Annotated in this window: 48 protein-coding genes (2 of these 48 cut by a window edge); 24 read left to right on the forward strand and 24 right to left on the reverse strand. The window is 66.8% G+C overall.

Annotated elements, in window-relative coordinates; genetic code table 11:
* The 3 genes from AC1Q6P_RS05450 to AC1Q6P_RS05460 all read right to left on the reverse strand — a co-directional run.
* Positions 1–1394, reverse strand: the 5' portion of a protein-coding gene (locus tag AC1Q6P_RS05450) for a hypothetical protein (protein WP_492703078.1). It extends 13 nt beyond the left edge of the window; only the first 1394 of its 1407 coding nucleotides appear in the window; the start codon lies at positions 1392–1394; its stop codon lies beyond the left edge, outside the window.
* Positions 1395–1410: 16 nt separating this feature from the next.
* Entirely contained in the window at positions 1411–2079 is a 669-nt protein-coding gene (locus AC1Q6P_RS05455) for an SDR family oxidoreductase (RefSeq protein ID WP_492664468.1), read from the reverse strand.
* 78 nt (positions 2080–2157) lie between these two features.
* A complete protein-coding gene (locus tag AC1Q6P_RS05460; protein WP_171827448.1) occupies positions 2158–3087 on the reverse strand; it encodes a LysR family transcriptional regulator in 930 nt (309 codons plus the stop codon).
* 120 nt (positions 3088–3207) lie between these two features.
* Between AC1Q6P_RS05460 and AC1Q6P_RS05465 the strand changes: the two genes are divergently transcribed.
* The 11 genes from AC1Q6P_RS05465 to AC1Q6P_RS05515 all read left to right on the forward strand — a co-directional run bounded on the left by AC1Q6P_RS05465 (position 3208) and on the right by AC1Q6P_RS05515 (position 20040).
* Positions 3208–4050 (forward strand): CPBP family intramembrane glutamic endopeptidase, encoded by an 843-nt coding sequence (locus AC1Q6P_RS05465; protein ID WP_171827447.1) that lies wholly within the window; start codon positions 3208–3210, stop codon positions 4048–4050.
* 69 nt (positions 4051–4119) lie between these two features.
* Positions 4120–7914, forward strand: a complete 3795-nt coding sequence (locus AC1Q6P_RS05470) for an ATP-binding protein (RefSeq protein WP_492664467.1) — start codon at positions 4120–4122, stop codon at positions 7912–7914.
* Between the two features lie 66 nt (positions 7915–7980).
* Positions 7981–9384: a hypothetical protein gene (locus AC1Q6P_RS05475; RefSeq protein ID WP_492664466.1), complete on the forward strand. Its 1404-nt coding sequence runs from the start codon at positions 7981–7983 to the stop codon at positions 9382–9384.
* A gap of 13 nt (positions 9385–9397) precedes the next feature.
* Positions 9398–9871 carry a hypothetical protein gene (locus tag AC1Q6P_RS05480; protein WP_492664465.1) on the forward strand — a complete coding sequence of 158 codons (474 nt, stop codon included), beginning with the start codon at positions 9398–9400 and terminating at the stop codon, positions 9869–9871.
* Positions 9872–9878: 7 nt separating this feature from the next.
* Positions 9879–12416, forward strand: a complete 2538-nt coding sequence (locus AC1Q6P_RS05485) for an ATP-binding SpoIIE family protein phosphatase (protein ID WP_492664464.1) — start codon at positions 9879–9881, stop codon at positions 12414–12416.
* Positions 12417–12465: 49 nt separating this feature from the next.
* A complete protein-coding gene (locus AC1Q6P_RS05490; protein ID WP_171827442.1) occupies positions 12466–12810 on the forward strand; it encodes an STAS domain-containing protein in 345 nt (114 codons plus the stop codon).
* A 153-nt stretch (positions 12811–12963) separates the two neighbouring features.
* Positions 12964–14637, forward strand: a complete 1674-nt coding sequence (locus AC1Q6P_RS05495; RefSeq protein ID WP_492664463.1) for a Na/Pi cotransporter family protein — start codon at positions 12964–12966, stop codon at positions 14635–14637.
* 12 nt (positions 14638–14649) lie between these two features.
* Positions 14650–16500, forward strand: coding sequence for a uracil-xanthine permease family protein (locus AC1Q6P_RS05500; RefSeq protein WP_492664462.1), 1851 nt, complete (start codon positions 14650–14652; stop codon positions 16498–16500).
* A 163-nt stretch (positions 16501–16663) separates the two neighbouring features.
* Positions 16664–17689 carry a ParA family protein gene (locus AC1Q6P_RS05505; protein WP_492664461.1) on the forward strand — a complete coding sequence of 342 codons (1026 nt, stop codon included), beginning with the start codon at positions 16664–16666 and terminating at the stop codon, positions 17687–17689.
* A gap of 4 nt (positions 17690–17693) precedes the next feature.
* The gene (locus tag AC1Q6P_RS05510; protein WP_492664460.1) at positions 17694–18563 is read left to right on the forward strand and encodes an SIR2 family protein; all 870 of its coding nucleotides are present in this window, start codon (positions 17694–17696) and stop codon (positions 18561–18563) included.
* A gap of 595 nt (positions 18564–19158) precedes the next feature.
* Positions 19159–20040 carry an REP-associated tyrosine transposase gene (locus AC1Q6P_RS05515; RefSeq protein WP_492664459.1) on the forward strand — a complete coding sequence of 294 codons (882 nt, stop codon included), beginning with the start codon at positions 19159–19161 and terminating at the stop codon, positions 20038–20040.
* 60 nt (positions 20041–20100) lie between these two features.
* On the opposite strand, the gene AC1Q6P_RS05520 is transcribed toward AC1Q6P_RS05515, so the two are convergent.
* From AC1Q6P_RS05520 to AC1Q6P_RS05530, 3 genes are all read right to left on the reverse strand, one after another.
* Positions 20101–20469, reverse strand: a complete 369-nt coding sequence (locus AC1Q6P_RS05520) for a VOC family protein (protein WP_171827435.1) — start codon at positions 20467–20469, stop codon at positions 20101–20103.
* 66 nt (positions 20470–20535) lie between these two features.
* Positions 20536–21582: an SGNH/GDSL hydrolase family protein gene (locus tag AC1Q6P_RS05525; protein ID WP_171827434.1), complete on the reverse strand. Its 1047-nt coding sequence runs from the start codon at positions 21580–21582 to the stop codon at positions 20536–20538.
* A gap of 364 nt (positions 21583–21946) precedes the next feature.
* Positions 21947–22747: a helix-turn-helix domain-containing protein gene (locus AC1Q6P_RS05530; RefSeq protein WP_492664458.1), complete on the reverse strand. Its 801-nt coding sequence runs from the start codon at positions 22745–22747 to the stop codon at positions 21947–21949.
* 148 nt (positions 22748–22895) lie between these two features.
* On the opposite strand from AC1Q6P_RS05530, the gene AC1Q6P_RS05535 reads away from it, so the two are divergent.
* The gene (locus tag AC1Q6P_RS05535) at positions 22896–23195 is read left to right on the forward strand and encodes a DUF2834 domain-containing protein (RefSeq protein ID WP_492664457.1); all 300 of its coding nucleotides are present in this window, start codon (positions 22896–22898) and stop codon (positions 23193–23195) included.
* Between the two features lie 77 nt (positions 23196–23272).
* Here AC1Q6P_RS05535 and AC1Q6P_RS05540 read toward each other — a convergent pair whose 3' ends face one another.
* Complete coding sequence (locus tag AC1Q6P_RS05540; protein WP_492664456.1) at positions 23273–23659, reverse strand: hypothetical protein; 387 nt, start codon at positions 23657–23659, stop codon at positions 23273–23275.
* 96 nt (positions 23660–23755) lie between these two features.
* On the opposite strand from AC1Q6P_RS05540, the gene AC1Q6P_RS05545 reads away from it, so the two are divergent.
* Together AC1Q6P_RS05545 and AC1Q6P_RS05550 are read left to right on the forward strand one after the other, a co-directional pair.
* Positions 23756–25948: a hypothetical protein gene (locus AC1Q6P_RS05545; protein WP_492664455.1), complete on the forward strand. Its 2193-nt coding sequence runs from the start codon at positions 23756–23758 to the stop codon at positions 25946–25948.
* 327 nt (positions 25949–26275) lie between these two features.
* Complete coding sequence (locus AC1Q6P_RS05550; protein ID WP_492664454.1) at positions 26276–26974, forward strand: PEP-CTERM sorting domain-containing protein; 699 nt, start codon at positions 26276–26278, stop codon at positions 26972–26974.
* 60 nt (positions 26975–27034) lie between these two features.
* On the opposite strand, the gene AC1Q6P_RS05555 is transcribed toward AC1Q6P_RS05550, so the two are convergent.
* Together AC1Q6P_RS05555 and udk are read right to left on the reverse strand one after the other, a co-directional pair.
* Entirely contained in the window at positions 27035–27706 is a 672-nt protein-coding gene (locus tag AC1Q6P_RS05555) for a PEP-CTERM sorting domain-containing protein (RefSeq protein WP_492664453.1), read from the reverse strand.
* Positions 27707–27991: 285 nt separating this feature from the next.
* Positions 27992–28633 carry a uridine kinase gene (udk, locus tag AC1Q6P_RS05560; RefSeq protein WP_492664452.1) on the reverse strand — a complete coding sequence of 214 codons (642 nt, stop codon included), beginning with the start codon at positions 28631–28633 and terminating at the stop codon, positions 27992–27994.
* Between the two features lie 670 nt (positions 28634–29303).
* Between udk and AC1Q6P_RS05565 the strand changes: the two genes are divergently transcribed.
* Entirely contained in the window at positions 29304–30350 is a 1047-nt protein-coding gene (locus tag AC1Q6P_RS05565; RefSeq protein WP_492664451.1) for a hypothetical protein, read from the forward strand.
* A gap of 246 nt (positions 30351–30596) precedes the next feature.
* Here AC1Q6P_RS05565 and AC1Q6P_RS05570 read toward each other — a convergent pair whose 3' ends face one another.
* From AC1Q6P_RS05570 to AC1Q6P_RS05580, 3 genes are all read right to left on the reverse strand, one after another.
* Positions 30597–31463: a substrate-binding periplasmic protein gene (locus AC1Q6P_RS05570; RefSeq protein WP_492664450.1), complete on the reverse strand. Its 867-nt coding sequence runs from the start codon at positions 31461–31463 to the stop codon at positions 30597–30599.
* 165 nt (positions 31464–31628) lie between these two features.
* Entirely contained in the window at positions 31629–33359 is a 1731-nt protein-coding gene (locus AC1Q6P_RS05575) for a GMC oxidoreductase (RefSeq protein WP_492664449.1), read from the reverse strand.
* Between the two features lie 9 nt (positions 33360–33368).
* Positions 33369–34850, reverse strand: a complete 1482-nt coding sequence (locus AC1Q6P_RS05580; protein WP_492703081.1) for a hypothetical protein — start codon at positions 34848–34850, stop codon at positions 33369–33371.
* 433 nt (positions 34851–35283) lie between these two features.
* On the opposite strand from AC1Q6P_RS05580, the gene AC1Q6P_RS05585 reads away from it, so the two are divergent.
* Entirely contained in the window at positions 35284–35973 is a 690-nt protein-coding gene (locus AC1Q6P_RS05585) for a hypothetical protein (protein ID WP_492664447.1), read from the forward strand.
* Positions 35974–36041: 68 nt separating this feature from the next.
* Here the strand turns inward: AC1Q6P_RS05585 and AC1Q6P_RS05590 are convergent, their stop codons facing one another.
* Positions 36042–37268 carry a globin domain-containing protein gene (locus AC1Q6P_RS05590; RefSeq protein WP_492664446.1) on the reverse strand — a complete coding sequence of 409 codons (1227 nt, stop codon included), beginning with the start codon at positions 37266–37268 and terminating at the stop codon, positions 36042–36044.
* A gap of 60 nt (positions 37269–37328) precedes the next feature.
* Positions 37329–37703 carry a hypothetical protein gene (locus AC1Q6P_RS05595; protein ID WP_492664445.1) on the reverse strand — a complete coding sequence of 125 codons (375 nt, stop codon included), beginning with the start codon at positions 37701–37703 and terminating at the stop codon, positions 37329–37331.
* Positions 37704–37832: 129 nt separating this feature from the next.
* Here AC1Q6P_RS05595 and AC1Q6P_RS05600 point away from each other — a divergent pair, with 129 nt between their 5' ends.
* Positions 37833–38282 (forward strand): RrF2 family transcriptional regulator, encoded by a 450-nt coding sequence (locus AC1Q6P_RS05600; protein ID WP_171827421.1) that lies wholly within the window; start codon positions 37833–37835, stop codon positions 38280–38282.
* A 115-nt stretch (positions 38283–38397) separates the two neighbouring features.
* On the opposite strand, the gene AC1Q6P_RS05605 is transcribed toward AC1Q6P_RS05600, so the two are convergent.
* The 8 genes from AC1Q6P_RS05605 to AC1Q6P_RS05640 all read right to left on the reverse strand — a co-directional run bounded on the left by AC1Q6P_RS05605 (position 38398) and on the right by AC1Q6P_RS05640 (position 49203).
* Positions 38398–41160, reverse strand: coding sequence for a collagenase (locus tag AC1Q6P_RS05605; protein WP_492664444.1), 2763 nt, complete (start codon positions 41158–41160; stop codon positions 38398–38400).
* 448 nt (positions 41161–41608) lie between these two features.
* Positions 41609–42790, reverse strand: coding sequence for an acetyl-CoA C-acyltransferase (locus AC1Q6P_RS05610; RefSeq protein WP_492664443.1), 1182 nt, complete (start codon positions 42788–42790; stop codon positions 41609–41611).
* 76 nt (positions 42791–42866) lie between these two features.
* Positions 42867–44678 carry a bifunctional isocitrate dehydrogenase kinase/phosphatase gene (gene aceK / locus AC1Q6P_RS05615; RefSeq protein WP_492664442.1) on the reverse strand — a complete coding sequence of 604 codons (1812 nt, stop codon included), beginning with the start codon at positions 44676–44678 and terminating at the stop codon, positions 42867–42869.
* Between the two features lie 70 nt (positions 44679–44748).
* Positions 44749–45429, reverse strand: coding sequence for a carbonate dehydratase (gene can, locus AC1Q6P_RS05620; protein ID WP_102768138.1), 681 nt, complete (start codon positions 45427–45429; stop codon positions 44749–44751).
* Positions 45426–46019 (reverse strand): GNAT family N-acetyltransferase, encoded by a 594-nt coding sequence (locus tag AC1Q6P_RS05625; protein ID WP_492664441.1) that lies wholly within the window; start codon positions 46017–46019, stop codon positions 45426–45428. The genes can and AC1Q6P_RS05625 overlap by 4 nt, the downstream gene beginning before the upstream one ends.
* Positions 46016–46942: a pyridoxal-phosphate dependent enzyme gene (locus AC1Q6P_RS05630; RefSeq protein ID WP_492664440.1), complete on the reverse strand. Its 927-nt coding sequence runs from the start codon at positions 46940–46942 to the stop codon at positions 46016–46018. The genes AC1Q6P_RS05625 and AC1Q6P_RS05630 overlap by 4 nt, the downstream gene beginning before the upstream one ends.
* Positions 46942–48120, reverse strand: a complete 1179-nt coding sequence (locus tag AC1Q6P_RS05635) for an isovaleryl-CoA dehydrogenase (RefSeq protein ID WP_492664439.1) — start codon at positions 48118–48120, stop codon at positions 46942–46944. The genes AC1Q6P_RS05630 and AC1Q6P_RS05635 overlap by 1 nt, the downstream gene beginning before the upstream one ends.
* Before the next feature lie 177 nt (positions 48121–48297).
* Entirely contained in the window at positions 48298–49203 is a 906-nt protein-coding gene (locus tag AC1Q6P_RS05640; protein WP_171827414.1) for a LysR family transcriptional regulator, read from the reverse strand.
* 127 nt (positions 49204–49330) lie between these two features.
* On the opposite strand from AC1Q6P_RS05640, the gene AC1Q6P_RS05645 reads away from it, so the two are divergent.
* From AC1Q6P_RS05645 to AC1Q6P_RS05670, 6 genes are all read left to right on the forward strand, one after another.
* Entirely contained in the window at positions 49331–49681 is a 351-nt protein-coding gene (locus AC1Q6P_RS05645) for an HPF/RaiA family ribosome-associated protein (protein WP_492664438.1), read from the forward strand.
* Between the two features lie 86 nt (positions 49682–49767).
* Positions 49768–50190, forward strand: coding sequence for a TerB family tellurite resistance protein (locus AC1Q6P_RS05650; protein WP_102768144.1), 423 nt, complete (start codon positions 49768–49770; stop codon positions 50188–50190).
* A 151-nt stretch (positions 50191–50341) separates the two neighbouring features.
* Positions 50342–51058 carry a Bax inhibitor-1/YccA family protein gene (locus tag AC1Q6P_RS05655; RefSeq protein WP_492664437.1) on the forward strand — a complete coding sequence of 239 codons (717 nt, stop codon included), beginning with the start codon at positions 50342–50344 and terminating at the stop codon, positions 51056–51058.
* A 73-nt stretch (positions 51059–51131) separates the two neighbouring features.
* Complete coding sequence (locus AC1Q6P_RS05660; protein WP_171827411.1) at positions 51132–51287, forward strand: hypothetical protein; 156 nt, start codon at positions 51132–51134, stop codon at positions 51285–51287.
* Positions 51284–51934, forward strand: coding sequence for an exopolysaccharide biosynthesis protein (locus tag AC1Q6P_RS05665; RefSeq protein ID WP_171827410.1), 651 nt, complete (start codon positions 51284–51286; stop codon positions 51932–51934). The genes AC1Q6P_RS05660 and AC1Q6P_RS05665 overlap by 4 nt, the downstream gene beginning before the upstream one ends.
* Before the next feature lie 54 nt (positions 51935–51988).
* Complete coding sequence (locus AC1Q6P_RS05670; protein WP_492664436.1) at positions 51989–52951, forward strand: sodium-dependent bicarbonate transport family permease; 963 nt, start codon at positions 51989–51991, stop codon at positions 52949–52951.
* A 6-nt stretch (positions 52952–52957) separates the two neighbouring features.
* On the opposite strand, the gene AC1Q6P_RS05675 is transcribed toward AC1Q6P_RS05670, so the two are convergent.
* The gene (locus AC1Q6P_RS05675; protein ID WP_102768148.1) at positions 52958–53440 is read right to left on the reverse strand and encodes a cyanophycin metabolism-associated DUF1854 family protein; all 483 of its coding nucleotides are present in this window, start codon (positions 53438–53440) and stop codon (positions 52958–52960) included.
* Between the two features lie 3 nt (positions 53441–53443).
* Positions 53444–55732, reverse strand: a complete 2289-nt coding sequence (locus AC1Q6P_RS05680; protein ID WP_165794584.1) for a cyanophycin metabolism-associated ABC transporter — start codon at positions 55730–55732, stop codon at positions 53444–53446.
* A 237-nt stretch (positions 55733–55969) separates the two neighbouring features.
* On the opposite strand from AC1Q6P_RS05680, the gene AC1Q6P_RS05685 reads away from it, so the two are divergent.
* Positions 55970–56537 carry the 5' portion of a cyanophycin synthetase gene (locus AC1Q6P_RS05685; protein ID WP_492664435.1) on the forward strand. Its footprint extends 1628 nt past the window's final position, so 568 of the gene's 2196 nt are visible here — the first part of the coding sequence; it begins with the start codon at positions 55970–55972; its stop codon lies beyond the right edge, outside the window.

Raw genomic sequence — 56537 nt, forward strand, 5'->3', positions numbered from 1 at the left:
AGCGGCCAGCTGCGACTGAGGCCGCCGGGGCTGGGTGTCACCGGCTTGGCCCAGGGCAGCACACGCAGGCTCAGGCCGTCCTCGCTGAGCGTGATGCGCTCGCGCTGGCTGGGGGTCAGGTCTTGCCTGGCCAGCCAGACCGCACGCTCAGCCACGGGGACGTTTTGTGTGGCGAGGGCCAGCGCCAGCTGGGCCACGCGATGGTCCAGCAACAGATCGGCCTGCTTGGCCGGGTAGTCGGCAAAAGCCGGTTGGGCCACCGCGAGCAGGATGGCGCCGATCGTGTTGCGCCAAGGCAGAGCCCACATCGAGAACTCGCGCGCCTGCTGCGCCTGCAAATGCTTCAGCAAGGCCTCGGGCCCGGCCTTGGCGGCCTCATGCTGCTGCAACCACCAGGCGTCGTTGGCCTGCTGGGTGCGCTGCGGCATGAAACCGAAGTGGCAAAGCCAGCGGTCGATCAGGCCGGCCTGCTCCAGCAGCTGGCCGTCATCCCTGCGACCGCAGACCTGGGCCATCTCCTGCATGGCTTGGGCGCCGAAGAAGGACTCGGCCGCCATCCAGACGCCGGCGTCGCGGGCGCGCTCGGGCAGAGGCTCCAGCTGCGCACTCAAGCCCGATGCCAAGGCGGGCTCCAGCGCCAGCAAGCCCGCCTGCAGGCGCAAGCGTTGCCGCTCATGGTTCCAGGCCAGGACGGTGGAGATCAGGCTCTGGCTGCCTTGCAGCAGGGCCCGGGACAAAGCCTGGGTACGGCCCAGCGCCCGCAGCAGCGCCTCGGCCTGGCCCTGGGACTGCGCCCAGGCAGCCTGCAGCTGGAAGCCGCGAGCACAGACGCGCGCGCCCTGCAGATGCGGCGCCACCGGCAGGCCCAGATACTGGTCGCTGGCGCGGCGCAGCTCCGCGCGCGGCTGCTGCAGCAGTTCATCGAATCCCAGGCGCCCGTCCGACAGACCATCGGCCAGGGCCGTGCAGCGCTCCAGCAGCAGGGCCTGCTCGGCCAAGCGCAGGCGCAAGCCCTCCTTGTCTTGCAGCCACAAGCCCAGGCAGTCGTTCAGATCCCAGCTGCAGCTCCAGGCGGCATCGCGTGGCTGAGGCAGGAGATGGGCATCGGCCACGGTGGCCTGCTCCGGTGTGGGCGTGGCCCACAAGGCCTGGCCCACGCGCGAGGGCTGGGCCTGCGGACCGGCGAACAAGCCGCTCAGGTCAAAGAAAACATTGGCCTCGGGCGCCAACGCAACAGACCGCGGCTGCAGCGCGGCCGGGCGCGGCTGCGGCTCGGCGTCCATCCAACGGTTGTTGCTGGCCAGCCAGGCCAAGGCCAGCAGGAGCAGGCCCAGGCACAGCCCACCTACACCCCAGGCCAGGCGCCGCAGCACCGCCTGGGTCTTCGTCGTCATGGCCATGCGCCCACCCTCACCAGCTCAGGCGTTCGCCGTCGTAATTGATGAAGCTGCCGTTGTCGGCCGCGCTCAAACCGGCCATCACCGTGCGCATGCCGGCCACACTGGTCTGCACATCGATGTCGCCATCGGCGCCGCCCATATCGGTGCGCACCCAACCGGGGTGGAAGCTGATGCAGCAGGCCTTGCCCTGCATCAGCAGGGAGGCATCCTTGAGCACCGAATTGACCGCCGCCTTGGACGCCCGGTACAGCCAGCCGTGGCTGCCGCTGCGCAGGCTGATCGAGCCCATGCGCGAGGAGATGATGGCGATGCGCGCGCCCGGCGCCAGCGCATCCTGCAGCTGCGGCAACACCCGCATGGGGCCCAGCACATTGGTCTGCATGACGGTGTTGAACTCCGCCTCGCTGGGCGTTTGCATGCCGGTGGTGCGGCTGCCGAAAACCCCCGCCACCAGGGCGATCTGGTCGAAGGCATAGCCGTCGATCTGCCAGGCCAGGCCGGAGGCGCTGGCCGTGTTCATGACGTCCAGTTTCAGCGCCACCGCACCCAGATCGCGCAGGCGCTTCAGCCCCTCGTCATCGCGCGCCGTGGCCACCACCCGGTCGCCTGCCGCGCGCGCCTGGCGCACCCATTCCAAACCAATGCCGCGCGAGGCGCCGACGATCAAGACTGAGGCCATGTTCAAGACTTCCAAGGGGACAGGGGAGCGGCGATTCTGCCCCAGCCTCCCCGGCGAGCCTGCGCGCCGCCTTCCTGCTCACAAGCGCCGCACCAGGTCCTCGGCCAGGCCGTCGAAACAGCTGCGGATCAGCGGGTTGCTGACGATCTCGCGGTGCGTCACCAGCCAGAGCGGCAGCTGCGGCAGCGGCAGGGCCGGCAGGATGCGCTGCAGCCCCGTGCCCGGCCCGACCAGATAGCTGGCCGCAAAGCCGATGCCCAAGCCCGCTTTCAGCGCCTGCAGCAGGGCCGCCTTGTCATCGGTGCGCAGCACGAAATGGGCACGGTTCAGCTCGGGCGCCACCTGTTCGAACCAGCGCCGCATCTCGGGCAGCTTGTCCGGGCCGACCAGGCGGTGCTGCTGAGCCAGCAGATCGGCCAGGTCCTTGGGCTCGCCATGCCGCGCCAGATAGGCCGGGCTGGCGCAGGCCTGGATCTGGAACTCGCCGAGGCGACGGCAGACCAGGTCCAGTGGCCGCGGCGGCTCGGCCACCCAGAGGCCGATGTCGGCCTCACGCGCCAGCAGATCGGGCGGTGCGTCGCCGCAGATCAGCTCGATCTGCAGGCCCGGCCGCGCCGCCAGCAGGCCCGGCAAGACCTCAGGCACCAAGAGGCCGGCCAGCAGCTGGGTGGTGTGCAGGCGCACCGTGCCGCTGAGCTGCTCGCGCCGCGCGCTCAGGCGCAGGCTCAGGCGGCTGGCCGCCTCTTCCATCTGCAGGGCGTGCTCCAGGATCTGCTCGGCCGCGGCGGTGGGGTGCAGGCCGCGCCGGCTGCGCTCGAACAAGCGCGTGCCCAGCTGCGCCTCCAGCTCGATCAGCTGCCGGCTCAGCGTCGGCTGCTGCAGCTGCTGGCTGCGCGCCGCAGCGGCCACGCTGCCGGCCCGGTAGATCGCCAGGAAGCCGCGCAGCAAGGCCCAGTCGAACTGCTGGGCATCCAAACGCGGCGCCGGGGCCGGCTCGCTCGAATCCATACGCTTTTGCATCGCCGACTATGCATCCATGTGAATTGCGCATGGTAGCTCCAAGCCCTAGCCTCCCGCATTCAGTCCCGCGCCTCACCCGTTCACCCGTTCACTCGTTCACCGGCCCCCATGTCCCTGCCTCGCCATCCCCTGCTCCGCCTGCTGATCGCCCTCGTTCTGATCGGTGCCCCTTTCGCCCTTGGCGCCAAGCTGATCCAGCTCGTCCTCCCCGCCGACCCCGACTGGCGCGTCGTCGGCAATCTGCTGCGCGGCGGCTGGATGCTCTGCGTCTACGCCGGCTATGTGCACTGGGTCGAGCGCCGCCCGGCGCTGGAGCTGGGCCTGCGCGGCGCCGGCCGGGAGTTCGCCGCCGGTGCCGGCCTGGCCACCTTGCTGATTGCGGTGTATGTCGGCCTGCTGGCCGTGACCGGCCATTACCGTTTGCAAGGCCTCGACGCCGCCCAGGGCTGGGTGGCGCTGAGCTCGGTGCTGCCGGCCATGCTGGTGGTGGCGCTCGCCGAAGAGCTGCTGCTGCGCGGCCTGCTGTTCCGCCTGCTGGAGCAGGCCTGGGGCTCCTGGGCTGCGCTGGCGGCCTCCTCGCTGATCTTCGGTCTGCTGCACCAGTTCAACCCCAATGCCAGCCTCTACACCTCGCTGGCCCTGGGCCTGGAGTTGGGCGTGATGTTCGCCGCCGCCTACATGCTGACGCGCCGGCTCTGGCTCTGCACCGGCCTGCATTTCGGCTGGAACTTTGCGCAGGCGGGGGTGTTCGATGTGCCCATGTCCGGCTTCGAAGCCAAGGCCTGGTTTCAGGCCGAAATCGACGGCCCGACCTGGCTCAGCGGTGGCGCCTTCGGGGCCGAGGGCGCCGTGCCCAGCGTGCTGCTCTGCCTGGGCCTGAGCGTTGGGCTGCTGTGGCGGGCCCGGGTGGCGGGCCGCATCCTGCGGCGCGGAGAGACCCTCCCCGATTGAGCAGCCCGCGCCCGGCCCCGGGCGGCTGTCACAACAGGCGGGCATACTCCCGCCTGATTTCTTTGCACCATGCCGCCCCAGTCCCCTGACTTTCCTGTCTCTCCGCGCCCCACAGCCCCCGCGCGGACCGCCCCTGACGCCCCGCGCCCCCAGCTGCGCCTGCTGGGCGGCTTCGACTTGCGCGGCCCCGAGGGCCAGGTCTTGCCCCTGCCCTACGACAAGGTGCGCGCCCTGCTGGCCATGCTGGTGCTGCAGACCGGGCCGCTGGCGCGCGAGCTGCTGGCCGAAACGCTCTGGCCGGATTCGACGCTGGACCAAGCGCGCGCCAATCTGCGCCGCGCCCTGTTTGACCTGCGCCGGGTGCTGGCCCAGCTCTGGCCCGATCAGCCCGCGCTGGAGCCACTGATCAGCGACAACAAAAAACAGCTGCAGCTGCGTGAGGACCTGGGCTGGCAGCTGGATTGCCGTGACTTCGCCCTGGCCCAGCTGGACGCCGCCACGCCCCAACCCGAGGCCCGCCGCCAGGCCTTGCAGCAAGCCCTGAGCCTCTACCGCGGCCCCTTGCTGGACGGCCTGCAGCTGCCCGAGGCGCCCGGCTTTGAAGCCTGGCTGCAGCCGCGCCGCGAGGCCTTGCTGCGCCAGGCCCAGCAGCTGCTGGAGACGCTGGGCCAGCTGCACGAAGACGCCGGCGAGACCGAGGCCGCCCTGGCCTGCGCCCGCCGCGCCCTGGCCCAGGACCCCTGGTGCGAGCCCGCCCTGCGCCGCTGCCTGCGCATGCTGGCGCCCTCGGCCGCGGGCGAGGCCCTGGCCTTGTTCGAGCAGTTCCGCGCCCAGCTGCAGGCCGAGCTGCAGCTGCAGCCGCAAGCCACCACCCTGGAGCTGGCCGAGCGCCTGCGCCACAGCGGCGCGCACACGCCGCCCGGCCCCGCCGCCCGCGCCGAGCGCCGCCGCGTCGTCGCCCTGGCCTGCGAATGGGAGGCCCCGGCCGAGCAGGCCGACCGCGAGGCCGAGGCCCTGGCCGCCGCCCTGCAGGCGCGGATGCACGCCGCCCGGCAATTGCTGCAGGCGCGCGGCGCCCATGTGCAGCGGGCCGAGGGCGGCGAGCTGCTGGCCTTTTTCGGCCACCCGCGTGCGCAGGAGCAGGCACCGCGCCTGGCCCTGGACGCTGCGCTGGAGCTGGCTGCAGCGCACAACACCGAACACGAGCCCTGGGCCCTGCGCCAGGGCCTGCATGTGGGCTGGGTCCATGCCGACCCCGAGCAGGCCTCGCCCGACAGCGTCGGCGCGCTCTCGCGCCAGGCGCGCAAGCTGGCCCTGCAGGCCGAGGCCGGGCGCATCCACGTCAGCGCCGAGCTGCAGCAGCAAAGCGAGCGCCACCACCGCTTCACCGCCCCCAGCTCCGCAGGCGGCAGCGCCGAGCTGCTGGGCGCCCGCCCGTTGCAGGCCGCCAGCCGCCTGGACACGCTCAAGCCCATGGTCGGCCGCAGCGCCGAGCTGGCCCAGCTGCAGCAGGAATGGGCGCGCGCCCAGCAGGCCGCCCGCACGGTCTGGGTGCAGGGCGAGCCCGGCCTGGGCAAGACCCAGCTGCTGCTGGCCCTGCGCCAGCAGCTGAGCAGCGGCCACGGTCAGCCCGCCCCGCCGATCTCGCAGCTGCACTGCCGCCCCGAGTACCGCCACACCCCGCTGCAGCCCGTGCGCGCCACCCTGCGCAGGCGCCTGGGGGCGGCCCTGGAGGGCGACGAAGCCCAGGCCGAACACGCCCTCGGCGCCCTGCTGCAACAGGCCGGCATCGCCCCGGCGGCGCAGGCCGCCGCGCGCAGCCTGCTGCGCCCCTTGCTGCTGCAGCAGGCCCAGAGCCCCGTGCCCGGCAGCGAACCCCTGCACAAGCGCGAGCTGCAAACCCTGCTCTGCGAGCTGTTCGAAGGCCTGGCCCAGGGCCGGCCGCAACTGCTGCTGCTGGAAGACCTGCACTGGGCCGACCCCTCGACGCTGGAGCTCTTGCAACTGCACCTGCAGCGCCCCACCGCAAGCCGTGCCCCGGGCCTGCTGCTGCTCAGCTCGCGCGAAGCGCCGCCCGAGGAGCTGCGCGCCAGCCTCGAGCTCTGCCTGAGCCTGCAGCCCCTGCCGGCCGAAGACATGGGCCGCCTGATCGACCAGCTCGACGGCAGCCCGCCGCCGCCGGCCCAGCGCCTGCAGGTGCTGCAACGCGCCGGTGGCGTGCCCCTGTTTGCCGAAGAGCTGGCCCGCTCGCTGCGCCTGCGTCCCGAAGACAAGGTGCCCGCCACGCTCTGGGACCTGCTGGCCGCCAGCCTGGACCGACTGCCGCCCGAGGCCAAGCGCCTGGCCCAGGGTGCGGCCCTGCTGGGCAGCAGCTGCTCGCCCGCCTTGCTGCAAGAGCTGCTGCAGCTGCCCGCCGGCCCGCTGCAGCAACAGCTGGCCCAGCTGGCGCGGCTCGATCTGCTGCAGGCCATCGGCCCGCAGCACTGGCAGTTCCGCCATGCCCTGATCCGCGACGCGGCGCTGGAGACCCTCAGCGCCGCCGAGCGTCGCGCCCTGCACCGCCGCGCCGCCCAGGCCTTGATGGGCCCGTTTGCCAGCCTGGCCGCCGATGCGCCCGAGGCCCTGGCCCAGCATCTGCACGCCGCCGGCGACCCGGTGGCCGCGCACTACTGGCTGCAGGCGGCTGAGCGGGCCGCCGCCCAATCGGCGCACCAGGAAGCGCGCCACGGCTTCGAGCAAGGCCTGGCCGCCCTGCAGCTGCCCGAGGCCTCGCCCGCCCTGGTGCAGCGCCTGCGCCTGCCCCTGCTGATGGGCCTGGGCCATGGCCTGCTGGCCCTGGAGGGCTATGGCTCGCCGGCCGCGCGCCAGTGCTACCGCCAGGCGCTGGAGGCCTGCGACGAGCCCGGCGCCAGCAGCGGCCCGGGACAGCGCTTCCAGGCGCTCTGGGGCCTGTGGCTGGGCAGCCGCAGCGGCCCGGACGAGCGCCCGGTGCTGGCCCTGGCGCAGGAGCTGCTGGCTGTGGCCGCCGACACCGGAGATGCCGCCGCCGCTGTGCAAGCGCGTTATGCCCTGGGCAACAACCTGTTCTTCCTCGGCCAGCTGCAGGCCTCTTGCGAGGCCCTGGCCGAGGCCGCGGCCGCTGGTGACCGCCTGCCCGCCCGCCAACTGAAGCAACTGACCCAGCGCTTCGGCGAGCACGGCGGCATTGCCGCGCGGGCCATGCTGGGCTGGCCCCTGGCCTTGCAAGGCCGGGTGGACGAAGCCCTGGAACAAACCCAGCTGGGCCTGCAACAGGCGCGCGAGCTCGGACATGCCCAGACCCTGGGCTTTGCCCTGACCATGGCCGCCGTGCTGCAGCGCCATCTGCGCCGGCCCGAGGCCGCCATGCCGCTGAGCCTGGAGCTGCTGGCCCTGTCCCAGCGCCACGGCCTGGCCCTGTGGCAGGCGGTGGGCGCCCTGGTGCTGGGTTGGAGCCAGGCGGCCGGCGGCGACCCGGCCGGCCTGCTGCCCATCCGCCAGGCGGCCAGCGCCTCGGCCGTGGCCATGCCCAGCACCGAGGCGACGTTTCTGTCCTTTTTGATCGAAGCCCTGCTGAACCTGGGCCAGGCCGAAGAGGCCCTGGCGCAGATCGACGCCTGCCTGCCCAAGGCGCGCGAGCGCCAGGAGTTCTACCTGCTGCCCGAGCTCTGGCGCATGCGCGCCCAGGCCCTGGCTGCCCTGGGCGAAGGGCCGGGCGAGATCATGCAAGCGCTGGCCCAGGCGCAGCAGGCCGGCCAGGCCATGGGCGCCGGCCTGCTGCTGCAGCGCACGGCCGCCCAGCGCCAGGCCTGGCTGGGCGGCGATTCAACGCAAATTCAACGCTAGCCCGGCAAGCTCTCGCTCAATTTCAGGCCCGCTCCCAGAACGCGGGTCACAGCGAGGGATTGCGTCATGACCAAACAACACCGAGCCCAGGGCCCGCACACCGCCCGCTGGGCGCTGGCCGGGCTGCTGGGCCTGCTGCTGCTCAGCCCCGCTGCGCGCGCGGCGGACGAAGCCGGCGAACCAGGTGCAGCGGCTGCAGCGGCGGCATCGGGCGGAGGCCAGGGCAGCGCCCTGCGCTTCTCCGGCTTTGCCACCCTGGGACTGGCCCACAACGACAACGCCACGGCCGGCGTCACCACCTCCTTCTCGCAGCTGCGGCCGGTGCAAAAAGGCTGGTCGGCGAATATGGACACGGCCCTGGGTCTGCAGCTGGAATGGCAGCCCGCCCAGGGCACCACGCTGCAAGTGCAAGGCGTGGCCCGGGCCGGCGAGGACATGAAGCCGCGCCTGCGCATCGCCGCCCTGCGCCAGCAGCTGGGCCAGGGCCTGAGCCTGAACCTGGGCCGCCTGCGCAGCCCGCTGTTCTTCGACTCCAGCATCGCCGAGATCGGCTATGCCAACCTGACCGTGCGCCCGGCGCCGGCCATCTACGCCCTGACCAACAGCGTGGCCAGCCTGGACGGCGCCGATCTGCACTGGCGCCTCAACCTCGGAGATGCCAGCCTGCTGGCCCAGGTCTTTGGCGGCCGCTACGACTACACCCACCGCTTCAACAACTTCGCGCCCGCCATCTCGGCCGATGCCAGCCTGCGCGGCCTGCTGGGCTTCAGCCTCAGCGCCAACCTGCAAGACCTGACCCTGCGCGTCTCGCACACCCGGATCGACCGCTATGTGCTGCGCTCCGCCCAGGTCGACCAACTCAACAGCGGCCTGGATCAAGTCAACGGCGCGCTGCAGCAACTGGCCCAGAACCCCCTGCTGCCGGCGCCCATGCTGGCGGCGCTGCAGGCCAAGTCGCGCGGCCTGACGGCCCTGCGCAACCCCTTCGACAACCGGCCCGACTACACCAGCATCGGCCTGGACGGCAACTGGCAGCACTGGCGTGTGCTGGCCGAGCTGACCTGGATGAACCCGCACAACGACCTAGTCGGCCGCGGCCGCGGCTACAGCCTGACCTTGGCGCGCAGCTTCGGTGACTTCACGCCCTACCTCGCCGTGGCCCAGATGAAGCGCTCCAGCGCCGTGCTCGACACCAGCGCCCTGGCGACCACCGGCCTCAGCCCTCAGCTCGACGGGGGCTTGCAGCAGTTGCAGCAAGGCTTCGACACGGCCCAGCAGTTCGCCAACATCAGCAGCCGCTCGCTCAGCCTGGGCCTGCGCTGGGACTGGCGCGAGAACCTGGCGCTCAAGACCCAGCTCGACCTGATGCGCACGCCCAGCCCCGGCACGCCCGGCCCCCTGGCCGTGCCCGCCCTGCCCTTCAAGCACAAGCTCCAGCTGTTCAGCGTCACGCTGGACCTGGTGTTCTGAGGAGGGCCCCGCCATGAAATTGAATCTGCTCTCCTCCCTGCTGCCACGCGTCGCCCTGCCCATGACGGCCCTGCTGGCCCTGTTCTGGGTCACCGCGCCCCAGCCGGCCCTGGCGGCCACCGAGTTGATCGTCATCGCCCACAAGGATGTGGCCCTGGACAAGATCAGCCCCGAGCGCGTCACCCAGATCTTTCTGCGCCAGCAGCAGAACTGGCCCGACGGCCAGCCCATCCAGCCCATCGATCTGCGCGAAGGCACCAGCCTGCGCCGCAGCTTCTACGACCAGGTGACCGGCCGCAGCCCCGGCCAGCTGCGCGCCTACTGGGCGCGCCAGAGCTTCACCGGCATGGGCCTGCCGCCGCGCCAGGTGGACAGCGATGAGGAAGTGACCCGCCTGGTGCAAAGCACGCCGGGCGCCATCGGCTATGTCTCGCGCAAGCCCAGCGGCGCCGGCGTGAAGGTCCTGCTGACCGCCAATCTGGACTGACCCGGCCATGAAAGCCGTCGCCACCGACCCCGGCCTGGAACAGGCCTCCTGGCTGCGCCTGCTGGCGCCGGCCAGCTGGTTGTCGGGGCGGCTGAGTTTTTCGCGCAAATTCCTGCTGGTCGGCGCGGTCATGCTGCTGGCCCTGGCCTTGCTGAGCTGGCCGCTGCTGCGCAAGGCCGGGCAAGACGCGCAGAGCGCAGAGCTGGAACGCCGCGGCCTGGCCGCCCTGGCGCAGCAGGCGGCCGTGCTCAACACCCTGGTGCGCCAGCGCGGTGAACTCAAGGCCGAACGCGCCGACAAGCAGGCCGCCCGCGCCGAGCTGAAAGTCCTGTTGGACTGGGCGGCCGCGCCGCCCTTGCCGAACAGCGCCCTGCCCAGCACCCTGCCCGCCCTGGCCCAGCGCCTGCAGCAGCAATGGCAGCAGCTGCAAGACCTGGCCGCGCAGGACGACGACGCGCAGCGCCGCTTTGCCGCCCACACCGGCACCATCAATGCCTTGCTGGCCCTGATGCGCGAGAGCGCCCGCGCCCACCGCCTCAATGTCGACCCGACGCTGGACGCGGCCTTTGAGATGCTCAGCCATCGCCTGCCCCTGCTGATGGAAACCCTGGCCAAGCAGCAGGACGCGCTGGCCCTGTCCAGCGACAGCATGGCCAGCTACGCCGTGGCTGCACAGGTGGTGCTCAGCGAGGCCACGCCGGCCCTGCGCGCCGGCATGCAGCAGCTGCTGGCCCCGGGCGACCGCGCCGGCCTGCAGGCCCAGCTCGATGAGCTGCTGGCCCGCATCGAGCGCCAGCAAGACGCCGTCGACAAGGTGCTGGACACGCCCCAAGCCCTGTCCGAGCTGCGCCCCATCGCCAGCGCCAACCTCGCCCAGGCCCAGGCCCTGCTGGTGGCCAGCACCGTGCAGGCCGATGCCTTGCTGCAGGAGCGCCTGACCCAGCTGCGCCGCAGCCAGTGGCAGGTGGGCGCGCTGCTGGTGGGAGCGATGGCGGCGATCGCCTACCTCTTCGCCGGCATTTATGTCTCGACCCTGCGCTCGCTGCGCCAGCTCTCGCAGGGCACGCAAGACTTCTGCGCCGGGCGGCTGGACACCCGCATCCGCATCGACACGCAGGACGAGCTGGTCCTGGTGGCCGGCAATTTCAACACCGTCGCCTCCGAGGTCGGGCGCCTGCTCGATGTGATCCGCGAACAGAACGAATCGCGCCAGCGCGAGCTGGAGCGCCTGGTGCAGCAGCGCACCCTGGAGCTGGCCGACAAGAACGACCAGCTGCACCTGGCCGCCCTGCGTGTGCAGGAAGAGCTGGAGTCGGCCCGCGACATGCAGCAGGCCATCCTGCCCCAGCACTTCCCGGACACGGCGGATTTCTCCATGCAGGCCTGCATGCACCCGGCGCGCGAGCTGGGCGGCGACTTTTATGACTGCTTCGCCCTGTCCGGAGGACGCTGGGGCTTTCTGGTCGCCGATGTGGCGGGCAAGGGCGTGGGCGCGGCCTTCTTCATGGCGGTGTCGCGCACGGTGCTGCAAGACCTGGCACAAGACGAGCTGAGCCCCGAGGAGGTGCTGGCCCGCGCCAACGACATGCTCAGCGGGCGCAACCCGATGGAGCTGTTCGTCACCGCCTGCTACTGCATCTACGACCCGCGCGACGGCAGCCTGGCCTACGCCAGCGCCGGCCACCCCGCCCCCTTGCTGCGCACCGCGCAGGGCGAGGTGCTGGCCCTGGACTGCCCGCGCGACATCGCCCTCGGCGTGCTGCCCGGCATGAGCTACAGCCGCCAGCATGCCCGCCTGGCCTGCGGCGACACCCTTTTGCTCTACACCGACGGCATCACCGAAGCCTTCAACGCCGCCGAACAGGCCTACGGCGACGACCGCCTGATCGCCTGGCTGCGCAGCAGCCGCGAGCCGCAGGCCGCCGCCAAGCTGGCCAGCCTGGTGCGCGATGTGGCAGCCTTCGTCGGCAGCGCCGAACCCAGCGACGACCTGACCGCCCTGCTGCTCTGCCGCAAGCCGCAGGGCGAGGCGCACGCCGCCCTGCTCGTTCCCTCCACCACCGACACGCCCGCCAGCCCACAAGCCCGAGGAGCTCTGACCGTGAGCCATGCCCCCCTGGAACTGAAGAACAAGACCCTGCTGCTGGAGTACCGCCTGGACAGCCGCGTGGAGGAGATCGCCGCCCTGGCCGAGGCCGTGGACGAGGCCCTGGCCGAGCGCCCCGACCTGGCCTTTGCCGTCAACCTCTGCCTGGAAGAGCTGATCACCAACACCATCCAGCACGGCTTGCACGGCGCGCCCGACCGCCCCATCCATGTGCGGCTCTCGCGCTCGGACGAATGGCTGGAAATCATCCTCAAGGACGACGCCCCGCCCTTCGACCCCTTCGTCCAAGCCCCCGCCCCCAGCCTCGACGCCAGCGTCGAAGCGCGCGAAGTGGGCGGCCTGGGTGTGCACATGGTCAAAACCATGATGGACGAGGTGCGCGCCTTCTACGACGGCAGCGGCAACCTGATCGTCCTGCTGAAGACACTCAAGCGCTAACGCTTCTTTCCAGCGCCACCCCAAATTCGATCTGAAGAAAGACACCTCCATGAGCTTCGAACACCACAGCAGCGATGAGCAAGGCGCCCGCCTGGTTCAACTCAAGGGCCGCATCGACAGCGCCAGCGCCGGCGCCTTCGAGCTGGCCGTGCAAGACCTGTTCGCCACGCCCGGCGCCCGCGCCCTGCTGGACTTCGCCACCGTGGACTACATCTCCAGCGCCGGCCTGCGCGTGGTGCTGATGGCGGCCAAGCGCGCCAAGCAGGCGCAAGGCCGCCTGCTGCTCTGCGGCCTGCCCCAGCATGTGCGCGAGGTGTTCGAGATCAGCGGCTTCCTGAAGATCATCGACAGCGTGAGTGATCGCGCTGAGGGTCTGCGCCAGCTGAACGCCTGACATGCCCCTCGCCCTGTCTTGCCCCGCTGAACGCGGGCCAGCCCGGTCGGTCCCCCGAGGGGACGGCGATGCTCACGGCATTGAGCCGCGAGCACATCGCCCGACGGGCCGGCTTGGGAGCGGCCCGGCGCTCGGCCCGGAGTACCCCCGTCCATGACCATCTTCATCAGCCTGTTCGCCGGGCTGGGCCTGTTCTTCATCGGCGTTCGCCTGATCAGCAGCAATCTGCGCCAGGTGATCGGCCGCCGCCTGCGCCAGCTGATCGCGCGCGCCGTCACCGGCCCGGGCTCGCTGGCCCTGTTCGGCCTGCTGGCCGGCGCGGTGATGCAAAGCGTCAACGCCGTCATCCATGTGCTGGTGGCCCTGGTCACCGCCGGCGCCATGGACCGCAAACGCGCGTTTCCCATCATCCGCTGGACCAATCTCGGCACCTCGATGCTGGCCCTGGTGGCCGCCATCGACCTGCACGCCCTGGCCCTGTGCCTGGTCGGGCTGACCGGCATCGCCTACTACCGGCAGATCGACCAATCGACCCGCTGGCGCCATGCCGTGGGCGCCCTGCTGGGCCTGGGCCTGCTGTTTCTGGGCACCGATTTCATCAAGAGCGGCGCCGCCCTGCTGCGCACCGAACCCTGGCTGCGCCTGCACATCAGCGAGCTGGGTGTCTGGCTGCTGCCCAGCTTTGCCATCGGCGCGGCCGTGGCCTGGGCGGCGCAATCGTCCACCACCGTGGTCGTCATCACCATGAGCCTGGCGGCCGGCGGCCTGATCGGCTGGAACGGCGGCGCCATGCTGGTGATGGGCGCCGGCCTGGGCTCGGCCGCCTCGGCCTGGAGCCTGGCCGGCCGCCTGCAGGGCAGCGCCCGCCAGCTGGTGCTGTTCCAGGTGCTGCTGCGCCTGCAGGGCCTGGTGCTGACGCTGGCGTTTTACGCCGGCAACCGCTGGCTGCTGGACGACCCCTTCGGCCGCCTGCTGGACCAGTTCCAGATGGGCCTGCCGGCGCGGCTGGCGGCTTTCTACATGGTGGTGCAGCTGCTCAGCGATCTGGCCAGCCGCGCGCTGGAGGCGCCCTCGCTGCGCTGGCTGGAGGCCTGGGCCGCACCCTCGCTGCAAGAGAACCTGAGCAAGCCGCATTTCGTGCACGACGAAGCCCTGGACGAAGCCGAAACCGCCCTGCTGCTGGCCGACAAGGAGCAGCAGCGCCTGCTCGCCTGCCTGCCCGCCTACCTTGACGCCTTGCGTCAGGACGCACCCGCAGCCCTGACCTCGGCAGACACACGCCAGGCCGCCGAGAGTCAGGTGCTGCAGCTCTGCGAGCAGTTCCTGGTGGAGTTGGCCGACCGCCAGCGCAGCCGCGATGTGCTGGAGCGCAGCATGGTGCTGCGCGACCGCAACCGCCTGCTCGCCTCGCTGCAGGAATCGCTGGTGGAGCTGCACCAGGCCGCCCAGGTGGCCAGCGGCGGGGATGATGAGGATGGTGTCGATGAGGCCGGCCGCGCCACCGTGGCCCAGCTGCTGGACCAGCTGGTGCAAAGCCTGCACCTGATGCTGGAGGCCTTGGCCGAAACCGCCGCCCGCGCCCAGCCCGACGCCGAAGACCTGGAGCTGCTGCGCAGCCTCACCCACGACCGCTCGGAGCTGATGGACGGCATCCGCCGCCGCCTGCAAGGCAGCGATCTGGAAGCCGGCCTGCGCCAGGCCGTCTTCAGCGCCACCACCGTGTTCGAACGCTGTGTCTGGCTGGCGCGGCGCTATGTGCTGCTGCTGGACAGCCCGCTCACAGCCACGGGTACAGCCATGGCCACGGCGCCCTCCACCAAGACCTGAGAGTCCCACACCTTGATCCACCACGCTCTGAGCCGCTGGCTGCCCCCGTCCAAGCCGGTGCGCCGGCCCTTCGAGCTGATCTACGCGGCCGATGAATGCCCGCCGCGCGGCGCCCTGGGCCTGCTGGCTTTGCAACATGCGGCCATGGTGCTGGCTCTGATCGCCCATGTGCTGGCCGCTGCCAAGATCGCGGGTTTAAGCCTGCCGCAAACCCACTCCATCGTCGCCATGACCCTGCTGGGCATGGCCATGGGCACGGCCCTGCAGGCCTGGGGCGGGCGCTGGGGCAGCGGCACCCTGCTGGTCTTCCAGCCCGACCCGATGATGATCACCGTGGCCGGCGCGGCCATCGCCAGCTACGGCCTGGGCTCCCTGGTGCAGGTGAGCCTGATCGCCGCCGGCGTCACGCTCTGCGTGGGCCCGCTGATGCGCCATCTGCGCGCCCTCTTCCCGCCCACCGTGGTGGGCACGGTGGTGTGCATGGGTGGCTTGGGCCTGGTGGAGCCGGCCATGCGCAATGCCCTGGGCATCCATGACGCCTCAGCCGGCGCAGCCACCGGCTTGCAAACCCTGCAGATCGACGGCATCAGCGCCCTCATCTCGGGCGCCACCCTGGCCAGCATCGTCGTGCTCTCGGTCTGGGGCGGGCGGCGCTTCAAGCTGCTGGGTGTGTTGGCGGGCTTGCTGATGGGCCTGCTGATCGCCGCGCTCAGCGACCGGCTGCTGGGCCTGGAGTGGCTGCACAGCGCGCCCTGGCTGGCCCTGCCGCAGCCGATTGCGCCCAGCTTTAACCTGGGCCCCGAGATCATTTTTGCCATCGTGCTGATCGCCACGCTCAACCAGCTGGACAACATCGGCTGCCTGATCGTGATGGACAAGACCGACAACGCCGACTGGCGCCGCGCCGACATGCAGATGGTGGGCCGCGGCATCCGCGCCAACGGCGCAAGTGATTTCTTGAGCGGCCTGTTCGGCAGCTTCCCCACCGCGCCCAGCTCGGCCAATATCGCCCTGGTGCACGCCACCGGCTCCAGCAGCCGCTACATCGGCCTGGCCTGCGCGGCCCTGCTGCTGCTGGTGGCCCTGAGCCCGCTGCTGACCATGGCGCTCACACTCATCCCGCAGGCCGTGCTGGGCGCCATCTCGCTCTATGCCGCCGCCTACCTGATCGTCTCCGGCATCGAGATGATCGCCACCCGCGCGCTCGACAGCCGCGGCATCTTCATGGTCGGCTTGTCGCTCTGCGCCGGCCTGGCCACCATGCTGATGCCGGGCCTGAGCCAAGGCCTGCCCGAGGGCGTGGCCATGCTGGCCGGCGATGGCTTTGTGGTCACCGGCGTCTGCGTGATGGGCTTGAATTTGTTGTTCCGCCTCGGCACCCGCATGCGCGCCAGCTGCGAGCTGGACCCCGGCCAAGGCTCAAGCATCAACCACCAGCTCACCGCCTTTGTCGAGCGCCAAGGCGCCGCCTGGGGCGCCCGCATGGACATCGTCCGCCGCGCCGCCCTGGCCGCGCTGGAAGCCAGCGAAGCCATCCAAGCCGCAGGCGGCGGCCGCCTGCTGGTGATACGCGGCAGCTTTGATGAATTCAACTTCGATCTGGAGTTGCTGCATGAGGGGGAGCCGCTGAGGCTGGGGGCGTCAGCTGCGGGGTCGGGAAATGGCTCAGCGGGCGCAGCCGCAGCGGCGGAAGCGTCGCTGGATCTGGATGCGCTGATGGACAGCGAAGAGGACATTGAACGCCAGCTCGACGCCGCCATGGCCCGCGTCTCCGGCGTCTTGATTCGGCACCTGGCCGACAAGCTCAGCAGCGCCAGCCTGGGGAACGGGCAGGCGGTGTTGAGGTTGCATTTTGATCATTGAGGGCGGGTGGCATTCGGATGGGGAACTGAAGCGGCACGCTAGCCCTGCAGACAAAAGGCCTGCGCCTCTGCGCCCTCAGCGCTACCCAGCATTACGCAAATAGTTCGGCCGAGACCATGGATACTCACACCAGCGAAAGAACTGAGTCTTTGACGAGGAAACGATGAAATCCGTAGCAATGTTCAACAACAAGGGAGGTGTCGGCAAGACCACCCTTATTTGCAACCTTGCCGCCTACCTCGCGCTGCATCGCAACCTGCGTGTTCTGCTCGTCGATTGCGACCCGCAGTGCAATACAACCCAACTGATCATGGGCGAAGAGTTTGCCGCGAGTTTTTATTGGGAAAGTCAGCACGAACCGATTACGACTATCGCGGACCTAATGAGGCCGATACAGGAAGGAGATTCGGAGCTTTCTCCGACCATCGTTCCCATTACGAGCCAACGTCATCGATTCGGCTGCGATCTCTTGGCGGGACACCCGTCTTTCTCTTTTCTAGAGGATCGACTAAGCCTCGCTTGGTCTCAAGTTTCAGCGGGCGATATCGGCGGCTATCGAAAAACTAACTGGGCTCGCTCTCTCTGTTCTCGCTCTGCGGCGGACTACGACGTCATCCTATTTGATGTTGGCCCAAGCCTTGGAGCAATCAACAGGAGTGTGCTACTGGGATGCGACTTCTTCGTTACTCCAATGGGGTCGGATATTTTTAGCATCCTTGGCATCCGAAACATTCAACATTGGTTAAGTGATGCAATCTCGACTTACGAGCACGGCGTAGCTCGCTGCAATGAATTATCACCCGGGGCGCTAGCACGCTATGCAATCCCGAATGTACCCAGCATAAGGTTTGGCTTTGTAGGGTATACATTGAATCAATACCTCACAAAGTCAAAACAAGGCGAGAGGATTGCTACAACTCGATATGAAGAAATCCTCGCAAAAGTACCACAGGAAGTCGACATACTTCGAAAAACATTCAGCGTCAACCAGATTTCTTTGAACTCACTGAAGCTCGGTGACATTCCGCATATGTACAGCCTAATTCCGCTGGCACAGACTCGTGCATCCCCTATTGGCGAGCTAGCTTCCAGCGACGGAATCGTCGGCTCTCACTACAAAATGATCGAAAACTACGAAGTGCGGATACGTCAAATCGCTGACAACTTCCTCAGAAATATTGGTCTGTAGAGCCATGATTGACTGGAGCGAAGCACTTGTAAAGGAGCTCGCCGCACGGCGATGCATCATCTTCTTCGGTGCGGGAGCATCGGCAGCGTGCACACCTACGATGGGCGACTCCAACCGTCGCCCGCCAGACTGGCGTGGCCTGCTAACCGAGTTAAATGCCCGTGTCCCAGCGGGACCTGACCGCACTCTAGCTACACAGCTCATTGACGAACTGAAGTTCCTTGATGCTGCTGAAGTAATTGCAGCAGCCATAAATCGCGCGGATTACGCAGATGCAATGCGCCAAATGCTTGAGTTACCGCGTTTTCGGCAGTCCACGATTCACGAACACGTTCTAAATCTTGATCCAAAGATTGCGATCACTACCAATTTCGATCAAATCTACGATCGATATTGCACAGGGGGCGCGGCCGCCGCTGGTTACAACATTGTCAAATACACTGATTCACATTTAGTACAGCAATTAAGGTCACCCACTCGCACTGTCATCAAGGCTCATGGCTGCATATCCCAAACAGACCATATGGTCCTCACTCGCTCTGGATACTTTGAAGCCCGACGCCAGTACGGACAATTCTTTCGAGTTCTGGACGCCCTGTGTCTTACTCATACGATTCTCTTCCTCGGGTACAGCCTCGCCGATCCGGATATTCAACTAGCGCTTGAGAATGCGACAATTTCGGCACCAAGCACCAATACGCATTACTTTGTCGCACCGAGTGGAACTCACGCAGCACTCAAAAATGCCGCTTCGCGCGCATACAACTTGACCTATGTTGAGTTTCCAGCACGAGACTATTCAAACTTGAACGCATCACTAGAGGATTTAGTCGAACGCGTGCTTGCTTACCGCCTTGCAAATCCTGATGGTTAGTTGCTGCGTCCCATGCCCCCCCGCGTCAGAATAGTTGGAGCCTCCATTGATTCAACCCTGCGGCATGAGAGGGGCATGAGGGTCACCCATTAGCCGCCCCCCGCGCTGGACCCCGCGCTTGTGTTAGTCGTTAAGACTTGACCCCGAATTTGTGTACCACTTGAGGTATGTTGCTGGCTTGGCTACTCGCAGAGTGAATCGCCCCGGGTTTCGAGGAGGCTCCAATTCCGAGCGCATGAGGGTCACGAGCGCATGAGGGTCAGGCCTTAAATTTGAAGTCCCCAGGAGCCTCGCCTAAGCTCCTCGCATGACCCGCCCCTTGCGCATCGAGTTCCCCGGCGCTGTGTATCACGTCACGGCGCGCGGCAATCGACGCGAGCCCATCTTCGAATCAGACGACGACCGCGCCTTGCTGCAGAGGCATGAGGGTCAGGCCTTAAATTTGAAGTCCCCACGAGCCTCGCCTAAGCTCCTCGCATGACCCGCCCCTTGCGCATCGAGTTCCCCGGCGCCGTGTATCACGTCACGGCGCGAGGGGGCATGAGGGTCAGGCCTTAAATTTGAAGTCTCCAGAAGCCTTACCTAAACTCCCCACATGACTCGCCCCTTGCGCATCGAGTTCCCCGGTGCCGTGTATCACGTCACGGCGCGCGGCAATCGGCGTGAGCCTATTTTCGAGTCGGACGATGACCGGGCCTTGCTGCTGGCCATCGTCGGCCAGACCATGAAGCGCTTTGACGCGGTGATGCTGGCCTACTGCTTGATGGGCAATCACTATCACTGGGTGCTGGGCACGCGCTTGGCGAATCTGTCAGCCCTGATGCAGCAATTGAACGGCATCTACACCCAGGCCTTCAATCGGCGGCATGGCAAGGTGGGGCATGTATTTCAGGGCCGATTCAAGGCGATTCTGGTGGACCGAGACAGCTATCTGCTGGAGGCCTGCCGTTACGTTGAGCTCAACCCTGTGCGTGCGCAGATGGTGCCGCAGCCGGGCGATTGGCCTTGGTCCAGCTACCGCGCCCATTGCGGCCTTGCCCCGCCCCCGCCCTGGCTTGACACGGCGGGGCTGCATGCGCACTTGCTGGGGCATGAGCCTCGCTCGGACCAAGAGCGGGCGCTTGCAGCCAGCCGCTATGCCGAACTGGTGGAAGCAGCTCGGGACTTGCGCCTCTGGGAGGAAGGCCTGCGTCAGCAAATCTACCTGGGCGCTGAGGCCTTTGTGGAGCGGACCTTGGCAGAGCACGAGCGCAGGCCTGCCACCTCCAAGGCGAGCGACATCCCTCGGCAGCAACGCAGCGAACCCAAGAGCTTGCAGCAGTGGCAACACGACTACCCCGATCGTGCCGAAGCCCTTTGGATGGCGCACACACGCTCGGGCATCAAGATGACGGCGCTCGCGGCCGAGTTGGGCTTGTCGGTCGCGCGAGTCAGCCAGTTGATCAGGAAGTATGAAGACTTGAAATTTAAGGTCTGACCCCGCGCCGGACCCCGCGCCGGAGAGGCAGCGAGGCCGTCAGGCCCGTTGGCAATGAGCTCAGCCCATGGAGTGCAGTCCGACCTTATTGCCTTCGCAGTCTAAAAAATGGGCAAAGAAACCAAAGCCCTGACCAATATCGGTCTTGGGCACAAGGATGCGGCCGCCGGCTGCTTCGACGCGGGCCAACATGATCGCCAAATCTTCGCCGCCGTTCAGATAGACCAAACTGCCCGTACTCGACGGCACATTGCCTTCTCCGCACACCAGGGCGCCGCCGACTGAATCAGCATCGCTACCCAACATACCCAAGGTGATGCCCCCCATGTCCATACGCGTCACGGAGCGTCCGAGCACAGCCTCATAAAACGCCTTGGCGCGTGCGAAGTCTGTGACCGGCAACTCAAACCAATCCAACACATGGGCCATTTTGATCTCCTGTGAATATGCTTGATGTTCAGGCCGAGGCGTACTCGCCCAGCGGATGCCATGCTATCAAGCGCGAGTTAGGCCGACCCCGAAATTTTGGGCCGCCTCAGCTCTGCGCATGAACGCCGAAATGCGCCGACTCTGGCGCTTGCAGAGCAACAACAATCCAGCGCACCAGAGCAGCAAGCTACTGGGCTCGGGCACTTGAGAAACCTGCGCGAATATCGCCTCCGCCATGGCCGAGTGGGCTGCCGTGGTGGGATGGATTGCATCCCAAAACAGGGCGGTATTGGGGTCACAAGTCAAGCTAGGCGCGCCGCAGGCATCGCTCACATTGCTAAAGCCTGAAGCACCCGGTCCGGCAGCATGCCACTGCGTCCACTGGCCATAAAAATCAAACACCCTCACCTCTGGCCCTTCGGCAGCCAGCCTTTGTGTGAGGGCCGCGTTCATGGTTTGCGCCAACAGCGAGGCATTGCTGCTGATCTGCGAACCTTCGCCGCCCACGCCCGGCGCGATGCCCAGATTAGGCACATTCAACACCAAGATGTGGCGCGCGCCTGCCGCCTGTAGTTTGTCAACCATCGCCCCAACGCCAGTGGCGTAACGCGTGCTCAAGAGCGCCGCTGCACTGGAGTTCCAGGCGGTACTGCGATTGAAGAACAAGTCATTGGCGCCGCCTTCCAAGATGTAGAGTGACTCAGAATCGGCAACACCGCCGGCACGGTTCAGGTACTGCTTGACTTGATCGGGCAAGCTGTTGGGTGCCACTGCACCATTGCTGAGCACCTTGGCAAAAGCGTACGAAAAATTGTCCCCGCCCAGCGCTGAAGCTTTGAAACCCGACAAGCCCAATTGCTGCGCTAAGCGTTCACCCCAGACCGGGCCATTGCTGAAGTTGCCGCTGGCATAGGCCTGAAAAGGGTAATAGTCATTGCCGCTAATGACTTGGCTGGGGTCGGCACCATTTTTTGCGGCGTGGTTGCCGCTGTCGCTCAGGCTGTCGCCAAAAACCACAAGCCCACGATAGCTCGCAGCGTGAGCGGACTCCAAGGGCGCGCCAAGCACACAAAGGCTGAGCAATGCTGCCGCCACCAAGTTTGTTGATTTCATCGAGTGTTCCCCTCCCTGCAGGCTTCGTCAGCGCCCGAAGCCCTCCAGCGGTCTGACGCACGGGCCAGCAGCCTCAGACCCGAAAACTCTAGACATCAACAATGTCAGTTTTCTGTCATTCGACATGAGCCCAATGACTCAGGAAACAACGAACTGAAAGCCTCGGCCATCACGGATTTAAGGCTATGGGGCATGAGGGTCACCCATTCGCCGCCCCCATCAAGTCGCAAACACACGCCCCGGCACCGCACGAGCGCACTTGTTTGCTCTCCTCCTCACTCAAGACTAAGTTCCCTGCTCGTCGAACTCACTGCGCTCTTGACCCTCAACGCTCGGACATGAGGGTCAGCCTTAAATTTGCCCATCAAGCCGCGGCCTCCAGCACCGCACGGGTCTTGGCATCCGCCGGGAAGACATGCTCCACCCGCAGCGAGGCCAGCGTGATGTCTTGCGGCGTGCCGAAGGTGGAGAACATGCTGAAAAAAGCCAGCTCGCCGTGGATGGTGGCGAAGCGGGTGGTCAAGACCGGGGCCAGTTGTCGCGTCCAGGGCGCCAGCGTTTGGCCGCCCAGGCGCGCTTGAAACTGCGCCGCCAACTGCTCCACACGGGCTTGCATTTCGGGCACGACCGAGGCGTCGTCGCGCAGATGGGCCAGCATGGCGGGGGCCACTTCGTCCAGATTGCTGATGTGGCGGCTCATGCCTTCGGGGTGCAGCAGCAGGTCCAGCATATTGAGGCTCTGGCCCGGTGGCTGCCCGGCCAGCCAGGGCATCAGCGTCAGCGCCATCCAGCGGGCGCCCTGGTTCATTTGCAAGATGTTCCAGCCGGCGTCCATCACCATGGCGGGCAGCGGGTCATGGGCCGCCAGCATCAGCGCCAGGGCCTCGCGCACCGGCGCCAGCACCGCCGCGCCCAACTCATGGCCGCTGTAGGCGGCGGCAAAGCCGGCTTGTTGCAAGACGGTGTTGCGCAGGGCCAGCGGCGCTTGCAGCTCCTGCAACCAGGCCAGCAGCAGCTCACGGCTGGCCTGGGCCCGCCCGCTCTCGACAAAGCTCACATGGCGCTGGCTCACCCCCAGGCGCAAGGCCAGCTCCAGCTGACTGATGCGGCGCGCCTTGCGTGCGCTTTGCAGGGTTTCGCGAAGTGAGGGGCTGGCGGCGAGCATGAGCGGATTCCACCACAGCCCGGCCGCCTCTTCTGTTCTCTTGTCTTATCAATGACCTGCGAGGTAATTGCGGCGCTGGTGCGCGGCTCGGACACTGCCCTTCTTCATTCGATTTTTGACAGCGAGTAAGCAAGGAAGAAAACAAGCCATGAACAAGCCTGTATTGATCGTCGTGCTGCTGCTCTTCAGCACCTTGAGCGCTTACGCCGTGCAGCATGCCGGCGGGGTCCTGGAGTTGGTGCAAGTGCTGCTGCGCATCCCCGAGGGTTGGCAGGTGATGGCCGATCTGATCATCGTCATGGTCTTGCTCTTGGTCTTCATGCGCCGCGACGCGCAAGCCCAGGCGCGGCCCTTCTGGCCCTGGGCGATCTTCTCGCTGGTGGTGGGCTCCTTCGGGCCTTTGCTCTACTTCATCACCGCGCGCCGCAGCCGCGAGCGTGGAGCATGAGGGTCAGGCATTCGCAGCCCGGCAAGTCGCAAACACGCGCCCCTGCGCCGCAAGCGCGCACTTGTTTGTTCTCCTCTTCACTCAAGACTGAGTTCCCGGCTCGTCGAGTTCAGCGTGCACTTGGTTCTCAATGCATGGTTGCGCCGCAGCTCAGCGCAGCAGTCACCCATCAGGATCAAGGCGGCCCGTGTTGGTAGACACGGGCGCCGCTGGCGGCGTGCGCCGCTCCAGACAGCCCTCTGTGCCGCGCCGTGTCCAATCATCGCGGGCAGGGCTGGCTTCCTGTTGAGCTTGCCAAGATCGACGCAGCGCTTCGGAGTTGCCCCGGTTTGGTCGAAGACATCGCTGTTGAATCCACGTTCACTGAGACATTCTTCTGAATGTTCGTCAGGCCATGTCTTGATGTGCAGTTGTTTGATGCGAGAGTCTCCGCCTGCCTCCGTCACCACCATCACCACCATCATCACCACGTCGAGTGAACCCGCTTCCGGGACGCGATACAGGCCTGGGGAAGCCCTGGCCACTGGACTTGTCAGCCCCCTCATCTCCGATCACCCACCATGCACTTCCTGAAGATCGGCACCGCCCTGATGCTGGGCGGGCTCCTGCACCCGCTGCACGCAGCCGGCCCCACCTCAGAGGCTGAGGCTCATGCCGCGTATGTCTTCTCTCACCGACCGGTCTGGGTCTCCGCCGACAGCGCCTGGCGTGTCAGCGTGAACCCTCAGGGTGAGTTGCTGCGCGAGGCCCAGGAAGGCAAGCCGACTGTGCAGCGTATCCAGCTCGGCCCCGGGGTGCGTGCCGTGGCCAGCCATGGTCCGGGCCTGCTGGTCTGGGTCTTGGGCGAGAAGGGCTGCCTCATGCAGGTGGACTTCCGCGGCCCCACGCCCAAGCGCCTGGCCGAACCTGGCGTCAAGTGCCCCGCCCTGAGCGAGGCCGGCTCCTACGACGCACCCAGCTACTTCTCCGGCGCGCTGACTGTCTCCACCGACGGGCATTGGCTGGCCCACAGTGGCTCGGAGGGCGATCCTTCCGTTCAGGTGCTGGATCTGCGCAGCAGCAGCAGCAGCAGCAGCAGCAAGAACAAGCCGATGCGCACGCTCTGGCCGGCGCATCCGGCCGTGGCGCTGCGCTTTGAAGACGATGGCCAGCGCCTGGCGGTGCTCACACAAGAACGCGGCGAGGCCTGGGAGGACATCTCCCGCCAGAGCAGCCTGCAATGGAGCCGCTGGGATCTGCGCAGCGGCGCCCTGTGGAACGAAGCACAGCGCCCGGGTGAACTGGGCCAGTTGAGTCGACAACTGCACAGCGCCAGCGCCTGGCAGCAGTTCTGGCTGGACGCCGAAGGCGAAGTGCAAGCGCTGGACACCAGCAGCTGCCCCGTGCGCGCGCACAGCTGGCCGCTGACAGGCGAGGCCGCCATTGCAAGCCTGGCCGCGGATCCTCTGGGCCGCTGGTTGGCCGTGCTGACGGCGCCAAGCCAGGCCAAATCCCAAAGCCTGCTGTGGCTGGACGCTCGAACCGGTCGTACGCTGCACACCAGCGTGCTGCCGCGGCCCCAGGGCAGCCAGGGTGTGGCCGTGCACGCCCATGCTCAAGGCCTGTTGCTGCGCCGCGCCACCGGCGTGGATCGCTCCGGGGAAAAATACGACCACAGCCCCTGGCGCCTGCAGCCCTGGCACAAGCTGGCCCTGCCGCCCGCCGTGGCCGCGCTTCCACCACGCGAACCGAACACGAGCACGCCCTGCCTCGAGGCCAATGAGGCGCCGCTGGCCCGCCAAGCGGAGCGCATCACCCAGCCGGGCAAGATTCTGTGGACATTGGGCCTGGACACCCGCAAGGCCTGGGCCGAAGCCCGCACCGGCCGCTGCAATGGCAGCGACTGGCCCTCCGAGCGCCCGCATCCGGACAGATCGCCGCGCCGCTGGGGTTTGAGCCCGCTGGGCCAACTCTTGCTGGACCAAGGCGACGAACTGCACCAGATCGACGCCAGCAATGGCCAGGTGCTCGCCCGCTGGCCCACACCACGGCCCACCGGTGTGTGCAGCACACCCAACTTCGTGAGGGCCCAGTTCCTGAACTGGCAGGGCGACACCCTGAGCCTGCGGCCTTTCGCCGCGCATTGGGACCCCAAGGCCCGCCAAACGCTTGAGCAACGCACGGGCTGGCAGGTCTACTCGGCGGTCTGGCTGGGCGACCAGGTGCTGGCGCGCTGGATCAAGGGCGAGCAGGCCGAGCAGCGCCTGTACCGCACGGATGCCGACGGACGCTGGGCCCGGGTGGCCCAGCGCCGGGGTCGCGTCCAGGAAGGCGCCCCTTGGTTCGAGGGCGACGATGGCAACACCTCGGCCATCGGCTGGCACGAGCTGATGGCCGATGCCACCGCCATTGAGAACATCGAACGCGAAGAACGGGGTGTGCGCGCAGGCCCGCGCTGGCGCGTCGGCCGCTACGAATCGGTGCGGGCCGAGCAGGAGGGCCGCCTGCTGCTCTGGGATGGGGTGTCCGGCTCACCCGCTCATGCGGGTCGGCTGGTGGATCTGGGGCAGGGTCGCGCGGTGTCGCTGGCCAACGTCAACCTGACCCTGTACCACCTCCGCGAGAACGAGCAGGCGCCACTGCGCTGGGAGCACCTGGGGCGCCCCGATGGCGATGCCTCCTGGCTCGATGCGGTGTGGTGGGGCGAAGCCAAGCTTCTGCTGCTGGCACGCTTTGACGGCACCCTGGTGGCGCTGCGCCCACCCCTGCGCTGAAACGGGGCGCGAACCCAAAGGGGCGTCAGGAAAACGCTGATCGGCCGCCACGCCAATGGGCAATCACGGCCCCGCCTGGACGCCCCACGCACGCATGCCCCTGCGCATGAGGGTCAGGCCTGGCCTCATGCCACGCGCCGAACGTGGCCCTTGCTCGCGCCAGCCGTCAGCCTTAACACGTCCACGTCCGCCTTCACCGTGACAGAAAGCATCCCTCATCAGAGGGCCCCTGCATCGGGGGGAAGTGAAGGTCGGAGCCGCCCGGCATTGCGGCATAGTGAAGCATCCCCTCGCTGACTCGAAGCTAAGCCCCACGTGATGATGACGATGAAACAAATCAGGGTTCCGTTTGCATGGACCGTCTTGTCTTTGCTGACCTGCGCCGCACAAGCCGCAACACCGAGCCATCTCTACCTGCTCAATGGCGATTTGCATGACCTCAAGGGAGGCGCTGATCTAATTGCAAGCGCAGGCGGAACCGTGGACAACACCGGGTTCAATTACCTCGCCAACAAGGGGCTGAGCTTTGTGGGCGCGCTGGGCGGGACCTACACCATCGACTTCAGCTACGAGTCCTATGAGCTGGCCGGTTATCGCCGACTGCTCGACTTCAAGAACGGCAGCACCGACAACGGCTTGTACAGCCACAACGGCTACCTCGATCTGTATATGGGCGGCCCCAACCGCGGCGCCGCACAGTTCAGCACCCATGAGTTCAAGCGCGTCACCATCAGCCGTGACGCCAACACCAAGCAGGTTCACACCTATCTGGACGGCCAGTTGCAGCTCAGCTTTCTGGACCGCGATGACCGGGCCGTCTTCGTCGCCACAGGCGCACGATTTTTCATGGACGACGGGGGTGAGGCCGGCCCCGGCAAAGTGGACTACATCGCCTTCTACGACCAGGCTTTGAGCAGCGCCGAGATTGCAAGCTTGACCCCGGCCGTGCCGGAACCCAGCAGCTATGCGCTGTTGGCCGCGGGGCTCCTGGCCATGGGCACCAAGCTTCGACGCCGGCGCCAATAAGCAAGGCCCAGGCTTGGCTGCGCGAAGCGCGCGAGGCCCCGCCTGAAACCCTCGCTCAACTCAGCTCGGCGCTCCGGCAGCACGGAGCTGCCGCCGCCGGGCCAGCCATCCCAGCGCCCCGACGCCCAAGGACATCAGCCACGCCGCATCCGGCTCAGGCACCAAGGACGGCACGGTGTTGATCGAAGCGGCCGCGCTGTGGGGCAGATCCAGGGTCTGGCCCTGCGTGGCGCTGGGCAGGCTGAGCTGGAGCGTGATGGGGTCGAAGCGCTGACCGCTGCCGCGGTACTTGGGCAAGATCCCGCTTGAGAAGCTGAAGGGCCCGCCTGACAGGCTGCCATTCACCACCAGCAAGGGGGAAATGGAGCCACCGTCGTAGCCGCCAAAGTAGGCCTCCAGGCGGAAGTCTCCAAGCAAGGAGCCCGACCCATCCATCGACAAGCCCGTCATGATGGGGTCTTCGAAATAGCCGCCAATGCCGCGGGCATAGAAGTAGGTCCGGAACTCCGCGGCCTCGCAGCTCAGCTGCATGCATTCATAGCTGAAATTCGTCAGCCGCAAACTCAGCAAGGGGCTGATGCTGGCGCCAAAGACATAGGGCACCCCGTTGTCGTAGAGACCAAAGGTTCCACGGGCTTCGAAGCTGAAGCCTTGGGCGGCCCCGACGCTGAAGTCTAGGCTGGAGGCAAACACCTGCTCGCCCACCGACACGGTCGATGCGCCCTGCTTCACCGTCGCTCCGATCCAACTCGTGTTGCCGAAGCTTCCCGCCGCAACACAGGTGCCAGTCAACCCGAACCAAAGAACAGCCAGCTGCAAACCGATCGCGCGGGCTCCGGTGGGCCGCCATGGCCCTTTGCGTGAAGCGTTGAACATGGGCGCACTCCTTGCTGTCGGTCAAGTGAGGTCGGCGAAATGCTAGCAGCGCAGCCTGGCCGATTCAATCCATCACTTCGGCGCCAAAAGCGCGAGCGCACGGCCCATCCCAAGATTGAAGCCCCCCGCGGGGGCATCCGCTCAGCCCCGCCCCATCTCCTGCAACAAGCTCCTCACCTTGGTGGTGATGATGTCCACCGCCGGGCCGTTGGCGCCGTGGGGCAGGATGACATCGGCATTGCGCTTGGTGGGCTCGATGAACTGCTTGTGCATGGGGCGCACGGTGTCCATGTACTGGTTCACCACCGACTCGGTGCTGCGGCCCCGCTCCGAGATATCGCGCTGCAGGCGGCGGATGAAGCGCACGTCCGAGGCGGTGTCGACGTAGATCTTCAGCGACATCATGTTGCGCAGCTTCGTGTCGTACAGGGCGAACAGGCCCTCGACCACGATCACCGGCGCAGGCGCCACGGTGATGGTGTCGCTGGAGCGGTTGTCGGCCGCGAAGTCATACACCGGCATGGCGATGGCCTCGCCCTTGCGCAGGGCAGCCAGGTGCTGGGTCATCAGCGGCCAGTCGAAGGCATCGGGGTGGTCGTAGTTCTGCTTGCGCCGGTCTTCCGGCGGCATGTGCGATTGGTCGCGGTAGTAATCGTCCTGCATCACCACCGCCACGTTCTCCGGCCCGATGGCCGCCACCACCTGGCGCGTCACCGTCGATTTGCCGCTGCCGCTGCCGCCTGCGACACCGATGACGAAAGGTTTGTGGGTAGTTTTGGGCATGAGGGGGTACTGCAGGAGAGGATGAAAGGGCAAGAGACGGGGCTCGGCTTTACAGCGGGCAAGCGAGCAAGCCAGCAAACAAGCGGACGAACGAACGAACGAACGAACGAACAATCAATCGAACGAACAAGCCGGGCGGGGAATGCGCGATTTTAAGAGGGGCGAGGCCGAGCGCCGCGTTTCGGCCAGAAGCGGCGCCCGCCACCGTGGCGCCCTGCCCGCCCGTGCCAGCCAAGCCGCCGCTCGCCGCGCCCATTCAGCCATTCGCCGCAGCCGGGCGCCAGCAGGCCACCCGAATCGCTAGCATGCCGCCGCGCGCTGGCTTTGATGGAGCCAGGCGCTGAAGCTGGTCGAGCCCACGGGCGCCGCGTTTCTCTCCCCTTCTCATTCCATCTGCCTTTCTGCCAAGCCCCCAATGCGATCGAGCTCCCGCCCTTGCAGCACCGCCGTTTCTGCCACGCACAACAAGCCCGCCACAAGGCGCCCCATGCACTGGGCCTGGCGGGCCACAGGCGCAGCCATCTGCATGGCCGCCCTGACGGGGGCGGCCTTGGCCTCAAGAAGCGCGGAGCCTGCCGCCCCTCCTGCATCGGCATCGGCCGAGCCCGCGGCCGCCTCCGCCTCAGCGCCTGAGTTCACCCCGCCAGCGCCACCGCAGCCTCTGCCCACCATGGCCCCCGTCGCGGTGCAGGGCCAGAGCACGGCGGCGCGGGATGCCAAGACCCTGAGCCATCTGCTCAAGGCCGAGCAGATCTTCCTGGCCGAGCGGGCCCTGGCGCCGGAGGGTGTGCTGCGCTTCAAGGTGTTCGGGCGCAAGGAGGCGGAGGCCTCGCGGCTGGTGGATCTGGTGCTGCTGGCGCCGCAAGGCGCGCTGCCGATTGCGCTGGAGGCCGATGGCCGCTTTGCGCTGGACGAGGCCTGGCGGACGCTGGAGCCGGGCACCGAGCTGCACAGCCGCCTGCGTGATGGCAAGGTCACCTGGCGGGCCGATGTGCGCACACCAGGCAGCACGCCGCAGCTGCGCCGCCTGGGCGATTTGCGATTGCAATGCCGGGCCAGCTTCTTCAGCGGCATGGCCCGCACAGCCGGGCCCGGTGGCTTGTTCATCCACCTGCTCAAGCCGCTGCTCAATGGTTGCGACAGCAGCCGCTTTGGCTGGAGCAGCTTTGCCGATGCGCCGGTGTTTGGCATTCGCCTCAAGCACGGTCAGCGGGTGCAGCAGATCAGCCAGATGGCGCTGGGCGGCATGGGCCATCTGGAAGGCCTGAGCCTGCCCGTGTTCGACTGGAGCTACAGCTTGCGACACCAGCTCTACCGCCTGCCCCTGGGCGACAGTGCCTGGCCCGACGACACCCAGGTGGAGTTTGAAAGCATCGACAAGGACGCCGCCACCGCGCCGCTCGACCCGGCCTTGCTGCAGGCTCCCGGCCCCTTGCCCGAGGTGGCCCGCAGCCTGCAGGCTGGCGAGCTGAGCCTGTGGGACGAGATCAAGGCCCGGCTGGGCAAAGACCAGGGGACGATGCGTTACGACAGCAGCCTGCGCGTGGTGCTCTACACGCAGGAACGCCAGCCCGCAGCCGATGCCAGCACCAAGCCCACGCCGGAGCTGGAGCTGGTGCTGCTGTTCGACGCCCAAGACCGCTTGCTCAAATGGAGCCTGCGCGCCATGGGCGAGCAGCGCCTGGCTGAAGCCGCAGCGGCGCCCTGGTCGCGCTGAGACCGCTCGGCGGGAGGGATGCAACTCCATCATCCTCCGCAGACTCGCCGAACTCAGAGTGAGTTCGGCAGCCATTCCGGCCTCGCGGATGCATCGATGAAGTCCCTCGGGAATTGAATCGCCGGTCTTGCCCAAGCTCCCCGACAGAGGCGCTCGCCAACTTCAGTACTCGAGCGAGACAAGGTGCGCCAATGGTTGCCGGCTTTTGGCCCTGGCTTGTCGCGCCGCTCGGTCTTGCGGACCTGCTCAGCGCGCGGCCTGTCGGGTTGGCGTCTGCAGGTACTGCTCCCGCAAGGTCTTGAGCTCACCGCTGGCTTGCATCGCGACAAAGGCCTCTTCGAAACGTTTGAACAGACCGTCGTCCACCTTGAGGTTGAACGCGAAATAGCAGCCCAGGCCCTTGTGCAACACATGCACCTGCACCAGCTGACTGGGATCGTAGCCGGCCCTCGCGGCCTGAAAGGCGTAGGGCAGCGTCAGGCCGGCAATCATGTCCAGGTGGCCGACGTAGAGCATCTTGGCCGAGGTCTCACTGCCCGGGGTGTTGTAGATGCTGCGCTCTGTCACACCTGCATCCCTGAGCAATTTGCCGGCCGGCGAACCGCGCACCGCACCGATACGAAGAACCTGCCCGTCCGGAGTGGACGGTGTGAAGCTGCGTCCGCTGCTGGCCAAAGCAAGCACGGCGATCTCGCAGTCATCAATCGGGCCCACCCAACGATAGAGCTTCTCTCGTGCAGGGGCGCGAACGGTGACATAGAGCAGGCTGTTGGGAACCCCCTGAACAGTGATCTGCGCGCGAGCCCAGGGCTGAATGGCGCGCTGAATTCGCAAGCCGCTGCGCTTGACGATGCGATCCAAAACCTCGTTGGCCAGGCCGAGGTAGCGGCCGTCCTCCAGGTACGAGAAAGGCGGGACGTCTTCGGTCACGCCCAAAAGATCACTGGCATGAACCGCCTGACCCGAACAGGCGAGTAACACTGCACACAAACTGGCGCGCAGCCAGCGGTCGACTCGGGGCATGGCAGCTTCCTTCGGTCGGGTTGCAAATCCATTCTGATCCTCTCCACAAGACTTGTCGACCCATCGCAGCAAGCCCGCAAGCTCCGGCATGAGCTTCTTTGAACAGACCGCCGACCCAGCGGCTGCCACGGAGCTGCGCGTGGCGAGCCGCGGCGGTGAAGCTGTGCCGGCGGCGCCGCCGCAGGCACAGCCGATCGCCGGACGCCGATGACCGCTTTGCGCGGGACGAGACGTGATCGGCCCTGAAGCCGGGCCTCAGCTCAAACGGTCGGCCAGGTCTTGGGCCAAGCCGCACAGGGTGAGCGTGGGGTTCCAGGAGCCGGAGGTGGGCAAGATGGCGCCGCCGGTCAGGTAGACATTGCTCACGCCATGCGGCCGATAGTCCAGGCCCACCACCGAGTCGGCCGGGTCCGCGCCCATCCACAAGGGCGAGGCCTCGTGAACGATGATGTTGAGCCGGATCTGCGACTGCGGAGGGCGCAGGGCACTCCAGCTGCCCGCACTGGCGCCGTCTTCGATCCAGTACTCGACGGTCGGGGTCACACCGTCGCTGGACACCAGGGCATCCAGCGTCTGGTAGGTGGCCTCATCGAGGGTGTCCCAGAGGCGCTGATCGGCTTCACTGAGACACAGCTGCAGGGTGATGTTGCTGGTCGGGTCCGGCCCGTCGTCGAGGCGGATCCAGTTGTCGGCGTTCTTCTCGCTGACCTCGCCCAGCGTGGCGCAGACGAACACGATGTGGTCTGCGGAGCTTTGCAGCTGCTGCGGCGTGGCCACGGCGGCCGCGTCTGGGGCTTCGTGGGCGATGGTGCTCAGGTCGCGCGCAGCATCGGTGGAAGCGAAAGCGCTGACCTGCACGTGGTACTGCTGCCCCTGCGCGTCCTTGCCATCCAGATACAAAGCGCCCAGCTCCAGCGGCGCCACGTTCTTGAAGGCCGAACGCCGGACCCGCGCCGTGACATGCGACATGAAATGCCCTGTGTAGCGCTGGCCGGCCTTGGGCAAGCGCGGGCCGAAGGAGTTCATCAGCAGCGTGGCAGGCGGGATGGTGCCCATGGCCAGGATGACCTTGGCAGAGGCCACAGCCAAGGGCCCACGACTGGTGAGCAGCGCCGTCACCGTGCCTTGCTCGTCGTGGAGGAGGCGCTCCACGATGCAGTGGTCCACGATCGGCAGCGCGGCGCCCTGCCCCTGCGCGGCCAAGCTGCTCTGCCTGGCTTGCAAAGCCAGCAAGGTGCCCACGGTGGAGTATTTGTAGAACTTGACGGTCTGCCAATCCGGGTTGGCCACGGCAATGGGCGCGGGGTAGGCGTTCTGCGCCGAAGGCACGAAGCGCTTGAAGTTGTCCTTCAGCCGGCAGCCCAGCTGGGCTTGCAGATTGCCGTAGACGCCATCGTCGATGCGGTCCATCGAGGTGACCTGGAGAAAGCCGCGGGCGCGCTCCCAGAAGCCCGGCTTGAGCGTGACTTGAACCAGCTCCTGCGGCCAATCGCGCATCAGATCCGGCGTGGGAGACGGCGACCAGGCGCTCCAGTAGGTCGAACGCCCACCCAGGATGGGGATGTAGCCGGCCTGGAAGAAGGCCGGGCCGGTGCTGCTCATGCGCGTGCTGCGGGTCCACGGGTAGGTGGTGGGCGGCGAGCCGGTGAAAGCCTGGAAGGCCACGGGCAGCATCTGGTAATGCACAGGCAGGACGAAGCCGCCCCGCTCGAGCACCAGGATCCTGGCCTGCGGCTTGTTGCGCAGCGCCTGCTCGATGAACGCCACACCGGTGGGGCCGGTGCCGATGACGATGAAGTCGAAGGCCTGCTGCTGGATCTGGGCCCACTGCGCGGAGCTGGCAAAGAAGGCCTTCGCAGCCATCTCGTTAACATCCGTGTTCTGCGGGCCGGGCACCGGGTAGCCCAGGGAGATGCCGGCCGGGGCTGAGGGCGCGGGGGCGCTGCCGGCTTGGCGGGCGAAGAAGCGCTGGTAGTTGTGGCTCATGGAATCACCTCAACGAGTGGTGCTTGGATAAGCCCGGCCATTGCGGTCCGTCGACAGCAACTGATGGGGCTTGCCTTGCGTGGCTTGATACCAGGCGGGCAGGGATTTGAAGGTCAGCACCATGTCGAAATCGGCGGCGATGCTGCCCTTGTCCATCGGCACATCGCCCTTGCGGTTCTGGAACCACTTCATCCACAAAGGAGAGCCCGGAGGGGGCGAGTTGAGGAAGTTGGCGCAGGGGTCTTTTGCGTTGCTGCATCCCGGTGGCAGCTGCGGCCGCGGCGTCAGCAAGGGCAACAGGAAGGAGTCCATGCCCAAGGATGGGTTCTTCGGGTTCCATTGCGCCGTGCTGTGGCAGCTCATGCATGAGGAGTTCTTGCCATTGGTGACATAGACCGGTGCCCCGACCTTGAGCTGATCGGCCTTGACACGGCTTGCGGCCGTGTCGCGCGTACCGGGGTTGGTGCCGCTGCTGTAGGCAAAGTCGTTCATGGCGCCATCGTTGGGGCCGGACAGGCGCTCGCCCCAGCCAAAGGTTTCTCCGCCGTACAAGGGTGCGGCCGGGTTGTTCCAGTTTTCGAGCAGCTTGGGCCGTGGGTTGCTGGGGTCCTTGGCCTGCGGGTCATTGCCCCATTGCGCACCGAGCACGACCATCTGATCCCAGATGCCGTTGGGGCCGCGCTTCAGCCGCTTGTCGTAGACCAGGGTGGTGAACACCCAGCCCGTCGCAGGCGCAGAGGCGCTGTCCTTGACGATGATGTCGAACTGCATGAACGAGGCATTGATCAGCACCGGCGGGCTGGCGGTGTAGTCCGGCGGTGGATTGGTGCTGGCATCGACGCTGATGTAGAGCGGCCAGCTCAGGGCCCCCTCCATGGCCGGCCAGACCTTGCCATCGGCCGTGATGAACGACGCTTTGACCACCACCGAACCTTCTGCAAACTGCGTGCTGCGGGCGTTGATATTGGGCTGCATGGCGGTCTTGCCCCAGATGTTGTAGAGCGTGGGGGCTGCCGTGCGGTCGTAATAGGTCAGGACGTAGGTGGTGATGGGCTTGGTCAACCCGCTCTTGGCGAACAAGGACGCGTCCAGCTCCTGGCTGCCGACATACATGCCGTGGATGGGTTCGCGCAGATTGCCGATCCAGGGCTCGTTGTACCAACCGCGTTGGGCCGCATTCCAGTTGGCGTAGTCTTCAATCAAGACGCGCATATCCGGCCCCACGGCCTGCTTCAGGGCCTCGGCGTAAGCGCTGGCATTGCGGGTGCTGATGCGGCCGTTGTTGATGGCCTTGCGCCAGGGCATGGCGGGCACCGGGGCCGTGGCCGGGTAGTCATGACTCAGTTTGAAGAAGGGCCCGCTGTACTGATTCGGCGGCACCACGGTGCCATTGTTGTCAGCGAACGGGGTGTTGGGCGCGGCATGGGCCGGGCCAGCCAGCAAAAGGCTGCAGGCGGCCGACCACAGCAAGGATCTGAACGCTTTCATCATCTGCTTCTCCATCTGTTGTTGATGCGGGGAAGGAGGCGACGGGGTCAAGCCTGTAGCGGCTCGAACGCCACCTGGGGATGCCGAGCGTTGCACATGCGTTTTCTTGCATTGCTGCCGGCCATGTATTGAGCCACGCAGCCCCGATCTCGGGAGCCGGCCTCGGCGTGATTAGTTACGGAGCCAGCAGCCACGAGTACCAAAGCGGATGTCGGCTTTCTCTTCATAACGTGCGCACCGTGCGGCGCAGCGTGGCGGATGCAACCCATCCCAGCGATTCGACGGTTCGTCGCGGCACCGTCGCGCGGCGCCGGGCCGGCGGCCAAGATGCGGCCGCTGAACTGGGGCGCCATGTGATCGCGCGCGCCCATCGATTCCTTCAACCATCAGGACAGGACGCAGCCCGGGATCCAAGTCGGGCGCGAGAGGAGCGCACATGAACACCGAGGCACACGCAAGGCACAAGCGGCTGTGGATCTGGGGCGGCGGGGCGGCCTTGTTCGAGGCGCTGAGCTATATCGTTGGCTTTGCGGCCATCACGACCTGGCTCAAGCCCGAGCAGGCCGAGGGCTGGGACGCGGCTCGCAGGCTGGCTTTTGTGCTGGAGCGCCAGGCTGCATTTCAGGCCGTGAACCTGCTGGTGTATGTCGCCTTCGGCCTGGCGCTGGTGCTGCTCAGCTCCGCGCTGCACGAACGCTTTCGCACACCGGGCAATGAAGCGCTGATGCGTGTGGCCTCGCCGTTTGGCTACATCTGGGCGGGCCTGGTGATCGCCAGCGGCATGCTGTCCAGCGTGGGCCTGACAGCCGTGGCCACCCTGCACGCCAAGGACCCCGCCTTAGCCATGACTGTCTGGCAGGTGCTGACCATCCTCCAGCGCGGCTTGGGCGGCGGGGTTGAAGTGGTGGGCGGGGCCTGGGTCTTGCTGCTGGCGATCGCCGGACTGCGAGAATCGCGCACCTCCGCGCTGGCCTGGCTGGGCCTGCTGTGCGGCAGCTGCGGTGTCTTGACCCTGCTGCCGCCGCTTCGCGATCTTGGCGCCGTTTTCGGCATCACCCAGATTGTCTGGTTCACCGGTGTGGGCCTCATGCTGCTGCGGGCGGGGCGACGCACGAGCGTCGGCTGACCCCTGCCGATGCCCCGCGGGGCGCGCGGTCCATCGGGGCCATGGCGATCGCATGAACCCGCCTGAGCTCAAGGCAGATCGCCGAAGAGATCAGGCCCGAAGACCTCGTAGTGAATGCGGCTGCGCGAGATGCCCTGGGACAGCAGGGTGCGGCGCTGCGCCTGCATGAACGCCAGGGGGCCGCAGAGGTAGAAGTCGGCATCGGCGGGCCAGGCGCCCAGGTCGTGCGGGCCGTCCAGGGCCATGCGCCCGGGCACGGCGCCGGGGCAGCACTGGCTGCCCTGCTCCAGCCAGAGCTGGTAGCGCGCGTGGGGCAGGCGGGCCAGGATGGGCTCAACCTCCCCACGCAGCGGATAGTGCGCGAGGCTGGTGGTGGCATAGGCAAAACACAGCGGCCGCTCGGGCTGGCTGTGGGCGATGTGCTGCAGCATGGACACCATGGGCGTGATGCCCACGCCGGCGCTGATCATAACCACGGGCTGCAAGCCCGGGCGGAGCTGGAAGTCACCCGCCGTGGGGCCCACGCGCAAGCAGTCGCCCACGCGGACATGCTCATGCAAGCGGGTAGAGACCAGGCCGTCGGGGCGGCCCGCCGGCTCGCCCTCCTTCGACGCCTCGCCTCGCACGCGCTTGACGGTGATGCGCCAGACGCCCTCGCCAGGCCGGTTGGACAGGCTGTACTGGCGGATCTGCTTCAGGCCCAGTTCGGGCAGGGGCAGCGCCACGCTGAGGTACTGGCCGGGGATGAAATCGGGCAGCGGCCTGCCGTCTGGCGCGCGCAGGGTCAGGCTGAGCGTGTCTTCGCTGCTGGCGTGCAGATCGCAGACCTCCAGCTCGGGCCAGGCGCCGCCGACGGCCCAGTGGCGTTCCTGGTAGAGCCGCGCTTCGCGGGCGATCAGCTCGGAGGCCATCAACCAGTAGACCTCGTCCCAGGCGCTGGCGATATCGGCCGTGATGGCCGCGCCCAGCACCTCGCCGATGCTGGCCAGCAGGTGACGGCCGACGATGGTGTACTGCGCCGGCGTGATGCCCAGGCTGACATGCTTGTGGGCGATGCGCTCCAGCACGGGGGCGATCAGCTGCGCTTGGTCCATGTGCGCGGCGTAGGCGTAGACCGCACGGGCCAGGGCCTGTGCCTGCTCGCCCTGGGACTGGTTGCTGAGGTTGAACAGGTTCTTCAGCTCGGGGTGCTGGCCGAGCATGCGTTGGTAGAAGTGCCGGGTGATGGCTTCGCCATGTTCCAGGACCACGGGCAAGGTGGCTTCGATCCAGGGGCGAGCGGTGGTGGAGAGCATGAGAGTGTCGCGCTTGTGAGAGGAAACGGAGGCTTGAAGGTGCTGCAGGCGGCGCCAGGCTCAGGCCACGCGCGCCAGGGCTTCTTGCGCAGCGAGGCGGGCGACATAGCCGAGCTTGAACACGCCGGCCGCCACCGGAATGGCCAGGTGGGCCACGATCTGCGCCGGCAACGAAAGCTTGTGCGCCAGGGGGTAGGCCAGCACCACGGCCGCCGCCACCACCAGGGCCGAATAGCCCATGGCCCGCCGCGACCAGGCGAACACGCGGCGGGCCTCCCAGGCCGGCGCGCTGGCGGCCTTGGGCCCATCGACCGCAGCGGCCGCAGCGGGGGCTGGAGCGGCAGCCACGAGCCCGGACGCGCGTGAAAGGCGGCGGGCCGGCGCGGCCGAGATCAGGGCAGAGCCGGGGGCATACGAGAGTGAGAGCGATGACATGGTGGTCTTTCCTGGCTTGGGTTTGAATTTTTAAGTTGCATTTTGCATGCATCTTTTAAACCTGAATCCAACAGGGCTATTGCTGATCGCCCCGAGATAGGCCGTTCGGCCCTGGTCTACCATGCGCGCATGCAGATCACCCAGCACACGGATTACGCCCTGCGGGTGCTGATCTACCTCGCCAGCAATGAGGAACGATTGGCCACCATCCAGGAAATCGCCGAGCGATTCGACATCTCACGCAACCACCTGACCAAGGTGGTGAACGGCCTGATCCACAGCGGCTTTGTCGAAGGCCTGCGCGGCAAAGGCGGCGGCCTGCGCCTGGCCCGCGCCCCGGCCGAGATCGGCGTGGGCGATGTGGTGCGTCAGATGGAAGGCGAGCCCGTGCTGGTGGAATGCTTTGGCGAAGACAACCAATGCGTGCTGGGCGCCAACTGCCGGCTCAAGGGCGCGCTGAAAAGCGCCCTCAAGGCCTTCTTTGCCGAACTGGACGCCGTCAACCTGGCCGATCTCGTGGGCAAACCGCAGTGGCGCCTGATGCACGCGCCGACCCGGCCGGCACCGCGCTCGGCCTGAGCCAAGGCAGGGCAGCCCGGCGCACAGAAAAAAGCCAGCGGCCTTTTCGGCACGCTGGCTTTTCATCACTGCCCTCTCACGCGGCGCTGTCGCGGCGCCGCGCAGGAGCTGAGGCTCAGTAGCGGGTGCTCAAGCTCAACCCGCTGAAGGCGGTCTTGCCGCTCACTGTCAGGTAGATATAGCCCGGCGTGTAGACCGGCACCACCACGGTTTCGGCGTTGCCGCTGTTGGTGGAGCGGTAGTTGTGCGAGCTCGGGCTGGCCCAACCCTGGGTGTTGACGTAGAGGTCGGCGTTGCCGCTGCCGCCGCTGGTCTGGATGCTCAGCTGCACATTGGGTTTGTCCACGTAGATGTAGTAGTAACGCAGATCCCCCACGGCACCGGCCAGGCCCGCGCGCACGCAGCCATTGCTCATCTGATCGCTGCGGCCAGGGCAGAGATTCGGCGTGCTGGTGGACACGGTGAAGCTCTGGCTCTTGGGCGGGTTGCTGCTGGCACCGGCGTTGTCCTTGACCGTCAGGGTGACGGTGTAGGTGCCGGCGGCGGCAAAGGTCTTGCTCGGGTTGCGTGCGGTGGAGCTGCTGCCGTCGCCAAAGGTCCAGGCCCAGCTCACCACGCTGCCGTCGGCATCGCTGGAGCTGTCGGTGCAGTTCAGGGTCAGGCCGGTGGCGGTGCAGCTGAAGTTGGCGACCGGCGCCTGGTTGCTGGCGGCCCTCACCGTCACCTGCTGGGTCTTGGGCGGGTTGCTGGCGGCACCCTTGTTGTCCTTGACCGTGAGCGTGACCGTGTAGGTGCCGGCCTGGGCGTAGGTCTTGCTCGGGTTCTTGACGGTGGAGCTGCTGCCGTCACCAAAGCTCCAGGCCCAGCTGGCGACGCTGCCATCGGGGTCGGTCGATGTGTCGGTGAAGTTGGCCGTCAGGCCCGAGGTGCTGAAGGTGAAGCCGGCAGTCGGCGCCACATTGGCGGGCGGCGTGCCGTTGGCGCAGTTCACCCCGTTGGTGTTGACCGTGCCCAGCCAGCTGCGGAACTCGGCGTCATAGCGGCTGCCGATGGTGCTCTTGAGGAAGCTGCGCGCGCCCGTCCAGTCGCCCTTGCGGTAGAAGCCCAGCAAGGTGCTCACGTCGGCGCGGTGGCGCTCCATCATGAAGCTGACGGCCAGATAGCCCCAGCGGTAGACGCGGTCCTGGTTGCCGTAGTCGGTGTCGAAGAGCTGGTTCAGCGTGTAGGTGTAGCTGCCGGCCATGCTCAGCGCCGCGTCGTAACGCTGGTTGAGGTAGCAGTACGCCACATGCTCGGCCAGACCCTCGCTCCACCAGACGGTCGGCGTCGTCATATTGGCGCTGAAGTCGCCGTACATGTCGAAGCGGCCATCGAGGTAGTGGGTGTACTCGTGGTTCAGGTTCCAGACCTGGAAGCTGGGGCGCAGCCAGTCGGCCTCGTAGGCCACGAAACGGGCCTGGTTGCCAGCCGCGGCCGGGTCGCCCTCGAGGTACATGCCGCCGTTGTTGGTGTCCATGCCGAACAGGGCGCCACCGTAGTCCTCGTAGTCGCTGGGGCTGTCGAAGACCACCAGCTCCAGGCTGCTGTTGAAGTCATTGGCCACGGGCTGGCGATTGGTTTGCAGCTTGTCGTGGAAGTAGCTTTCCTGGTTCACCACCGAGCTGCAGGTGCTGGTCTGCTCGGCCGCCGTCATGGACTGGGCGCGCAGCGTCAGGCTGGGGCTGCAGGTCTTGCGCAGGGGCAGGATGGCCGCTTCGGTGCGGGCCTTCCAGTTGCAGTTGCCGTAGTAGTTGCAGTTGCCGGCGTCGTAGTAGTCGGTCATGTCGGCCAAACCAACCCAGATGCCGCCCGAGGGCGTGTTCAGGCTGCTGCGCGTGGTCAGGCCCTGCACCAGAGGGCGCACCGTGGGCTTGAGGCTGGCGTACTGCAGAAAGCGCGAGAGCTCACGCGAGGCGTTCTTGGTCAGGAAGGCATTGCCGGTGCCCAGCAGATTCCAGTTGCGGCTGGCGAAATCGCTGAGGGCGTAGACGGTGGAGCTGTCGCTCTGCACGGCTTGCTGGAAGTCGATCTCCTGGTGGCCGCGGAACAGCACCGTGAAGGCGTTGTTGGCGGCGTTGCGCATATTCCAGGAGCTGTTCCAGCTGGCGCTGTAATCGTTCAGCAAACGGCGCACCACCCAGAGGTAGCGGGCGTTCTGCACCGAGGAGTCGATCAGGATGACCGCCTCGGACAGGGTCTCGCCGTTGGCATCGCTGTTCTGGAAGATGTTGGCGTTGTTGAACAAGGTGTCCAGCGCGCCTTGCAGCGAGGTCTTCAGGCCCGGTCCGTAGCTGCCCACATCGCCGGCGTTGTAGTACTGGACGTAGTAACCCGCACGCAGGTAAAGCACCAGATTGGCCGCGCCCTGGCTGTTGTTGCCCGGGTAGCTGGCGGCATAGCTGCGCAGGCCATCGGCCACGCTGCGCATCTGCGCCTCGCTGAAGGCGCTGCGGGCATTGCTGCCGGTGAAGCCGAAGGTTTCGTTGACGCACTCCATCGTGCTGCCGCGGATCGCATCGACCAGGGCCCAGCCGGAGTTGCGGGTGAAGATGCTGGTGTCGCAGGCGGCCAGCGTGGCCGGGCCGGTCTTGGCGGCGGGTTTGCGCAGCGCATCGCGGCTGTGGTGGTCACGCAGATGATCGAGCGAGCTGGGCGTGGGCGCGCGGTCCTTGGCGCTGAGCGGCTTGCGGGCGGGGGTTCGCTCCGCATCCAGGCTGGGCTGGGGGGCCAGATGGGACGCGGGCAGCGCCTCGCGTTGCGGGGCGGCTTGGGCCGGGGCCGAGAGGCTCAGGCAGCTCGCCAAGGCCAGGCTGACGCCGGCCAGATGGTGGGTTTTCATTGCTGGTTGTCTCCGTTGTTGTGGGGATATGCCCAAGGGCCGAGAGGCCGTGTCACGCTTGTGCCGCAACTGGCTTCTCGCTTGGGCCCGCAGCGCTGCGGCGCCGGCTCCGCAAGGCCTACCAACGGTTCAAAGCACCGCGCATGTGCACCCGCTGGAATAGATATATTGGCGATATGCGCACGATATTCATATCTGGTTAACCCCAGATGTCAGCGGCGGAAGGCCTGTGGTATTTGCCGATGAGCTTGCGCGTCAGGCTGCGAGGCAAAGGGCTACGCGCGAGCTGAGGCGCTCCAATCGATGCGATGGAGGGGCCGCGCACACCAGCGCGCGCAGCAAAGAAAAAAGCCAGCGGCCTCCCGGCCACTGGCTTTTATTTACCGCTGATTTTCTGGGTTACCGCAGATCAGCTCAACAAGGCAGGCTCAGCCGCCTGCCCCGAGGTTCACAGGATCTCGACGCCCACGGCCGTTGCTTCGCCGCCGCCGATGCACAGGGCGGCCACGCCGCGCTTCAGGCCGCGGTGCTTGAGCGCGCCGATCAGGGTGACCAGGATGCGGGCGCCCGAGGCGCCGATCGGGTGGCCCAGGGCAACCGCGCCGCCGTTGACGTTGACGATCTCGTGCGGCAGCTTGAACTCAGTCATGGCCGCCATGGTGACGGCGGCAAAGGCTTCGTTGACTTCCCAGAGGTCGACGCTCTTGGCATCCCAGCCGTTCTTGTCCAGCAGCTTCTGGATGGCGCCGACCGGGGCGGTGGTGAACCACTCGGGGGCGTTGGCATGCACGGCAGTGCCGACGATGCGGGCGATGGGGGCCAGGCCCAGCTTGGCGGCCGTGCTTTCACGCATCAGCACCAGGGCGGCGGCGCCATCGGAGATGGAGCTGGAGGTGGCGGCGGTGATGGTGCCGTCTTTCACGAACGCGGGCTTGAGGCCGGCGATCTTGTCCAGCTTGGCCTTGAAGGGCTGCTCGTCGCGGCTGATGACGGTGTCACCGGCACGGCCGGAGATGGTGACAGGCGCCATTTCCCAAGCAAAGCTGCCGTCTTCATTGGCGCGCTTGGCGCGCTCGGTCGAGGCCACGGCGAAGGCGTCTTGCGCCTCGCGGGTGAAGCCGTATTTGCTGACGCAGGTTTCGGCGAACACGCCCATGGCCTTGCCGCGCTGGTAGGCGTCTTCCAGGCCGTCCAGGGCCATGTGGTCGTACATGGCAGTGGCGCCGTACTTCACGCCCTTGCGCGCGAACATCAGGTGCGGCGCGTTGGTCATGGATTCCATGCCGCCGGCGATCAGGATGTCGGCGCTTTCGGCCTTCAGCGTGTCATGGGCAAACATGGTGGCGCGCATGCCGGCGCCGCACATCTTGCTCAGCGTGACCGCGCCGACCGACTGCGGCAGGCCGGCCTTGAGCACGGCCTGGCGGGCGGGGGCCTGGCCCTGGCCGGCCATCAGGCAGTTGCCGATGAAGGCTTCCTGGATGGCATCACCCGGCACACCGGCGCGCTCGACGGCGGCCTTGATGGCCACGGCCGCCAGCTCCCAGGCTTGCAGGCCGGCGAAATCACCGAGCAGGCCGCCGATGGGCGTGCGGGCGGCGGAAACGATAACGATGGATTCAGTGGACATGAGAGGCTCCTTGGGGAGTTCAACAACAACAAACAAAAAAGAACGGGGACAGCGAGAGAAAACGGGCGCGAGCGCTTCAGTGCAGCGCCGCCGGGGTGGGTGGGGGCTGCTGCAGAAAACGCCGCTGCGGGTCGTAGGGAAAGACGTCGTGCACATGGCCGTCCAGCGTGCGCTGCAGGTGGCGCTGCCAGAACGCGGGGTCGAGCAGATCGGCGTGGTGGCGCATGAAGACCTCACGCACGCCGGGGTGGCCCAGCAGGAAGGGGCCGAAGGTCTCGGGGAAGACATCGCGCGGGCCGACGGCATACCAGACCTCGCCGGACAGCTCCTCTTCCTCGTTGCGCGGCGCGGGCACGTGGCGGAACTTGCAGTCCGTCATGTACTCGATCTCGTCGTAGTCGTAGAACACCACCTTGCCGTGGCGGGTGACGCCGAAGTTCTTCCACAGCATGTCGCCGGGGAAGATGTTGGCGGCCAGCAGGTCCTTGATGGCATTGCCGTACTCGATCACCGCATGCTCCAGCTGCGCGGGTGTGGCCTCTTGCAGGTAGATGTTGAGCGGCACCATGCGGCGCTCGATGTAGACATGGCGCAGCACCAGATGCTCGCCGCCTTGCTTGTCGCCCGGCTTGCCCTCCCTATCCTCTTCGAGCAAGCTGGGGCAGAAATGGCGCAGCTCGGCCAGCAGCTCCTCGTCAAAACGATGGCGTGGCAATGCGACGTTAGAAAACTCCAGCGTGTCGGCCATGCGGCCGACGCGGTCGTGCTGCTTGACCAGCAGGTACTTGCTCTGGATCAGCTCCCGGGTGGTGTTTTCCTTCTGCGGCGGATAGAAGTCCTTGATCAACTTGAAGACGAAGGGGTAACTCGGCAGATCGAACACCAGCATGACCATGCCCTTGATGCCGGGGGCGATGCGGAACTTGTCGCTGGAATGGCGCAGATGGGCGAGCAGGTCGCGGTAGAACAGGTTCTTGCCATGCTTTTGCAGGCCGATGGCGCTGTAAAGCTCGGCGCGCGGCTTGCGCGGCATCAGCGAACGCAGGAACTGCACGCAGGCGCTGGGAACGGCCATGTCCACCATGAAATAAGCGCGGGCGAAGCTGAACAGCATCAGGAGATCGTCTTCGCCGAACAGGGCGGCGTCGATGCGCAGCAGGCCCGATCGCTCAGCATGAAGGATGGGCAGGGCAAACGGCGTCTCGGTGAAGCCGTTGATGATCTTTCCGACTAGGTAGGCGCCCTTGTTGCGATAGAACAGGCTGGACAGCACCTGGATCTGGAAGTTGGCGCGCCAGCGGAAATCACCGAGCTGGCGCTGCACCGCCTGCAGCACCAGGTCGACATCGCGGCCCAGGTCTTCGAACTCGACCTCGAGCTGGAAATTGGTCAGCACCCGGCACCAGGTGTCGCGCAGGTTCTGCGGCGTCGGGTAGTAGGCGCGGTAGGTCGCGCGGGCGGCGGGCTCCTCGTTCTCGATGTACTCGGTGGACACGGCCGGGCGGACGAAGAGAAAGGAATTGTGGAAGTAGCCGCGATGCAGGATGCGGGTGCAGACGGAATTGAAAAAGGTCTCGGCCAGCTCGGGCTGCAGGTGGTCGATCAGCAGGCCGATGAAGTGCAGCTTGACCTGCTGCCAGACATCCATGGCCAGCTGGCTGGCCTGGAAGCGCGCTTCCAGCAGGGCCACGGTTTCGTCCACCCGCTGCTCGTAGAACTCGATGCGCAGGGCCTGCGCGCGCTGCTGGCCCTGCCAGTCGGCCCGCTCGAAGCGCTGCTTGGCGGCGGCGCTGGTGGCGCTGAAGAGCTGGTAATGGCGGTCAAAACCGCCCAGCAAGGTCTGCGCGATCTCGAAGGCCCGGGCGTCGGTCAGCTTCTGCGGAAACATGGACGGGCGCGCCGGGCTGGGACGAGAGAATCCAAAAGACCTTGGCGATGCAGCAGGCCGCCGCGGCGACTCAGGCCGCAGGCTGGAGGCGCGCGGCCTCGTAGCGTTGCTTGACGGCCGCCAGCGCGCGCTGGAAGGCGGGCGCCACCTGATCGGCCGAGGCGGCCGTGATGCGCAGATCCTCCAGCAAGCCGTTGTGCAGGCCGTAGACCCAGCCGTGCACGACGATCTCCTGGCCGCGCGCCCAGGCGTCTTGCACCACCGTGGTCTGGCAAGCATTGCGGGCCTGCTCCAGCACATTGAGCTCGCACAGAGCGTTGACGCGCTGCTCGACGGCAATGCTCTCCAGCCACTCGCTGTGGTGGTTGCGCACATCCTGCACATGGCGCAGCCAGTTGTCGACCAGGCCGGTGCGCGCATCCAGCAGCGCGGCCTTCACGCCGCCGCAGTTGGAATGGCCAACCACGATGATGTGCTTGACCTTGAGGGCATCCACCGCGAACTGCATGACCGAGAGGCAGTTCAGGTCCGAGTGCACGACGACGTTGGCGACATTGCGGTGCACGAACAACTCGCCCGGCAGCAGATTGACCAGCTCATTGGCCGGGACCCGGCTGTCGGCACAGCCGATCCACAGGTATTGCGGCGTCTGCTGCTTGAGCAGGCGCGAGAAGAATCCCGGCTCACGGGTTTCCGTGTCAGCCGCCCATTGCTTGTTGCTGTCCAGCAGTTCTTGAAGTTCAGTGCTCATGGCGTGATTGTCAGGGGATCGAATGACGTCGGCCTTGCAGGCGAGCGATAGCTCGCCCAGACCACACGGTCGATCAACTGCCCCGCTTTGAAGGCGCTCTGCGGCCAGCAGGCTTCGAGTGCGTAGCCGGCGCTGCGAGCCACCGCCTGCGAACCCTCGTTCCAGGCAAAGATGGGGGCGTAGATCCGGCTCAGCTCAGCACGCTCGGCCCAGGCCCAGGCGGTGACCAGGCGCAAGGCCTCGGTCGTGATGCCGCGCCTCCAAAAAGGCTGACCGATCCAGTAACCGACCTCGGCATTGCAGCGCAGCCAACCGCTCTCAGGCCGCAAACCGATGCAGCCGATGACGGCGCCTTCATGTTCAATGCCCCAGACCCAGCCGCCCTGGCGCCAAGCACCGGAGCACCAGGCCTCTGCGTCGGCCAGGGTGTAGGGATGAGGGAAGCCTTCCAGCAGATTGCGCCAGACGGCCAGGTTGTCGGCCTGCTCGCGCAAGTCCGGTGCATCATCGGGCCGCAGCCCGCGCAGGCGCACGCGAGTCCCTTGCAAGCAGGGGATGGGCGGCGTCTCGAGACCTTGCTCAAGACTCATGCGCAAGCTCCCCAGGCCGTCAGCTGCGCAACCGAAACCGCAACACCGCCACAAACCTCCACCAGCGGCCGCTGGAAGCGCGCAAACACCTCGGGATGGGCGCTCAGCGCGGCCAGGGCGGCACCGCAAGCGGGCTCGACCATCACACGCATGGCATCGGCAAAACGGGCGCAGGCGGCAGTGGCCTGGGCGTCGCTGACGGTCAGGCTGATCGTTGGGTGAACCTGGGCCAGGCGCAAGGCCTCATCGGCCACACGGCGCGCACCCAGCGAGGTGGCGATGGACGTGATGGCCGGCAGGGTGACGGCCCGGCTGGCCTGCAGGCTTTGGCTGAAGCTGTCGGCACCGAGGGTCTCCACCGCAATCACCGGCACCTGGTGCAGGCCGTGGCGCTGCAAGCCCTGGACGATGCCGCTGTACAAACCACCGCCGCCGACGGCGGTGACCACCGCATCGAAATCCAGGCCTTGATCCCGCACCTCGTCGATCAGGCTGGCATGTCCCTCGAACAGCAGGGGGTGGTCGAAAGGATGAACGTAGGCGGCGCCGCGCTCCTCGGCCAGGGCGGTGGCAAAGCGGTGCGCCTCGTCCCAGACGGCGCCGTGGCGCAGCACCTGGGCACCGCGGGCGGCGATCATCTCGGCCACGGCGGCGCTGCTGGTTTCCGGCAGCACGATGGTGACGGGCAGGCCCAGCGCTCGCGCCGCGTAGACCGCCGCCAAACCCGCGTTGCCGCCCGAGGCGCAGACGATCTCACGCGCGCCGTTCTGCGCCGCCTGCTGCACCAGCCGCCCCACGCCGCGCAGCTTGAAGCTGCCGCTGGGCTGCAGCGCGTCCATCTTGAGCCAGACCTCGGCCTGAGAGAACAAGCCCGGCGCCGCCCGCAGCAGCGGGGTGTTCAGGTGCAGCGCGTCCAGACGCATCACATGGTCTCTGCGAAGAGTTCACGACCGATCAGCATGCGGCGGATTTCCGAGGTGCCGGCGCCGATCTCATACAGCTTGGCATCGCGCCAGAGGCGACCCAGCGGGTACTCGTTGATGTAGCCATTGCCGCCGAAGATCTGCACGCCTTCACCGGCCATCCAGGTGGCTTTCTCGGCAGTCCACAGAATCACCGAGGCGCAGTCCTTGCGGACCTGGCGCACATGCTCAGCGCCCAGCAGGTCGAGATTCTTCGCCACGGTGTAGGCAAACGAGCGGCCCGCCTGCAGCACGGTGTACATGTCCGCGACCTTGCCCTGGATCAGCTGGAATTCGCCAATGCTTTGGCCGAACTGCTTGCGGTCGTGGATGTAGGGGATCACGTTGTCCATCACGCTTTGCATGATGCCCAGCGGGCCGCCGGTCAGCACGGCGCGCTCGTAGTCCAGGCCCGACATCAGCACCCTGGCGCCACCGTTGACGGCGCCCAGCACGTTTTCGGCTGGCACTTCCACGTTCTGGAACACCAGCTCGCCCGTGTGGCTGCCGCGCATGCCCAGCTTGTCGAGTTTTTGCGCGATGCTGAAACCGGGCATGCCTTTTTCGATCAGGAAGGCGGTGACGCCGCGCGCGCCCAGCTCAGGCTCGCTCTTGGCGTAGACGACCAGGGTGTCGGCATCGGGGCCGTTGGTGATCCACATCTTGCTGCCGTTGAGCAGGTAGTAGCCGCCCTTGTCTTCGGCCTTGAGCTTCATGCTCAGCACGTCGGAACCGGCACCGGGCTCGCTCATGGCGAGTGCCCCCACATGCTCACCCGTGATCAGCTTGGGCAGGTACTTGGCTTTTTGGGCTTCGTTGCCGTTGCGCTTGATCTGGTTCACGCACAGATTGCTGTGCGCGCCGTAAGAGAGGCCCACCGAGGCGCTGGCGCGGCTGATTTCTTCCATGGCGATCATGTGGGCCAGATAGCCCATGTTCGCGCCGCCGTACTCTTCGCCGACGGTGATGCCCAGCACGCCCAGATCACCCATCTTGCGCCACAAGTCCATGGGGAACTGGTCGCTGTGATCGATCTCGGCGGCACGCGGCGCGATCTCGGCCTGCGCAAAGTCACGCACGGCGTCACGCAGCGCGTCAATGTCTTCACCAAGTTGGAAATTCAGGCCGGGCAAATTCATGGGTGTCTCCAGGATCTCTCGATGGGGTCAGAGTCATTTTTGCTTGGCCCAGCCTGCACTCGAAAGCGCCTGACCGGACGGCAGCCGGCCATGGTAAGCCGGGCCCCGAACTGGCACCAGCGCCAGCTCGGACATCGCTTGATTGACGTTTACGTAAACGTTAACCGTATGCAGATTCTAGTCGCCGGAAGGCTTGGCCGGTGCGCGGCTGGGCAGCAGTTTTTGCACCAGGGGGTGGCTGACCTTTTTGTCGGCGGCGATGGCGAAAAACTGCTCCTCCACCCCCTCGCAAGGGCCAACGCGGCGCAGCTCGTAGCGGGCGGTCAGCTTCTCGTGCATCAGCTCGGCGGCCGGGAACACGCCCAGGCCACCGGCGCCAAAGGTGGCCAGCAAGGCGCTGTCTTCAAACTCCCCGGCGATGCGCGGGCGCAGGCCGTGGCGTTCGAACCATTGGTCGATGCGCGGCCGCACCGCCGCATGGTGAATCGGCAGCAGCACCGGCACCTGCGACAGCGAGGCCGGAAAGTTGGCCGAGGCCTGCTCGAACCAGACCTCGGGCGCATACCAGGCCAGGGGCGAGGCGCCGAGTGAATGGCTGTAGACCTTGAGGCTGGGGTTGGGCGGCGCCGGTCGATCGGCCAGCACCACATCGAGGCGGTGCAGGGCCAGATCGCTGAGCAGGCCCTCGAACTGATCCTCGTGGCAGTAGAGGCGCAGATTGGGCGCGCTGGTCACCGGCATCAGGAGGCGGCGCACGGCCAGCTTGGGCAGACCGTCCGAAATGCCCACGGCCAGCCGGAGCACCGGCGCGCTGGCGGCATCGCGCACCACGTCTTCCAGCTGCTCCCCGAGCTGAAAGATGGCATCGGCCTGGCGCAGTGCCGCCTGACCGGCTTCGGTCAGCGCCACGCCGCGGCCGGCCGGTTTGAGCAAGGCGTGGCCGAGGCTGCGCTCCAACTCACGCACCTGGCTGCTGACCGTCTGCACGGCCATGCCCAGGCGCTCGGCGCCGCGCGACATGCCGCCCTCTTTGGCCACCACCCAGAAGTAGTACAGATGCTTGTAGCTGAAACCAAGACTCATGGGCGCGCTCCGACAGGCATGCGATCACTTCTGTTTTTTGTGAACAACTCTGCCGCATTGTCTGCTTTTTAAGAAAACACGCGAGCCCTAGTCTGCGAGCTCCTTGTCCCCAAACCGGAGGTCTGCCATGCAAGTGAACTTTGAATCCCGAGATCCCGAGGGCGCGCAACTGCGCGAACTGGTCATCGAGCGCCTGCGTTTCGCCTTGCGCCGGGTGGATCTGCATCCGGCCAGCGCGCACATCCGCCTGAGCGACACCAACGGCCCGCGCGGCGGCGTTGACAAACGCTGCACCCTGTCCTTGAACGCGCAGGGCGCCGGGCATCTGGTGATCCACGCCAGCGCCAGCTCCTGGCGGGCCAGCTTCGAGCTGGCCCTGGCCCGGCTGGCCCGCAACCTGGTGCGCGCCTGGCAGCGCCAGCGCAGCCACCCGCGCAGCAACGGCAAGCGCCACATGCCCGCACCGTCGGCGGATTGAACGCGCCCCGGGCCACGGCCTGCCGCCCGTCGAAGCCTCACGCTCTCCCAGCCCCTCACACACAAGCCTCTCAAGGAGCCCTCACCATGCGCAGCTACCCCCGCAACAGCCCCGAAGCAGCCGCCCGCATCCTGTCGCTGGCGGCCTTGTCAGACGGCCACCTCTCACGCGTCGAGATCGACACCATCGCCGGCATCGGCGCTTGCGAGCAGCTCGGGTTGAGCCGGGAGCGCTTGGAGGAGGTGCTGCACGGCTTCTGCGAAGACCTCCTGGAGGCGGAGCGCATGAGCTGGGCCGAAGTCTGCCGGCTCGATGCCAAGACCCTTGAGCAACTGATGGCGGAGGTCGACGACCCCGCACTGCGACGCAAGCTGCTCGATCTGTGCGTGGCCGTGGTCGAGGCCGATCAGCTGATCGCCGACGGAGAGGCTCTGGTGCTGCTGGCGGCGGCAGAACACTGGGGCCTGCATGAGCATCCCTTGCCGCTCGAGCGTGAGGCCGCGCACTGACGCTACCGAACCCAGGTTCAAGCTCGGCCCATAGCTCACGTTTACTTCGTTTTTTTCTGAACAATCCTATTGAATCCTCTTCTTTTTAAAGATGGATTCTTTGCCTAAGCTCAGGGCTCCTACACCACTGCCTGTCTTCAGGAGGTACGCCATGGAAACCACCCACACCCCCTCGTCCACCGCGCTGCGCGAGCTGCCCCTCGTGGCGCAGGGCGCCGGCGCTGCCGACGCGCGCGGTCTGGAGGCCGCGCGCACCAAGGTGCTGCGCAACACCTACGCTTTGCTGGCCATGACGCTGCTGTTCAGCGCCGGCGTGGCCGCCACCAGCGCCAGCCTGCAGCTGCCCGGCCCGGGCCTGCTGCTCAGCCTTGGCCTGAGCTTCGGCCTGCTGTTTGCAGTGCACAAGCTGCAGAACAGCGCCTGGGCGTTGCTGGCGGTGTTCGCCTTGACCGGCTTCCTCGGCTACTCGCTCGGCCCGGTGCTGAACCGCACCCTGGCGCTGGAGGGCGGCGGGCAGATCGTCGCCCTGGCCCTGACCAGCACCGGCGCCAGCTTCCTGGCCGTCTCGGCCTGGGTGCTGGGCAGCAAGCGCGACCTGTCCTTCATGGGCGGCTTTTTGATGGCCGGCATGGTCGTGGCCTTGCTGGCCGGCCTGGCGGCCGTGTTCTTCGAGCTGCCGGCGCTGAGCCTGGCCGTGTCAGGCATGGTCGCACTGCTGTCCATCGGCCTGCTGATGTTCGAGACCAGCCGCATCGTCAACGGCGGCGAGACCAATTACGTGCTGGCCACGGTCAGCCTCTTCGTCTCGCTGTTCAACCTCTTCAGCGCGCTGCTGAGCCTGTTCGGCTTCGGCAGCTCGCAAGAGTGAGGCCCAACGCGCCAGCAGCCAAGCGCAGCCGCTCCGCCCCTTTCACCTTGATTTGTACTGAGAGACCCAAGACATGACTGAGATCGCCATCGGCATCGCCCTGCTGGCCAGCGCCGTGCTCTACGCCGCCGCCCACGAGTACTTCGCGGACAACAGGCGCGATGCCAAGCTGCTGGCCGGCTTGGGTGGCGGCGGCGCGCTGGCCGGCCTGAGTCTGGCCTTGCTGTGAGCGCACCGCCCTGGCGCACGGCGATGCGCCTGCGGCGTGCCGCAGCCCGGGTGCCCAGCGCGGGCTTGTCCCTGCAGGAGCTGGCAGCCCTGCAGGGCTCTGCCGCTCAAGGGTCCCTGCTCTTGCTGCTGGCTGCGCCCTGTTTGTTGCCGGTTCCCGGCGTGGGCACGGTGCTGGGCCTGGGCTTGCTGACCCTGGCCACCCTGCTTTGGCGCGGCGAGTCGGCCTCGCTGACCCTGCCGGCACGCGTGGCTGTTCTCAATTTGCCGCAGCGCTGGGCCGCCCGCGTGCTGCAACTGCTGTCGCGCTGCCATGGCGCTGCCCAAGGCTTGCTGCGCGAACGCCTGTCTCGGTTCACCCCCGCCTGCCATGAGCCGGCGCCCCGATGGCTGGCCGCCAAGGTCGGCCTGATGGCGCTGCTGATCGTTTTGCCCATTCCTTTCGGCAATGTGCTGCCGGCCCTGGCCTTGATGCTGGCGGGCCTGGCCCTGGCCGCACGCGACGGGCTGGTGCTGTTGCTCGCGCTGTTGATGGCCGGGCTGGCCACCGCCTTTGGCCTGGCCGTGACAGTGATGGGCTGGATCTGGGGCAGCCAGGCCTTGGGCTGGGTCTGGCAATACCTGCCGGGACCCTGGTCCGGCGGGTGATCCGAGTTCACCCCTATTTTTCAAAGCAACAACAGCAAAGAGTAGCCCCCACGCATGCAGAGCTTCCTCGACCCCGCCATCCTGTTTTTCGTCTTCGGGCTGTTCGCCGGCGCGATCAAGTCCAACCTCGAAATCCCGCCGCAGATCTCGCGTTTTCTGTCGCTCTATCTGCTGATGGCCCTGGGGCTCAAAGGAGGTTTTGCGCTGGCCAGATCGGGCCTGACGCCAGAGGTCAGCATCAGCCTGGGCCTGGCCCTGCTGCTGGCGGTGCTGGTGCCGGCCATGGGTTATCTGCTGCTGCGCCGCTGGCTTTCGGGTTTTGATGCTGCGGCGATTGCGGCGACCTACGGCTCGGTCAGCGCGGTCACCTTCATCACTGCCGTCCAGCATCTGGACAGCCAGGGCATCGCCTTTGGCGGGCATATGGCCGCGGCCATGGCGCTGATGGAGTCGCCCGCCATCATCATGGCCGTGCTGCTGGCCAATCTGGTCAGGCGCAAACAGGGGGCCGGCGCGAGCTCGCCCGGGCCGCTGTCCAAGGTGCTGCACGAGGCCCTGACCGACGGTGCCCAGCTGCTGCTGATCGGCGCCATGCTGGTGGGCCTGATGACCGGTGCGGCCGGCGAGGCAGCCATGAAGCCCTTTGCCGGTGACCTGTTCAAGGGCATGCTGTCCTTCTTCTTGCTGGACATGGGCTTGCTGGCCGCTCGCCATATGGGCGGCCTGCGCCAGCAGCCGCCGCTGCTGATCGTCTACGCTCTCGGTGCGCCGCTGGTGCATGCCGGCATCGCCCTGGGCCTGAGCGCTCTGTGCGGCCTCAGCGCCGGCAACGCCGGCCTGCTGATGGTGCTGGCAGCCAGCGCGTCCTACATCGCCGTCCCGGCGGTGCTGCGCCATGCCATCCCCGAGGCCAACCCGGGCCTCTACTTCGGCATGTCGCTGGGGCTGACGTTTCCCTTCAACATCCTGTTCGGCATTCCGCTCTACACAGGCCTGGCCCAATATCTGCTGGGTTGAAGGCGATCACAGGAATCGCTCGAGCAGCTTGCGCGAGTGACGGTCCAGGGCGAAACGGTCCTGGACCAGGAACTGCAGGCCGTGACTGCTGGCGATCAGCAGGCGACCTTCGCCGAGACGGCGGATTTCCTCTTCGGTGCGCAGGATGAAGCTGGCCTCGCCGCGGTCGGTTTCTACCGTCCACTGGCTGGGCGTGGAGAAGGTGGATACGCTCTTCAAACGGAGCACACGCGGCATGAAGTCGCGGCTGGTCAGCTCGGCTTCGAGCAACTCGCGCTCGGCGGGCGGCAAGGCCGAAAGTCGGGCGATCCAGGCGAGCTCGTGGCCATCCCCGCCCACCAGGGACAGGCCCTCGTCGGGCGCCGAGATCGGGTGCGCACGCACCGGCACCACGCCCTCGTGCACCGTGCCTGCGGCATCGGTCAGGATCAGGCGGCCGAAACTGTCGCGTTCGAGTTTCTGAAAAGTCTTGTCGAGGCTGCTGCTCATGGCTCAGGCTCCTGCAGTGTGGGCGGACAGATTGGGCGGGATCACCGACATCTCGTCGGCCCCATCCACACGGCGCGCCTGCGCCTCGTACAGCCGCCAGTAGGCGCCCTTCTTCTCCATCAGCTCGTCGTGCGGGCCGACCTCCACCACCTGGCCGCGGTCCATCACCACCAGGCGGTCGGCCTTGCGCAGGGTGGACAGGCGGTGAGCGATGGCAATCGTGGTGCGGCCTTGCACCAGGTTATCCAGGGCCTTCTGGATTTCCTTCTCGGTCTCGGTGTCCACCGAGGAGGTGGCTTCGTCCAGGATCAGGATGCGGGGGTCGATCAGCAGGGCGCGGGCGATCGAGATGCGCTGACGTTCGCCACCACTCAAGCCCTGACCCCGCTCGCCGACCAGAGAGTCATAACCCTGGGGCAGGCGCAGGATGAATTCATGCGCATGGGCGGCGCGGGCGGCGGCGACGATCTCTTCACGCGTCGCGTCGGGCTTGCCGTAGGCGATGTTCTCGGCAATGGTGCCGAAGAACAGGAAGGGCTCCTGCAGCACCAGGCCGATGTGGCGGCGGAAATCGGCCACGGCGATGCGGCGCAGGTCGACGCCATCGACGCGGATGCCGCCTTCGGTCACGTCGTAGAAGCGGCAAATCAGGTTGACCAGGGTGCTCTTGCCCGAGCCCGAATGGCCGACCAGGCCGATCATTTCTCCCGGCTTGATCTCCAGGCTCAGGCCTCGGATGACGGCGCGGTTGCCGTAGCGGAAGCCGATGTCCTGGATCTGGATCGCGCCCGTCACCCGCTGCAGCGGCACCGGATTGGCCGGATCCGGCACATTCGACTGGTGGTCCAGGATGTCAAAGATGCGCTTGGCGCCGGCCGCCGCTTTCTGCGTCACCGAGACGATGCGACTCATGGAGTCCATGCGGCCGTAGAAGCGGCCGATATAGGCCAGGAAGGAGGTCAGCACACCAACGGTGATGCTGCCTCCGGCCACCAGGTAAATGCCGAAGGCCCAGACCACCAGCAAGCCCATTTCGGTCAGCAGGGACACCGTGGGGCCGAACAGGCTCCAGGTCTTGTTGAGCCGGTCATTGACCTTGAGGTTGTTCTGGTTGGCCTCCTTGAAGCGGGCGGCCTCGCGCTTTTCCTGGGCAAAGGCCTTGACCACGCGGATGCCAGGGATGGTGTCGGCCAGCACGCTGGTGACTTCGCCCCAGACCCGGTCGATCTTCTCGAAGCCCGTGCGCAGGCGGTCGCGCACCAGGTGGATCATCCAGGCGATGAAGGGCAAGGGCAGCAAGGTCGCCACCGCCAGCGCCGGGCTGATGGACACCATCATCACCGTGATCATCACCAGCATCAGCACGTCGGTGATGAAGTCCAGCGCGTGCAGGGACAGGAAGACGCTGATGCGGTCGGTTTCAGAGCCGATGCGGCTCATCAGGTCGCCGGTGCGCTTGTTGCCGAAGTACTCGAGCGACAGGCTCAGCAGATGCTCAAACGTGGCGGTGCGCAGATCGGCAGCGATGCGCTCGGAGACCAGGGCCAGGATGTAGGTCTTGGCCCAGCCCAGCAGCCAGGACACCAGGCCGGCGCCGAACAGGCCGCTCAGGTAGAAAGCCACCAGCCAGGGGTCGATCTTGTGGCCTTGCTGGAAGGGGATCAGCACCTCGTCCATCAGCGGCTGGTACAGATACGGGCCTACCAGGGTGGCGGCCGTGGAACCCAGCATCAGCAGGAAACCCGCCAGCAGCTGGCCCTGATAAGGCTTGGCGAAGCGGCTCAGGCGCAAGAGCACCCAGGTGCTGGGCGGCGTGTGCAGCTCGCGGGCGCAGGTGGGGCATTCTTCGCTCTCGGGCGGCAGCGGCGCCTGGCAGCTGGGGCAGAACTCCAGCTCCTCGACCTCGGTCTTGGGCGGCTCGTCGCGCTTCTCAAACGCCTCCTGCCAGCGCTGTGCCTGCAGATTGATCTGCAGGGTGAAGCGCCACTGGGCCAGCCGGCCGCTGGCGTCCACCAGATCCAGGCTGCCGACACCGGCATGGTCGTGGATGCGCATGGCCAGATCGGGGCGCAGCGCCCACTCCGCCCAGCTCCGCTGCGCCGGGTCGTAAGCCAGCAGCCGCTCGGACGTCAGGACCAGCAGGCCGCGCGCAAAGTGCATGCGGGCGTCCAGGTCAACCTCCAGCTGGGCTTTGACGTTCTCTCCGGGACGCAGTCGCGCGAGCATGGCGGCCCACTCCGGGTGCTGCAGCGCGGGCTGAGAAGAGGAATCGGGGTGAGCGTGATCGTGCATTGTTGTTGGAGCCCGGGGCTGTGCCCGGGGAAAATGCGGAAGAAGCCCCGGGCCAAAGCTGGATTCTCTCTCACTCAAGCAGCCAGACCGAGGCCGCACCCGGGCGTTGCCCCGAGGAAACGCGCCAGCCCCGCTTCCGGCTGACCGCCGCCCGCTGAGCGCACAATTGCGGCCTGCCGCACACTGCTGCATATCTGCCCCGACAAAAGCATTCGGCCCTGACCCGGCCCGCCATCCATGAGCAAGACCCGCAAAGACGACATCCAGCTGCTGCGCATCAACTACCTGCGTGGCCCGAATATGTGGACCTACCGCCCGGTGCTGGAAGTCTGGCTCGATCTGGGTGAGCTGGAGGAGTTCCCCAGCAATCTGCTGGAGGGCTTCACCCCGCGCCTGACGGCCGCCTTGCCGGCCCTGGTCGAGCACCACTGCGGCGTGGGCGAGCGCGGCGGCTTCTTGCAACGCCTGGAAGAAGGCACCTGGTGCGGCCACATCCTGGAGCACATCGTCATCGAGCTGCTCAATCTGGCCGGCATGCCCACCGGGTTTGGCCAGACCCGCTCGACCAGCCAGCGCGGCGTCTACCGCATGGTGTTCCGCGCCCGGGACGAGAAAGTCGCCCGCAGCGCCCTGGCCGAAGGCCATGCCCTGCTGATGGCCACCATCAACGACGAGCCCTTCGACGTCAACGCCGCCGTCGCGCGCATCCGTGACGAGCTGGATGACTCCTACCTCGGCCCCTCGACGGCCGCCATCGTCGCCGCCGCCACCGACCGCCGCATCCCGCACATCCGCCTGAACGAAG

This window comes from Roseateles sp. GW835-FHT13E02, assembly GCF_058794035.1.

What these genes read in the sequence shown, in the direction of transcription:
- AC1Q6P_RS05575 (WP_492664449.1), bottom strand. Translation starts at nt 33,359, where the DNA reads ATGAGCCACAACTACCAGCGCTTCTTCGCCCGCCAAGCCGGCAGCGCC.
- AC1Q6P_RS05565 (WP_492664451.1), top strand. Translation starts at nt 29,304, where the DNA reads ATGGCCCCCGTCGCGGTGCAGGGCCAGAGCACGGCGGCGCGGGATGCC.
- AC1Q6P_RS05580 (WP_492703081.1), bottom strand. Translation starts at nt 34,850, where the DNA reads ATGATGAAAGCGTTCAGATCCTTGCTGTGGTCGGCCGCCTGCAGCCTT.
- AC1Q6P_RS05670 (WP_492664436.1), top strand. Translation starts at nt 51,989, where the DNA reads ATGCAGAGCTTCCTCGACCCCGCCATCCTGTTTTTCGTCTTCGGGCTG.
- AC1Q6P_RS05540 (WP_492664456.1), bottom strand. Translation starts at nt 23,659, where the DNA reads ATGATGGTGGTGATGGTGGTGACGGAGGCAGGCGGAGACTCTCGCATC.
- AC1Q6P_RS05570 (WP_492664450.1), bottom strand. Translation starts at nt 31,463, where the DNA reads ATGCCGGAGCTTGCGGGCTTGCTGCGATGGGTCGACAAGTCTTGTGGA.
- AC1Q6P_RS05525 (WP_171827434.1), bottom strand. Translation starts at nt 21,582, where the DNA reads ATGAAATCAACAAACTTGGTGGCGGCAGCATTGCTCAGCCTTTGTGTG.
- AC1Q6P_RS05605 (WP_492664444.1), bottom strand. Translation starts at nt 41,160, where the DNA reads ATGAAAACCCACCATCTGGCCGGCGTCAGCCTGGCCTTGGCGAGCTGC.
- AC1Q6P_RS05635 (WP_492664439.1), bottom strand. Translation starts at nt 48,120, where the DNA reads ATGAATTTGCCCGGCCTGAATTTCCAACTTGGTGAAGACATTGACGCG.
- AC1Q6P_RS05585 (WP_492664447.1), top strand. Translation starts at nt 35,284, where the DNA reads ATGAACACCGAGGCACACGCAAGGCACAAGCGGCTGTGGATCTGGGGC.
- AC1Q6P_RS05475 (WP_492664466.1), top strand. Translation starts at nt 7,981, where the DNA reads ATGACCAAACAACACCGAGCCCAGGGCCCGCACACCGCCCGCTGGGCG.
- AC1Q6P_RS05470 (WP_492664467.1), top strand. Translation starts at nt 4,120, where the DNA reads ATGCCGCCCCAGTCCCCTGACTTTCCTGTCTCTCCGCGCCCCACAGCC.
- AC1Q6P_RS05480 (WP_492664465.1), top strand. Translation starts at nt 9,398, where the DNA reads ATGAAATTGAATCTGCTCTCCTCCCTGCTGCCACGCGTCGCCCTGCCC.
- aceK (WP_492664442.1), bottom strand. Translation starts at nt 44,678, where the DNA reads ATGTTTCCGCAGAAGCTGACCGACGCCCGGGCCTTCGAGATCGCGCAG.
- AC1Q6P_RS05645 (WP_492664438.1), top strand. Translation starts at nt 49,331, where the DNA reads ATGCAAGTGAACTTTGAATCCCGAGATCCCGAGGGCGCGCAACTGCGC.
- AC1Q6P_RS05630 (WP_492664440.1), bottom strand. Translation starts at nt 46,942, where the DNA reads ATGCGTCTGGACGCGCTGCACCTGAACACCCCGCTGCTGCGGGCGGCG.
- udk (WP_492664452.1), bottom strand. Translation starts at nt 28,633, where the DNA reads ATGCCCAAAACTACCCACAAACCTTTCGTCATCGGTGTCGCAGGCGGC.
- AC1Q6P_RS05485 (WP_492664464.1), top strand. Translation starts at nt 9,879, where the DNA reads ATGAAAGCCGTCGCCACCGACCCCGGCCTGGAACAGGCCTCCTGGCTG.
- AC1Q6P_RS05510 (WP_492664460.1), top strand. Translation starts at nt 17,694, where the DNA reads ATGATTGACTGGAGCGAAGCACTTGTAAAGGAGCTCGCCGCACGGCGA.
- AC1Q6P_RS05490 (WP_171827442.1), top strand. Translation starts at nt 12,466, where the DNA reads ATGAGCTTCGAACACCACAGCAGCGATGAGCAAGGCGCCCGCCTGGTT.
- AC1Q6P_RS05520 (WP_171827435.1), bottom strand. Translation starts at nt 20,469, where the DNA reads ATGGCCCATGTGTTGGATTGGTTTGAGTTGCCGGTCACAGACTTCGCA.
- AC1Q6P_RS05675 (WP_102768148.1), bottom strand. Translation starts at nt 53,440, where the DNA reads ATGAGCAGCAGCCTCGACAAGACTTTTCAGAAACTCGAACGCGACAGT.
- AC1Q6P_RS05465 (WP_171827447.1), top strand. Translation starts at nt 3,208, where the DNA reads ATGTCCCTGCCTCGCCATCCCCTGCTCCGCCTGCTGATCGCCCTCGTT.
- AC1Q6P_RS05495 (WP_492664463.1), top strand. Translation starts at nt 12,964, where the DNA reads ATGACCATCTTCATCAGCCTGTTCGCCGGGCTGGGCCTGTTCTTCATC.
- AC1Q6P_RS05590 (WP_492664446.1), bottom strand. Translation starts at nt 37,268, where the DNA reads ATGCTCTCCACCACCGCTCGCCCCTGGATCGAAGCCACCTTGCCCGTG.
- AC1Q6P_RS05505 (WP_492664461.1), top strand. Translation starts at nt 16,664, where the DNA reads ATGAAATCCGTAGCAATGTTCAACAACAAGGGAGGTGTCGGCAAGACC.
- AC1Q6P_RS05610 (WP_492664443.1), bottom strand. Translation starts at nt 42,790, where the DNA reads ATGTCCACTGAATCCATCGTTATCGTTTCCGCCGCCCGCACGCCCATC.
- can (WP_102768138.1), bottom strand. Translation starts at nt 45,429, where the DNA reads ATGAGCACTGAACTTCAAGAACTGCTGGACAGCAACAAGCAATGGGCG.
- AC1Q6P_RS05625 (WP_492664441.1), bottom strand. Translation starts at nt 46,019, where the DNA reads ATGAGTCTTGAGCAAGGTCTCGAGACGCCGCCCATCCCCTGCTTGCAA.
- AC1Q6P_RS05650 (WP_102768144.1), top strand. Translation starts at nt 49,768, where the DNA reads ATGCGCAGCTACCCCCGCAACAGCCCCGAAGCAGCCGCCCGCATCCTG.
- AC1Q6P_RS05545 (WP_492664455.1), top strand. Translation starts at nt 23,756, where the DNA reads ATGCACTTCCTGAAGATCGGCACCGCCCTGATGCTGGGCGGGCTCCTG.
- AC1Q6P_RS05660 (WP_171827411.1), top strand. Translation starts at nt 51,132, where the DNA reads ATGACTGAGATCGCCATCGGCATCGCCCTGCTGGCCAGCGCCGTGCTC.
- AC1Q6P_RS05680 (WP_165794584.1), bottom strand. Translation starts at nt 55,732, where the DNA reads ATGCACGATCACGCTCACCCCGATTCCTCTTCTCAGCCCGCGCTGCAG.
- AC1Q6P_RS05640 (WP_171827414.1), bottom strand. Translation starts at nt 49,203, where the DNA reads ATGAGTCTTGGTTTCAGCTACAAGCATCTGTACTACTTCTGGGTGGTG.
- AC1Q6P_RS05530 (WP_492664458.1), bottom strand. Translation starts at nt 22,747, where the DNA reads ATGCTCGCCGCCAGCCCCTCACTTCGCGAAACCCTGCAAAGCGCACGC.
- AC1Q6P_RS05515 (WP_492664459.1), top strand. Translation starts at nt 19,159, where the DNA reads ATGACTCGCCCCTTGCGCATCGAGTTCCCCGGTGCCGTGTATCACGTC.
- AC1Q6P_RS05595 (WP_492664445.1), bottom strand. Translation starts at nt 37,703, where the DNA reads ATGTCATCGCTCTCACTCTCGTATGCCCCCGGCTCTGCCCTGATCTCG.
- AC1Q6P_RS05460 (WP_171827448.1), bottom strand. Translation starts at nt 3,087, where the DNA reads ATGGATTCGAGCGAGCCGGCCCCGGCGCCGCGTTTGGATGCCCAGCAG.
- AC1Q6P_RS05655 (WP_492664437.1), top strand. Translation starts at nt 50,342, where the DNA reads ATGGAAACCACCCACACCCCCTCGTCCACCGCGCTGCGCGAGCTGCCC.
- AC1Q6P_RS05600 (WP_171827421.1), top strand. Translation starts at nt 37,833, where the DNA reads ATGCAGATCACCCAGCACACGGATTACGCCCTGCGGGTGCTGATCTAC.
- AC1Q6P_RS05550 (WP_492664454.1), top strand. Translation starts at nt 26,276, where the DNA reads ATGAAACAAATCAGGGTTCCGTTTGCATGGACCGTCTTGTCTTTGCTG.
- AC1Q6P_RS05535 (WP_492664457.1), top strand. Translation starts at nt 22,896, where the DNA reads ATGAACAAGCCTGTATTGATCGTCGTGCTGCTGCTCTTCAGCACCTTG.
- AC1Q6P_RS05455 (WP_492664468.1), bottom strand. Translation starts at nt 2,079, where the DNA reads ATGGCCTCAGTCTTGATCGTCGGCGCCTCGCGCGGCATTGGTTTGGAA.